At 51.4% G+C, this 57,671-nt stretch carries 50 protein-coding genes (2 of these 50 cut by a window edge); 23 read left to right on the top strand and 27 right to left on the bottom strand.

The window, feature by feature from the left end; translation table 11 throughout:
• From rplA to rpoC, 5 genes are all read left to right on the top strand, one after another.
• Positions 1 to 592: the 3' portion of a 50S ribosomal protein L1 gene (gene rplA / locus MD588_RS18375; RefSeq protein ID WP_265699044.1), read on the top strand. 113 nt of this gene lie to the left of the window's left edge; the window shows 592 of its 705 coding nt (coding positions 114-705); its start codon lies off the left edge, out of view; the stop codon is at positions 590 to 592.
• Positions 593 to 841: 249 nt separating this feature from the next.
• Positions 842 to 1,336 carry a 50S ribosomal protein L10 gene (gene rplJ, locus MD588_RS18370; RefSeq protein WP_265699042.1) on the top strand — a complete coding sequence of 165 codons (495 nt, stop codon included), beginning with the start codon at positions 842 to 844 and terminating at the stop codon, positions 1,334 to 1,336.
• Positions 1,337 to 1,396: 60 nt separating this feature from the next.
• On the top strand, positions 1,397 to 1,762 hold the full coding sequence (gene rplL / locus MD588_RS18365; protein WP_265699041.1) for a 50S ribosomal protein L7/L12: 366 nt from the start codon (positions 1,397 to 1,399) through the stop codon (positions 1,760 to 1,762).
• Positions 1,763 to 1,987: 225 nt separating this feature from the next.
• On the top strand, positions 1,988 to 6,013 hold the full coding sequence (gene rpoB / locus MD588_RS18360) for a DNA-directed RNA polymerase subunit beta (protein ID WP_265699040.1): 4,026 nt from the start codon (positions 1,988 to 1,990) through the stop codon (positions 6,011 to 6,013).
• A gap of 101 nt (positions 6,014 to 6,114) precedes the next feature.
• Positions 6,115 to 10,332, top strand: coding sequence for a DNA-directed RNA polymerase subunit beta' (gene rpoC, locus MD588_RS18355; protein WP_265699039.1), 4,218 nt, complete (start codon positions 6,115 to 6,117; stop codon positions 10,330 to 10,332).
• A 297-nt stretch (positions 10,333 to 10,629) separates the two neighbouring features.
• On the opposite strand, the gene rsd is transcribed toward rpoC, so the two are convergent.
• Entirely contained in the window at positions 10,630 to 11,118 is a 489-nt protein-coding gene (gene rsd, locus MD588_RS18350) for a sigma D regulator (protein ID WP_265699038.1), read from the bottom strand.
• Positions 11,119 to 11,271: 153 nt separating this feature from the next.
• Between rsd and nudC the strand changes: the two genes are divergently transcribed.
• Together nudC and hemE are read left to right on the top strand one after the other, a co-directional pair.
• The gene (gene nudC / locus MD588_RS18345; protein ID WP_265699036.1) at positions 11,272 to 12,039 is read left to right on the top strand and encodes an NAD(+) diphosphatase; all 768 of its coding nucleotides are present in this window, start codon (positions 11,272 to 11,274) and stop codon (positions 12,037 to 12,039) included.
• Positions 12,040 to 12,270: 231 nt separating this feature from the next.
• Entirely contained in the window at positions 12,271 to 13,338 is a 1,068-nt protein-coding gene (gene hemE / locus MD588_RS18340; RefSeq protein WP_265699034.1) for a uroporphyrinogen decarboxylase, read from the top strand.
• A 208-nt stretch (positions 13,339 to 13,546) separates the two neighbouring features.
• Here hemE and MD588_RS18335 read toward each other — a convergent pair whose 3' ends face one another.
• Positions 13,547 to 14,143 (bottom strand): uracil-DNA glycosylase family protein, encoded by a 597-nt coding sequence (locus tag MD588_RS18335; RefSeq protein ID WP_265699033.1) that lies wholly within the window; start codon positions 14,141 to 14,143, stop codon positions 13,547 to 13,549.
• Positions 14,144 to 14,162: 19 nt separating this feature from the next.
• On the bottom strand, positions 14,163 to 15,074 hold the full coding sequence (locus MD588_RS18330; RefSeq protein WP_265699032.1) for a D-2-hydroxyacid dehydrogenase: 912 nt from the start codon (positions 15,072 to 15,074) through the stop codon (positions 14,163 to 14,165).
• Between the two features lie 69 nt (positions 15,075 to 15,143).
• Between MD588_RS18330 and MD588_RS18325 the strand changes: the two genes are divergently transcribed.
• A complete protein-coding gene (locus tag MD588_RS18325) occupies positions 15,144 to 15,731 on the top strand; it encodes a YjaG family protein (protein ID WP_265699031.1) in 588 nt (195 codons plus the stop codon).
• Between the two features lie 524 nt (positions 15,732 to 16,255).
• Positions 16,256 to 17,572, top strand: coding sequence for a branched-chain amino acid transport system II carrier protein (brnQ, locus tag MD588_RS18320; protein WP_265699030.1), 1,317 nt, complete (start codon positions 16,256 to 16,258; stop codon positions 17,570 to 17,572).
• Between the two features lie 72 nt (positions 17,573 to 17,644).
• Here the strand turns inward: brnQ and MD588_RS18315 are convergent, their stop codons facing one another.
• The gene (locus MD588_RS18315; protein WP_265699029.1) at positions 17,645 to 18,700 is read right to left on the bottom strand and encodes a CNNM domain-containing protein; all 1,056 of its coding nucleotides are present in this window, start codon (positions 18,698 to 18,700) and stop codon (positions 17,645 to 17,647) included.
• Between the two features lie 227 nt (positions 18,701 to 18,927).
• Here MD588_RS18315 and hupA point away from each other — a divergent pair, with 227 nt between their 5' ends.
• Positions 18,928 to 19,200, top strand: a complete 273-nt coding sequence (gene hupA, locus MD588_RS18310; RefSeq protein WP_039458747.1) for a nucleoid-associated protein HU-alpha — start codon at positions 18,928 to 18,930, stop codon at positions 19,198 to 19,200.
• A 41-nt stretch (positions 19,201 to 19,241) separates the two neighbouring features.
• Complete coding sequence (locus tag MD588_RS18305) at positions 19,242 to 19,940, top strand: DUF1481 domain-containing protein (RefSeq protein ID WP_265699028.1); 699 nt, start codon at positions 19,242 to 19,244, stop codon at positions 19,938 to 19,940.
• 81 nt (positions 19,941 to 20,021) lie between these two features.
• On the opposite strand, the gene purD is transcribed toward MD588_RS18305, so the two are convergent.
• Positions 20,022 to 21,311, bottom strand: a complete 1,290-nt coding sequence (gene purD / locus MD588_RS18300; protein WP_265699027.1) for a phosphoribosylamine--glycine ligase — start codon at positions 21,309 to 21,311, stop codon at positions 20,022 to 20,024.
• A 153-nt stretch (positions 21,312 to 21,464) separates the two neighbouring features.
• Positions 21,465 to 23,057: a bifunctional phosphoribosylaminoimidazolecarboxamide formyltransferase/IMP cyclohydrolase gene (purH, locus tag MD588_RS18295; protein ID WP_265699026.1), complete on the bottom strand. Its 1,593-nt coding sequence runs from the start codon at positions 23,055 to 23,057 to the stop codon at positions 21,465 to 21,467.
• Between the two features lie 239 nt (positions 23,058 to 23,296).
• Here purH and zntR point away from each other — a divergent pair, with 239 nt between their 5' ends.
• Entirely contained in the window at positions 23,297 to 23,767 is a 471-nt protein-coding gene (zntR, locus tag MD588_RS18290; protein ID WP_265699025.1) for a Zn(2+)-responsive transcriptional regulator, read from the top strand.
• Between the two features lie 6 nt (positions 23,768 to 23,773).
• Here zntR and MD588_RS18285 read toward each other — a convergent pair whose 3' ends face one another.
• Positions 23,774 to 23,983 (bottom strand): hypothetical protein, encoded by a 210-nt coding sequence (locus tag MD588_RS18285; protein ID WP_265699024.1) that lies wholly within the window; start codon positions 23,981 to 23,983, stop codon positions 23,774 to 23,776.
• A gap of 164 nt (positions 23,984 to 24,147) precedes the next feature.
• On the opposite strand from MD588_RS18285, the gene ppnP reads away from it, so the two are divergent.
• Positions 24,148 to 24,429, top strand: a complete 282-nt coding sequence (gene ppnP, locus MD588_RS18280; protein ID WP_265699023.1) for a pyrimidine/purine nucleoside phosphorylase — start codon at positions 24,148 to 24,150, stop codon at positions 24,427 to 24,429.
• Positions 24,430 to 24,491: 62 nt separating this feature from the next.
• Here the strand turns inward: ppnP and MD588_RS18275 are convergent, their stop codons facing one another.
• From MD588_RS18275 to MD588_RS18220, 12 genes are all read right to left on the bottom strand, one after another.
• A complete protein-coding gene (locus tag MD588_RS18275; protein WP_265699022.1) occupies positions 24,492 to 25,448 on the bottom strand; it encodes a fasciclin domain-containing protein in 957 nt (318 codons plus the stop codon).
• A gap of 147 nt (positions 25,449 to 25,595) precedes the next feature.
• Complete coding sequence (gene fis / locus MD588_RS18270) at positions 25,596 to 25,892, bottom strand: DNA-binding transcriptional regulator Fis (protein ID WP_005372656.1); 297 nt, start codon at positions 25,890 to 25,892, stop codon at positions 25,596 to 25,598.
• Positions 25,893 to 25,914: 22 nt separating this feature from the next.
• Positions 25,915 to 26,880, bottom strand: coding sequence for a tRNA dihydrouridine synthase DusB (dusB, locus tag MD588_RS18265; RefSeq protein WP_265699054.1), 966 nt, complete (start codon positions 26,878 to 26,880; stop codon positions 25,915 to 25,917).
• A 164-nt stretch (positions 26,881 to 27,044) separates the two neighbouring features.
• Positions 27,045 to 27,929 carry a 50S ribosomal protein L11 methyltransferase gene (gene prmA / locus MD588_RS18260; RefSeq protein ID WP_265699002.1) on the bottom strand — a complete coding sequence of 295 codons (885 nt, stop codon included), beginning with the start codon at positions 27,927 to 27,929 and terminating at the stop codon, positions 27,045 to 27,047.
• Between the two features lie 164 nt (positions 27,930 to 28,093).
• A complete protein-coding gene (panF, locus tag MD588_RS18255; RefSeq protein ID WP_265699001.1) occupies positions 28,094 to 29,554 on the bottom strand; it encodes a sodium/pantothenate symporter in 1,461 nt (486 codons plus the stop codon).
• Positions 29,547 to 29,828 (bottom strand): YhdT family protein, encoded by a 282-nt coding sequence (locus tag MD588_RS18250; RefSeq protein WP_265699000.1) that lies wholly within the window; start codon positions 29,826 to 29,828, stop codon positions 29,547 to 29,549. Before MD588_RS18250 ends, panF begins: the two co-directional genes overlap by 8 nt.
• 214 nt (positions 29,829 to 30,042) lie before the next feature.
• On the bottom strand, positions 30,043 to 31,386 hold the full coding sequence (gene accC, locus MD588_RS18245; RefSeq protein WP_265698999.1) for an acetyl-CoA carboxylase biotin carboxylase subunit: 1,344 nt from the start codon (positions 31,384 to 31,386) through the stop codon (positions 30,043 to 30,045).
• A 12-nt stretch (positions 31,387 to 31,398) separates the two neighbouring features.
• Positions 31,399 to 31,857 carry an acetyl-CoA carboxylase biotin carboxyl carrier protein gene (accB, locus tag MD588_RS18240; RefSeq protein WP_265698998.1) on the bottom strand — a complete coding sequence of 153 codons (459 nt, stop codon included), beginning with the start codon at positions 31,855 to 31,857 and terminating at the stop codon, positions 31,399 to 31,401.
• A gap of 27 nt (positions 31,858 to 31,884) precedes the next feature.
• On the bottom strand, positions 31,885 to 32,337 hold the full coding sequence (gene aroQ / locus MD588_RS18235; protein ID WP_265698997.1) for a type II 3-dehydroquinate dehydratase: 453 nt from the start codon (positions 32,335 to 32,337) through the stop codon (positions 31,885 to 31,887).
• 428 nt (positions 32,338 to 32,765) lie between these two features.
• Complete coding sequence (gene acs / locus MD588_RS18230) at positions 32,766 to 34,715, bottom strand: acetate--CoA ligase (RefSeq protein WP_265698996.1); 1,950 nt, start codon at positions 34,713 to 34,715, stop codon at positions 32,766 to 32,768.
• A gap of 209 nt (positions 34,716 to 34,924) precedes the next feature.
• The gene (locus tag MD588_RS18225) at positions 34,925 to 35,548 is read right to left on the bottom strand and encodes a 3'-5' exonuclease (protein WP_265698995.1); all 624 of its coding nucleotides are present in this window, start codon (positions 35,546 to 35,548) and stop codon (positions 34,925 to 34,927) included.
• Between the two features lie 46 nt (positions 35,549 to 35,594).
• A complete protein-coding gene (locus tag MD588_RS18220) occupies positions 35,595 to 37,397 on the bottom strand; it encodes a DUF294 nucleotidyltransferase-like domain-containing protein (protein ID WP_265698994.1) in 1,803 nt (600 codons plus the stop codon).
• A 213-nt stretch (positions 37,398 to 37,610) separates the two neighbouring features.
• On the opposite strand from MD588_RS18220, the gene MD588_RS18215 reads away from it, so the two are divergent.
• Both MD588_RS18215 and MD588_RS18210 read left to right on the top strand, forming a co-directional pair.
• Positions 37,611 to 38,774, top strand: coding sequence for a 3-phenylpropionate MFS transporter (locus tag MD588_RS18215; protein ID WP_265698993.1), 1,164 nt, complete (start codon positions 37,611 to 37,613; stop codon positions 38,772 to 38,774).
• A 130-nt stretch (positions 38,775 to 38,904) separates the two neighbouring features.
• Positions 38,905 to 42,348 (top strand): hybrid sensor histidine kinase/response regulator, encoded by a 3,444-nt coding sequence (locus MD588_RS18210; protein ID WP_265698992.1) that lies wholly within the window; start codon positions 38,905 to 38,907, stop codon positions 42,346 to 42,348.
• A gap of 85 nt (positions 42,349 to 42,433) precedes the next feature.
• Here the strand turns inward: MD588_RS18210 and flhA are convergent, their stop codons facing one another.
• From flhA to MD588_RS18175, 7 genes are read right to left on the bottom strand one after another with little or no spacing between them, the layout of a single operon-like run.
• Entirely contained in the window at positions 42,434 to 44,536 is a 2,103-nt protein-coding gene (flhA, locus tag MD588_RS18205; protein WP_265698990.1) for a flagellar biosynthesis protein FlhA, read from the bottom strand.
• Between the two features lie 16 nt (positions 44,537 to 44,552).
• Positions 44,553 to 45,680, bottom strand: a complete 1,128-nt coding sequence (flhB, locus tag MD588_RS18200; RefSeq protein WP_265698989.1) for a flagellar biosynthesis protein FlhB — start codon at positions 45,678 to 45,680, stop codon at positions 44,553 to 44,555.
• Positions 45,680 to 46,456 (bottom strand): flagellar biosynthetic protein FliR, encoded by a 777-nt coding sequence (fliR, locus tag MD588_RS18195; RefSeq protein WP_265698987.1) that lies wholly within the window; start codon positions 46,454 to 46,456, stop codon positions 45,680 to 45,682. Before fliR ends, flhB begins: the two co-directional genes overlap by 1 nt.
• A gap of 4 nt (positions 46,457 to 46,460) precedes the next feature.
• Positions 46,461 to 46,730: a flagellar biosynthetic protein FliQ gene (locus MD588_RS18190; RefSeq protein WP_265698986.1), complete on the bottom strand. Its 270-nt coding sequence runs from the start codon at positions 46,728 to 46,730 to the stop codon at positions 46,461 to 46,463.
• 2 nt (positions 46,731 to 46,732) lie between these two features.
• A complete protein-coding gene (gene fliP / locus MD588_RS18185; protein WP_265698985.1) occupies positions 46,733 to 47,461 on the bottom strand; it encodes a flagellar type III secretion system pore protein FliP in 729 nt (242 codons plus the stop codon).
• Positions 47,461 to 47,820 (bottom strand): flagellar motor switch protein FliN, encoded by a 360-nt coding sequence (gene fliN, locus MD588_RS18180; RefSeq protein ID WP_265698983.1) that lies wholly within the window; start codon positions 47,818 to 47,820, stop codon positions 47,461 to 47,463. Before fliN ends, fliP begins: the two co-directional genes overlap by 1 nt.
• An 11-nt stretch (positions 47,821 to 47,831) precedes the next feature.
• Positions 47,832 to 48,725 carry a flagellar motor switch protein FliM gene (locus MD588_RS18175; RefSeq protein WP_265698982.1) on the bottom strand — a complete coding sequence of 298 codons (894 nt, stop codon included), beginning with the start codon at positions 48,723 to 48,725 and terminating at the stop codon, positions 47,832 to 47,834.
• A gap of 862 nt (positions 48,726 to 49,587) precedes the next feature.
• On the opposite strand from MD588_RS18175, the gene MD588_RS18170 reads away from it, so the two are divergent.
• The 8 genes from MD588_RS18170 to MD588_RS18130 are packed head-to-tail and all read left to right on the top strand — an operon-like array spanning position 49,588 to position 57,444.
• Positions 49,588 to 50,463, top strand: coding sequence for an OmpA family protein (locus tag MD588_RS18170; RefSeq protein ID WP_265698981.1), 876 nt, complete (start codon positions 49,588 to 49,590; stop codon positions 50,461 to 50,463).
• On the top strand, positions 50,460 to 51,902 hold the full coding sequence (locus MD588_RS26070; RefSeq protein ID WP_322784261.1) for a sigma-54 dependent transcriptional regulator: 1,443 nt from the start codon (positions 50,460 to 50,462) through the stop codon (positions 51,900 to 51,902). The genes MD588_RS18170 and MD588_RS26070 overlap by 4 nt, the downstream gene beginning before the upstream one ends.
• A 23-nt stretch (positions 51,903 to 51,925) precedes the next feature.
• Complete coding sequence (gene fliE, locus MD588_RS18155; RefSeq protein ID WP_265698980.1) at positions 51,926 to 52,270, top strand: flagellar hook-basal body complex protein FliE; 345 nt, start codon at positions 51,926 to 51,928, stop codon at positions 52,268 to 52,270.
• A 13-nt stretch (positions 52,271 to 52,283) separates the two neighbouring features.
• Positions 52,284 to 53,978, top strand: coding sequence for a flagellar basal-body MS-ring/collar protein FliF (fliF, locus tag MD588_RS18150; protein ID WP_265698979.1), 1,695 nt, complete (start codon positions 52,284 to 52,286; stop codon positions 53,976 to 53,978).
• On the top strand, positions 53,968 to 54,972 hold the full coding sequence (gene fliG, locus MD588_RS18145) for a flagellar motor switch protein FliG (protein ID WP_265698978.1): 1,005 nt from the start codon (positions 53,968 to 53,970) through the stop codon (positions 54,970 to 54,972). The genes fliF and fliG overlap by 11 nt, the downstream gene beginning before the upstream one ends.
• 2 nt (positions 54,973 to 54,974) lie before the next feature.
• The gene (fliH, locus tag MD588_RS18140) at positions 54,975 to 55,676 is read left to right on the top strand and encodes a flagellar assembly protein FliH (protein WP_265698977.1); all 702 of its coding nucleotides are present in this window, start codon (positions 54,975 to 54,977) and stop codon (positions 55,674 to 55,676) included.
• On the top strand, positions 55,669 to 57,009 hold the full coding sequence (gene fliI / locus MD588_RS18135; RefSeq protein WP_265698976.1) for a flagellar protein export ATPase FliI: 1,341 nt from the start codon (positions 55,669 to 55,671) through the stop codon (positions 57,007 to 57,009). Before fliH ends, fliI begins: the two co-directional genes overlap by 8 nt.
• A gap of 3 nt (positions 57,010 to 57,012) precedes the next feature.
• Positions 57,013 to 57,444, top strand: coding sequence for a flagellar FliJ family protein (locus MD588_RS18130; RefSeq protein WP_265698974.1), 432 nt, complete (start codon positions 57,013 to 57,015; stop codon positions 57,442 to 57,444).
• 21 nt (positions 57,445 to 57,465) lie between these two features.
• Here the strand turns inward: MD588_RS18130 and MD588_RS18125 are convergent, their stop codons facing one another.
• On the bottom strand, positions 57,466 to 57,671 hold the 3' end of the coding sequence (locus MD588_RS18125) for a flagellar protein FlgN (protein ID WP_265698973.1). 229 nt of this gene lie beyond the right edge of the window; 206 of the gene's 435 nt are visible here — the last part of the coding sequence; its start codon lies beyond the right edge, outside the window; the stop codon is at positions 57,466 to 57,468.

Below are 57,671 nucleotides of genomic sequence, written 5' to 3'. Positions count from 1 at the left end.
TACTGAAAGCGTTGACGTTGCTGTTAACCTTGGCATCGATGCACGTAAATCAGACCAAAACGTTCGTGGCGCAACTGTGCTACCACACGGTACTGGTCGTGAAATCCGTGTTGCTGTGTTCACTCAAGGTGCTAACGCAGAAGCTGCTAAAGAAGCTGGCGCTGACCTAGTAGGTATGGAAGAACTTGCTGATCAAGTTAAGAAAGGCGTGATGGACTTCGACGTAGTTATCGCATCTCCAGATGCAATGCGCGTTGTTGGCCAGCTGGGTACTATTCTTGGTCCACGCGGTCTAATGCCAAACCCTAAAGTTGGTACTGTAACTCCTAACGTTGCTGAAGCAGTTAAGAATGCTAAAGCTGGTCAGGTTCGTTACCGTAACGACAAGAACGGCATCATCCACACTACTATCGGTAAAGTGGATTTTGACGCAGCAAACCTTAAAGAGAACCTAGAAGCACTTCTAGTGGCTCTGAAGAAAGCTAAGCCTTCTTCTGCTAAAGGTACTTTCATCAAGAAAGTAAGCATCTCTACCACTATGGGTGCAGGTGTAGCGCTAGACCAGAACACTCTGGATACTAACGCACAATAATTTGCAGAACTGCCAGGTTAGTGTATAATCTGGCGTTCACAAATTCATGGCTGAGGCTAATTGCTTGTAAATTAGCCTTCGTCCAAGACCGTAGGCGTTCTTAGGAACTTAATTTTACCTACGTAGACGGTGCCAGAACATGATTGATGTAAGTCATTCTTGGATCTGCGCCGTAAAGACTCTCCTGTCATACTGACAGTGAGTGGTGTAATGACTGGGGTAACCCAGCTAAATCCAGGAGCTAATCCAATGGCATTAAATCTTCAAGACAAAAAAGCAATTGTTGCTGAAGTCAACGAAGCTGCCAATGGTGCCCTGTCTGCAGTTGTTGCTGACTCTCGTGGCGTTGCAGTTGATGCGATGACTTCTCTACGTAAACAAGCTCGTGAAAACGGCGTTTACCTGAAAGTTGTTCGTAACACACTAGCACGTCGTGCAGTTGAAGGTACTGACTTTGAATGTCTACAAGACGTTTTTGTTGGTCCTACACTGATCGGTTTCTCTAATGAGCACCCAGGTGCTGCAGCGCGTCTTTTCAAAGACTTCGCTAAAGAGAACAAAGATTTCGAGATCAAAGCAGCCGCATTCGAAGGCGCTGTTGCTGACGCAGAAATTCTTGCGACTCTACCAACTTACGACGAAGCGATTGCACGCCTAATGATGTGCATGAAAGAAGCTTCAGCTGGCAAGCTGGTACGTACTATCGCAGCTCTACGCGATCAGAAAGAAGAAGCTGCGGCTTAATTGCCCTGTTTTTTCACTGGTTGCTATTTAAACTAATTGTTGATTTCAAAGAGAATTGTTATGTCTATCACTAACGAGCAAATCCTAGACGCAGTTGCAGAAATGTCTGTAATGCAAGTTGTTGAGCTTATCGAAGCTATGGAAGAGAAATTCGGTGTTTCTGCTGCAGCTGCAGTAGTAGCAGGCGGCGCAGCTGCAGAAGCAGCTGAAGAGCAAACTGAATTCGACGTAATCCTAGCATCTGCTGGTTCACAGAAAGTTCAAGTTATCAAAGCTGTACGTGGCGCAACTGGCCTAGGTCTTAAAGAAGCTAAAGCTCTTGTAGACGGCGCTCCTTCTCCACTTAAAGAAGGCGTTGACAAAGCAGAAGCTGAAGCTCTTAAAGCTCAGCTAGAAGAAGCTGGTGCTTCTGTTGAAATTAAGTAATATTTACTTAATTTCTTAGCCTGAAAAGGCTAATGGCTGGTGGCAAATTGCCACCGGCCTTTTTGCGCTGTAGGGTAGTGGTGTTTTTCACATTGTTTTGCAACCACTAGCTGTGCAAAAAAACAGCCCTAAACCTTTAGAGCTGTTCCTACAACAAACAGTGTTATTAGTCACTGCTCCTCGTTTTGAGCAGTTTGGATCACTTATCAGCGATCTGAGGAACCTATGGTTTACTCTTATACCGAGAAAAAGCGTATCCGTAAGGATTTTGGTAAGCGTCCACAAGTTTTGGATGTACCATACTTGCTGTCGATCCAGCTTGAGTCTTTTAAAAAGTTCATCGAGCAGGATCCGGAAGGGCACTACGGTCTTGAAGCTGCCTTTCGTTCTGTTTTCCCGATTCAGAGCTATAACGGCAATTCCGAGCTGCAATACGTTAGCTATCGTCTCGGTGAGCCGGTCTTCGATGTCAAAGAATGTCAAATTCGTGGCGTAACGTACTCTGCACCGTTGCGTGTGAAGCTACGTCTTGTCATGTATGACAAAGACGCGCCAGCTGGCACCGTAAAAGACATTAAAGAACAAGAAGTTTACATGGGCGAGATTCCGCTCATGACTGATAACGGTACTTTCGTTATTAATGGTACCGAGAGGGTTATCGTATCCCAGCTGCACCGTAGCCCGGGTGTCTTCTTCGACAGCGATAAGGGTAAAACCCACTCCTCAGGTAAAGTGCTTTATAACGCACGCGTAATCCCATACCGTGGTTCATGGTTGGATTTCGAATTTGATCCTAAGGATAACGTATTCGTACGTATCGACCGTCGTCGTAAACTTCCAGCTTCAATTATTCTACGTGCGCTAGGTTACACAACCGAGCAAATCCTTGACATGTTCTTCGAGAAAGTAAACTTCGAAGTTCAAGGTAAGTCTCTGGTTATGGAACTTGTGCCTGACCGTCTACGTGGCGAAACTGCAAGCTTCAACATTGAAGCGAACGGTAAGCTATACGTAGAGCAAGGCCGCCGTATTACAGCCCGTCATATTCGCCAGCTAGGCAAAGACGGTGTTGATCATATTGAAGTGCCTGTTGAATACATCGTGGGTAAAATCGCGTCACGTGATTACGTGAACGAGGAAACCGGCGAGCTAATCGCAGCAGCTAACCAAGAACTTAGCCTAGAGACTCTTGCTCTGCTTTCACAAGCGGGCCACAAGTCACTAGAAGTTCTGTTCACCAATGACCTTGACTACGGTCCGTACATGTCTGACACCATCCGTGTCGACAGCACGACTGATCGTCTAAGTGCGCTAGTTGAAATCTACCGCATGATGCGTCCTGGTGAGCCGCCAACACGTGAAGCAGCAGAGCAGCTATTCGAAAGCCTGTTCTTCTCAGAAGATCGTTACGATCTATCTGCTGTTGGTCGTATGAAGTTCAACAGCTCTCTTCTTCGTGATGAGACAACGGGTGCGGGTACGCTAGATCACGCAGACATCATTGATGTAATGCGCAAACTGATCGACATCCGTAACGGCCGTGGTGAAGTTGATGATATCGACCACCTTGGTAACCGTCGTATCCGTTCTGTTGGCGAAATGGCTGAAAACCAGTTCCGTGTTGGCCTAGTACGTGTTGAGCGTGCAGTGAAAGAGCGTCTAAGCCTAGGCGATCTTGATGCTGTTATGCCTCAAGACCTAATCAACGCGAAGCCAATTTCTGCGGCAGTGAAAGAGTTCTTCGGCTCTTCTCAGCTGTCTCAGTTTATGGACCAGAACAACCCGCTGTCAGAAGTTACTCACAAACGTCGTATTTCGGCGCTTGGTCCAGGTGGTCTGACTCGTGAACGTGCTGGCTTTGAGGTTCGAGACGTACACGCGACTCACTACGGTCGCCTATGTCCTATCGAAACGCCTGAAGGTCCAAACATCGGTCTAATCAACTCACTTTCAGCGTTTGCTCAGTGTAACCCATACGGTTTCCTGGAAACGCCTTACCGTAAAGTAGTTGATGGTAAAGTTACCGAACAAATTGAATACCTGTCTGCAATCGAAGAAGGTCAGTATGTAATCGCTCAGGCGAACGCCGCGCTTAACGAAGACGGCTCTTTCGCTGACGAACTGATCACAGCTCGCCAGAAAGGTGACTCAGGTCTGCACCCACGTGACCATGTTCAGTACATGGACGTTGCAACCAACCAGGTTGTATCGGTGGCGGCATCTCTGATCCCATTCCTAGAGCACGATGATGCGAACCGTGCCCTTATGGGTGCGAACATGCAGCGTCAGGCTGTTCCGACACTGCGCGCTGACAAGCCGCTAGTTGGTACAGGTATCGAACGTAACGTGGCAGTTGACTCCGGTGTAACCGCAGTTGCTAAACGTGGCGGTCAAGTACAGTCAGTTGATGCATCTCGTATCGTTATCAAAGTTAACGAAGACGAGCTGGTACCAGGCGAAGCGGGTATCGACATCTACAACCTGACTAAGTACACCCGTTCTAACCAGAACACATGTATCAACCAGCGTCCAACTGTGATGCCGGGTGAGCCTGTATCTCGCGGTGATGTTCTTGCTGATGGTCCTTCAACAGACCTTGGTGAACTAGCGCTTGGTCAGAACATGCGTATCGCGTTCATGCCTTGGAATGGTTACAACTTCGAGGATTCCATCCTAGTTTCTGAGCGTGTTGTACAGGAAGATCGCCTGACAACTATCCACATTCAAGAGCTATCTTGTGTGGCGCGTGATACTAAGCTGGGTGCTGAAGAAATCACTGCGGATATCCCTAACGTGGGTGAAGCGGCGCTTTCTAAGCTGGACGAATCAGGTATCGTTTACATTGGTGCTGAAGTTAAGGGTGGCGACATCCTGGTTGGTAAAGTGACACCTAAGGGTGAAACTCAGCTAACGCCTGAAGAGAAGCTACTACGTGCTATCTTCGGTGAAAAAGCATCTGATGTTAAAGACTCTTCACTACGTGTACCAAACTCAGTGTCTGGTACGATCATCGACGTTCAGGTATTTACCCGCGATGGCGTAGAAAAAGACAAGCGTGCGCTTGAAATTGAAGAGATGCAGCTGAAAGAAGCGAAGAAAGACATCACAGAAGAATTCCAGATCCTTGAGGGTGGTCTTCTTGCTCGTGTTCGTACGCTTCTACTTTCTGCCGGTTACAGCGAAGACAAGATTGCTTCAATGGACCGCGAGAGACTGTTTGCACAGACACTTGATGACGAAGCACAGCAAAACCAGCTGGAACAGCTTGCAGAGCAGTATGATGAACTGAAAGCTGAGTTCGATAAGAAGTTTGAAACTAAGCGTCGTAAGATCACACAGGGTGATGACCTAGCGCCGGGCGTACTTAAGATTGTTAAAGTATACCTAGCTGTTAAGCGTCGTATCCAGCCTGGTGATAAGATGGCGGGTCGTCACGGTAACAAGGGTGTAATCTCTAAGATCAACCCTGTTGAAGACATGCCGTACGATGAAAAAGGACAGACAGTCGATATCGTACTGAACCCACTGGGTGTACCATCTCGTATGAACATCGGTCAGATCCTGGAGACTCACTTGGGTCTTGCAGCGAAAGGTATCGGTGACAAGATCAACGAGATGCTGAAGCAGCAGCAAGAACTTCACAAGTTCCGTGAATTCCTGCAGAAAGTCTACGATCTGGGCGATACGCGCCAGGAAGTAGATATCGCTGCGCTATCTGACGACGAAGTACGTACGTTGATTAAGAACCTACGTAACGGTCTACCGATTGCAACACCTGTATTTGATGGTGCGCCTGAAGCATCAATCAAAGAGCTGTTGAAACTGGGTGACCTGCCTGAGTCTGGTCAGCTGAAACTGTTTGACGGTCGTACCGGTGATATGTTTGAGCGTCCTGTAACCGTTGGTTACATGTACATGCTGAAACTGAACCACCTGGTTGATGACAAGATGCATGCCCGTTCTACCGGTTCTTACAGCCTTGTTACTCAGCAGCCGCTGGGTGGTAAAGCTCAGTTCGGTGGTCAGCGTTTCGGTGAGATGGAAGTATGGGCGCTGGAAGCATACGGCGCAGCTTACACTCTACAGGAAATGCTAACTGTTAAGTCGGATGACGTTAACGGCCGTACGAAGATGTATAAGAACATCGTCGATGGCGACCATCGTATGGAACCTGGTATGCCGGAATCCTTCAACGTATTGTTGAAAGAAATCCGCTCGTTGGGTATCAACATCGAGCTGGAAGACGAATAAGCCTAGGCTAGTTACCTATACTTATTTAGTTACTCCGGTATAAATATGAAGGCGCCAGTAGACTGGCGCCTTTATGGGTCAACTCCTCACAGGAGCCGAATGTGAAAGACTTACTTAAGTTTCTGAAAGCACAACACAAGACTGAAGAATTTGATGCAATCAAAATCGGTCTTGCTTCACCTGACATGATCCGTTCATGGTCTTTCGGTGAAGTTAAAAAGCCAGAAACCATCAACTACCGTACTTTTAAGCCTGAGCGTGACGGTCTTTTCTGTGCACGTATCTTTGGCCCGGTAAAAGACTACGAGTGTCTTTGTGGCAAATATAAGCGCCTGAAGCACCGTGGTGTTATCTGTGAAAAATGTGGTGTTGAAGTTACTCAGACCAAGGTACGTCGTGAGCGTATGGGTCACATCGAGCTAGCTTCACCTGTTGCCCACATCTGGTTCCTTAAGTCACTGCCATCTCGTATCGGTCTGTTAATGGACATGCCGCTACGTGACATTGAGCGTGTACTTTACTTCGAATCTTACGTAGTAATCGAACCAGGTATGACCAACCTTGAGCGTAGCCAGCTGCTTTCTGAAGAGCAGTACCTGGATGCACTTGAAGAGTGGGGCGACGAGTTCGACGCTAAGATGGGTGCAGAAGCGGTTAAAGCATTGCTGGCCAACATGGACCTGAATGCTGAAATCGAACTAATGCGCGAAGAGCTAGAAGAAACTAACTCTGAAACCAAGCGTAAGAAACTAACCAAGCGTCTTAAGCTTGTAGAAGCATTCCTACAGTCAGGCAACAACCCAGAGTGGATGATCCTGTCTGTACTGCCAGTTCTGCCGCCGGATCTACGTCCGCTGGTACCGCTGGATGGTGGTCGTTTCGCAACGTCTGATCTGAACGATCTGTACCGTCGCGTAATCAACCGTAACAACCGTCTGAAGCGTCTTCTAGACCTGGCTGCTCCTGATATCATCGTACGTAACGAAAAGCGTATGCTTCAGGAATCTGTCGATGCATTGCTAGATAACGGTCGTCGTGGCCGCGCTATCACTGGCTCTAACAAGCGTCCTCTGAAATCTTTGGCTGATATGATCAAAGGTAAGCAGGGTCGTTTCCGTCAGAACCTTCTTGGTAAGCGTGTAGACTACTCAGGTCGTTCTGTTATCACCGTAGGTCCATACCTGCGTCTGCATCAGTGTGGTCTTCCTAAGAAGATGGCACTTGAGCTATTTAAGCCATTCATCTACGGCAAGCTAGAAACTCGTGGCCTGGCTACGACAATCAAAGCTGCCAAGAAGATGGTAGAGCGCGAAGAAGCTGTCGTTTGGGATATCCTGGACGAAGTAATCCGCGAACACCCAGTAATGCTTAACCGTGCACCAACACTGCACCGTCTAGGTATTCAGGCATTTGAACCAGTACTAATCGAAGGTAAAGCGATCCAGCTTCACCCACTAGTGTGTGCGGCATATAACGCCGACTTCGATGGTGACCAGATGGCGGTACACGTACCTCTAACTCTGGAAGCACAGCTAGAAGCTCGTGCACTGATGATGTCTACGAACAACATCCTATCACCAGCATCTGGTGATCCGATCATCGTACCTTCTCAGGACGTTGTATTGGGTCTTTACTACATGACTCGTGAAAAGATTAACGCTAAAGGCGAAGGCATGTACCTTGAAGGTCCTGCTGAAGCTGAAAAAGCATACCGTACAGGTAATGCAGAGCTACATGCTCGCGTTAAAGTTCGTATTACTCAGTTCGTTAAAGACGAGCAGGGTAACCTAGCTGAAGATACTAAGCTGATTGATACGACTGTTGGTCGTGCAATGCTATGGACTATCGTACCGAAAGGTCTGCCATACAGCCTAGTAAACACCGAAGCTCTGGGTAAGAAACAAATTTCTAAACTGCTTAACACTTGTTACCGTGAGCTGGGCATGAAAGACACTGTCGTCTTCGCTGACCAGATCATGTACACAGGTTTTGCTTACGCGGCACTGTCTGGTGTTTCTGTTGGTATCGACGATATGGTTGTACCAGAAGCGAAATACACCAAGATCGCTGAAGCTGAAGCAGAAGTTGCTGAAATCCAGGAACAGTTCCAGTCTGGTCTTGTTACTGCCGGCGAACGTTACAACAAAGTTATCGATATCTGGGCAACAGCCAACGAGCAGGTTGCTAAAGCGATGATGGATAACCTGTCTTTCGACACTGTGATTAACCGTGACGGTGAAGAAGAGCAGCAGAAATCGTTCAACAGCGTATACATGATGGCCGACTCGGGTGCTCGTGGTTCTGCAGCACAGATTCGTCAGCTAGCGGGTATGCGTGGTCTGATGGCTAAGCCGGATGGCTCAATCATCGAAACGCCGATCACAGCGAACTTCCGTGAAGGTCTGAACGTACTACAGTACTTCATCTCTACTCACGGTGCTCGTAAGGGTCTTGCGGATACCGCACTTAAGACAGCGAACTCCGGTTACCTAACGCGTCGTCTAGTAGACGTTGCGCAGGACGTGGTTATCACAACTGATGATTGTGGTACACACGCTGGTATCACCATGATGCCTCTAATCGAGGGTGGTGATGTTAAAGAGCAGCTAGGTGATCGCGTTCTTGGTCGTGTTGTTGCTGAAGACGTTATCAAGCCGGGTACTGACGAAGTTCTTGCTCCACGTAACACGCTTCTTGATGAGAAGTGGTGTGACATCCTGGAAGCGAACTCTGTTGACCAGGTAAAAGTACGTTCTGTTGTAACCTGTGAGAATGACTTCGGTTGTTGTAAGTTCTGTTACGGTCGTGACCTAGCTCGCGGTCACTTGGTTAACCAGGGTGAGGCAGTAGGTGTTGTTGCTGCTCAGTCAATCGGTGAACCGGGTACACAGCTTACGATGCGTACGTTCCACATCGGTGGTGCGGCATCTGCAGCAGCTGCAGAAAACAGCATCCAGGTGAAGAACAACGGTTCTGTGAAACTACACAACGCTAAGTTTGTTACTAACAACGAAGGCAAGCTAGTTATCACATCTCGTGCGTCTGAAATGAGCGTTATCGACGAATTCGGCCGTACCAAAGAGAACTACAAACTGCCATACGGTTCTCACCTAAGCAAAGGTGATGCTGCGGAAGTTAAAGCTGGCGAAGTTATCGCTAACTGGGATCCGCACACAATGCCAATCATCACTGAAGTGGCTGGTCGTGTTCAGTTTGTTGACCTGATTGATGGCGTTACTGTTTCTCGTCAGACTGATGAGCTAACAGGTCTGTCTATGATCACTGTACTAGACGCTGCAGAGCGTACCGGTGCTGGTAAAGACATGCGTCCGACTATCAAGCTAGTTGATGAAAACGGTAACGATGTAATGATCGCCGGCACTGAAATGCCAGCTCAGTACTTCCTACCGGGTAAAGCAATCATCCAGCTTGAAGATGGTGCAATGGTTGGTATCGGTGATACGCTAGCACGTATCCCTCAGGCATCTGGCGGTACGAAAGATATCACCGGTGGTCTACCACGAGTTGCTGACCTATTCGAAGCGCGTAAGCCTAAAGAGCCTGCAATCCTAGCGGAAATCACAGGTACTGTTTCGTTCGGTAAAGAAACGAAAGGTAAGCGTCGTCTGATCATCACACCTGCAGAAGGTAACGCATACGAAGAGATGATTCCTAAGTGGCGTCAGCTGAACGTATTCGAAGGTGAGAAGGTTGAATGTGGTGACGTAATCGCCGATGGTCCAGAAGCTCCGCACGATATTCTACGTCTACGTGGTGTACACGCAGTTGCAGAATACATCGTGAACGAAGTGCAGGAAGTTTACCGTCTACAGGGCGTTAAGATTAATGATAAGCACATTGAGACTATCATTCGTCAGATGCTACGTAAGGTAACTATCAGCTCTTCTGGTGACTCTGAGTTCCTACCTGGCGAACAGCTAGAGTACTCTCGCGTAACAATTGCAAACCGTAAGCTAGAAGCTGAAGGCAAGCTACCTGCTACGTACGAGCGTGACCTACTGGGTATCACCAAAGCGTCTCTGGCAACAGAATCGTTTATCTCGGCAGCATCGTTCCAGGAAACGACTCGCGTACTTACAGAAGCTGCGGTTTCTGGTAAGCGTGACGAACTACGTGGCCTGAAAGAGAACGTAATCGTTGGTCGTCTGATCCCTGCTGGTACCGGTTTCGCGTACCACCAGAACCGTCAGCGTCAGCGTGATGCAGAGCTAGAGCCTGTAGCACCTCAGGTTGATGCAGAGCAAGCGTCTCAGGATCTTGCAGCACTGCTAAACGCTGGTCTGAGCGACGAAAACTAATAGATTTCGTTTCTTGAACTAAGCAAGAAAAAGGCACCCAATCGGGTGCCTTTTTGTTTTTAGGCTTTTATACCAAATTGTTCAGCTTGGTAGCGAAAAAATCCCCAGAGCTTAAATGGCACTAGGGATAGAAGAATTTCAGGGCAAGGTCAGCTAGTGTGCCATTTTATGGCGCAGTTGCGAGAAGGCAGGAAGCGGTTGCTTCTGCTGTTCAGAGACACAGGGGCTAAGATTAACCTAAACCCACAAACAGGCTCAGGCTACATCATTCTCTGTGTCAACGCTTATCTCTGTGGTTTATGCCCCCGGCGGACACGCTAAGCTTTCACTGATCAGCTCAATGAGGTTATCTTCCAGTGCAAACCTCAGTTCAATGAGCTCACCGATAGAAGACAGATCGTTATCAAAGTCAGGAATATCGTCACCTTCTTCAATCGCACAGTACCGATCAGTAAAATTCAGTAGCGGATCTGTGGTCTGGGTGATCTGTGCATATAGCTGAGAGATATCTTCGGTAGGGGAATACCCAGTCGCATTCCAACGCGCCATCACCATGTCGTAGATTTTAAAGTGGCCTTCGGATATATAGTCGACGAGTTGTTGGCTGAAAAGTTGAAGTTGGGAAGAAGTTGGAAGCTGACGTGTTTTTTGCTCAAAGGGAGGAAGCCCCGCTAGCTTACAGTAATCGATCAGCAATTGCTGACGTGACATCAGCCAGTGATCAATGACATCACTGGTGCCGCCCCACTGCTTTTGTACTTGTTCGAATTTACTTAACATGACCATGCCCTCATGATCTACAGTACCAAAACAAGGGGTACTGAATAAGATACCTGTGAAACTCTTATTAAAGAGAACCTTGTATTACGGATCAAAACTCCGTCAATAAGTTTAGATTGCCAGTAAAAACGATACCCTGCAAGGATGGATGTGACATTGATGTTAAAAAAACAAGAATTAGTGTATTGGTGCGTAGTGAAAAACCGTAAGCTCTTGCTGCTTGATGGTGCACTACCGTTGAGCTCTGAATCCGAGTTAGGGTTTGATACGAAAGGTGCGCGCCAGATCGGCGAATATCATCAGCGACCGGTGATGTGGCTTGAAGCGCCGGAAAATGTGAGTGAGGAGCACTTCTTCACTCAAAGAGAATTATTGGGGAGCGACAGTGAACTGTTTAATCTGGCTGGTAAGGCGACCCAGCTTTCTCATATGCTGCATAGCCAGTCGTTTTGTTCAGCCTGTGGCGGTCAGTGTCAGCTAGCCGAGAATGAGCTGGCGATGCGTTGTCTGCAGTGTCATGCCAGCCATTATCCTCGGGTTTCCCCCTGTGTGATAGTCGCGGTGCGCAAGCAAGATAAAATCTTATTGGCCCAGCATCCTCGGCATAAAACCGGTATGTATACCGTAGTTGCAGGTTTTGTCGAGGCCGGTGAAACCCTGGAGCAGTGTGTCGCGCGGGAAGTGGAAGAGGAAACTGGGATCAAGGTGACCAATATCCGTTACTTCGGCAGCCAGCCGTGGGCATTTCCGTCCAACCTGATGATGGGCTTTTTGGCAGACTATGACAGCGGTGAGCTCAACCCAGATTACCAGGAGCTGAGCGATGCTATCTGGGCAGGTGAAGAGGATTTACCTGAATTGGCTCCTGAAGGAACGATTGCCAGAGCGTTGATTAACCATACGCTTTCATTAATGTCTGATCGTTAGAATAAAAAAACCCTCCTAATTGGAGGGATTAAGGTGCAGTTAATTTGCTCTCTACGAGCAAAGTCATTGTTATTATTGCTAGCGCGCAGATTTTGTACCATGAGAGCCTGGTGAGTCGCAAACCTGGTGAACAGATTGTTGCTATAAACATGATCTGCTTAACAATTGGACTCTTTTGTTAGCGCCATTGAGTGATACAATACGCCGCAGAATTTACCCATGGAGTACAGAATGAGCGAATTAAAGAATGACCGCTACCTACGTGCGTTGTTGAAGCAACCAGTAGATTGCACACCAGTATGGATGATGCGCCAAGCTGGCCGTTACCTACCTGAGTACCGTGCAACACGTAGCGTTGCAGGTGACTTTATGTCGCTATGTAAGAATGCCGAGCTAGCGAGTGAAGTGACGCTTCAGCCATTGCGCCGTTTCCCGTTGGATGCTGCGATTCTGTTCTCGGATATCCTAACTATCCCTGATGCGATGGGTCTAGGCCTGTACTTTGAAACTGGTGAAGGACCAAAATTTGAGCGTCCGATCACTTGTAAGGCCGATGTTGACAAGATTGGTCTGCCAGATCCTGAAGGTGAGCTACAGTACGTGATGAACGCTGTCCGTCAGATCCGCAAGGATCTTAAGGGCGAAGTGCCATTGATTGGTTTCTCAGGTAGTCCGTGGACGCTGGCGACTTACATGGTGGAAGGTGGTAGCTCGAAAGCGTTCACCAAGATCAAAAAAATGATGTACGCAGAGCCTGCGACACTGCACCTGTTGCTAGATAAGTTGGCTGACAGCGTGGTTGAGTACTTGAATGCACAGATCAAAGCCGGTGCACAGTCAGTGATGGTCTTTGATACCTGGGGCGGCGTTCTGACGCCACGTGACTACAACGAGTTCTCGCTACGCTACATGCACAAAATCGTTGACGGCTTGATCCGTGAAAATGATGGTCGTCGTGTACCTGTCACCCTGTTTACCAAGAATGGCGGTATGTGGCTAGAGCAAATCGCCGCAACGGGTTGTGATGCTGTTGGTCTGGACTGGACCATCAATATCGCCGATGCCAAACGCCGTGTTGGTGACAAAGTCGCACTGCAGGGCAACATGGATCCATCTATCTTATATGCACAACCTGAGCGTATCCGTCAGGAAGTGGCAACAATCCTGGAAGGCTACGGTGACGAAGGTACTGGCCATGTGTTCAACCTTGGCCATGGTATCCACCTAGATGTGCCGCCAGAAAATGCAGGCGTGTTTGTTGAGGCGGTGCATGAGCTGTCAAAGCCGTATCATAAGTAAAAACGGTCCTGGGACCTCGGTTACTAGGCCCTAGGAAGAGCATTAAGAGCCCATGCAGTTCGCTGCGTGGGCTTTTTTGTTTGGTGCTAGGAAAAGCAGGCCCTAGGTTCTGGGAAGAGCTAAAGAGCTAAAGAGCTAAAGAGCTTGAGGAAGTGTTGAGGTTTGGTGAGCTTGGTTGCCAGGACCAGCTCTCTCTTTCTTTTCGCGCCTACCCCTTCGCCAATCCAAGGTGCTGGTGGACATACGCCCGGATATACGGCACGACTTCCTCTTCGAACCACGGGTTTCGCTTTAGCCATAGCGTATTACGTGGTGAAGGGTGCGGCATAGGAATGTATTTAGGTGACCATTGGCGCCAGGCCCTGACGGTTTCTGTCAGGGTTTTCGGCTTGTCTTTCAGATACCACTGCTGGGCATACTGGCCAACCAACAGGGTCATTCCGACATCTGGCAACAGCGGCCAGACTTGCGGGTGCCATTGTGGTGCGCACTCCGGTCTTGGCGGGAGATCGCCAGATTTTCCCTTGCCCGGGTAGCAAAGCCCCATCGGCATAATGGCTATCTGGCTTGGGTCGTAAAAGGTGTCTCTGTCGAGCTCTAACCAGTTCCGCAAGCGATCACCGCTGGGATCGTTCCAAGGGATCCCGGTTGCGTGGACTCGGGTGCCCGGCGCTTGACCGACAATCATCAGTTTTGCGCTACTGGCAGCCTGTATTACCGGTCGTGGCCCTAAAGGGAGATGATCTTTGCAGATCTCGCAGCGGCGAATTTGATCCAGAAGGTTATCAAGTTGTTGCGACGCCATGGTTGTTGCCTCTCTGTATCTAGTAGCCACGATCAAAGTCAATTTGATACATCAATGCCTGTTGCCGAATATAGCGTTGGTAATTGGCTTCAAATATTTCAAATACCTGTTCAGGAAAGCTTTCTGCGGCAATGTGGGGCGTGATGGTCACATTGGGGTGCCGCCAGAAAGGATGCTTGTTATCAAGCGGCTCATGCTTGAAGACATCGAGAAAGGCATGGACCACACAGCCTTGTTCAATCGCGGATAGTAACCCTTCTTCACTGACTGCATTACCACGGCCCACATTAAACAGTAGTGTATTGTGACAATGGCTCAAGGTACTGGCATTGAGGATATCGTCAGTATTAGTTGTTGCGGGCAGGGTAGAGACCAGAATATCAGCCCGTGCCAACCCTTCAGCCAGTTGAGTCAGCGGGTAAACCTGATCGAAGCAGGACTCTGCTGTATGGCCAGAGCGATTGATACCAATCACGTTAAGAGCGAAGGTCTTTGCCACACGAGCCAAATGCGCCCCAATCGAGCCGGTGCCGAGAATGACTATGGTTCGGTTGGCCAGTGAGGAGTAGGGATGCGGCTGCCACTGAGCTGATAACTGCTGTTGTCGGTAAAGGCTAAGATGGCGGATGTGATCGAGGGTGTATCCCATTACATATTCGGCAATAAGCTGACCAAAATGGCCACGGATATTGGTCAGGGTGTAATCCCGACGCAAACCTTGTTTGGTCAGGGCGTCAATCCCCGCATAGGTAGATTGCAACCACTGCAGGGCCGGATAAGCGTCGAGATGTGCGGCGATGCGAGGCGGATCGGCTAAAATAATGGTGGCTTGCTCAGGCTCTTCCGTGATTTCGAGGGCGGGGAGCTGTGCCTGGTCGAGCAATTGACGGTAGGTCGCATGCTGTCTCGACACAATCAGTACTTTGTTCATTCCTTTTTCCTTTTGTGCAGGCGGCTTATCAAGTAAAATCCGGTGCAAATCACAACTGCAGATTATCCCATGCTAAAGAATCCAGTTCAGCTTCGTTTAGAAAAATTAGAACCGTGGCAACACATCACATTTATGGTTTCACTGTGTGAACGCATGTATCCCAATTATGCGTTCTTCTGCCAGGAAACTGAGTTTGCCGATGAGCAGAAATACCGCTCGATTCTGGACAGTATCTGGGAAATTCTGACGGTAAAAACGGCCAAGATTAATTTCGAAAAGCAACTAGAAAAACTAGAAGAACTGGTTCCTAGTGCCGATGAGCATGATCTTTATGCGGTCAACCCTGCAATTGATGCCTGTGTTGCCTTGGCAGACTTACTGCATGCGATGCTAGATCGTGATTTGATGTTGGAAACCCTGACCAAGCTGAGCTCCCTATCGGCAGAAACGGTGGCCGATCTTGAGTTTGCTCAGACAGGTGTTGAAATTACCAACGAGAATCAAAAAGAGAACGAAGCCGTCTGTGCCGAGTGGGATATGCAGTGGGCAATTTTCCGTGCCCTGAAAGAAGCTGAACGCCGTGACATCGAGCTGATCAAGGATTTACGCCAAGAGTTGCGTGACGAGCCGGTCAGCAATATCGGTATCGAGCTGTAAGCCGAATTACCAAATTGAAAAAAAACAGGAGCCGGAAGGCTCCTTTTTTGTACCTCCTTTATATTCATACTGTGGCAAGAGCGGAGGAGCTTTGGCTTTTGGGGGGTATTGTTGTCATCTTGTTAAGTCGATAAATCTAGTCTGGTGTCTATTTTCTGGTTTTATTAACTGCTTGCTGATTCATCTTCAACCCAATCCACTTATTTAATGCCGCCGTCTTGTGCGGAGTCTCTTAGGGCGTATATAACAGAGACAGGTCCGCAGCTCACTATCGCTGACGGAACATATTCAACCTGTCAAAGTAGGACATCGCATGAAAGCATCTCAGCCTTCAGTACCAGCAAACAATAGCCGCCATGCAGCTATTGCTGCTCGCGCGCTCCTCCTGCTCTCTCTGAACCTTATTCGGAGCTGACAGGCTTTATCTTTTTTCTGTCGGCTTGTGAAGAAGCTGGCAGGGTCCCTTTCGATCTCTTTTCTCCTCCCCGTTTCCTCCAAGCTGAAAGCAGTCCAGAGGAATACTCATGCTATCGACTCGGTTAAGCGTACGTAATATCGCAGCCTTAGGCTTTATGACCTTCGCCATGTATCTAGGTGCTGGCAATTTAATCTTCCCCCCTTTCCTGGGCTTTCAGGCTGGAGAACACTTCATGAGCGGTATGGTTGGCTTCCTGCTGACCGGTGTCGGATTACCCGCAATGGCATTGGTTATGGTGGCATTGGTGAAAGGTTCTGATAACTTGACAGCGGCGTTGCCCCGCTCGCTGGCGACCAGTTTCTGGGTGATGGTGTTTATCGTTATCGGCCCGGCCTTTGTGATCCCCCGTGCTATCACCGTAGCCTACCAGTTCAGCCTGGCTCCTTTTATCGGTGATGCTGGCCTGGTGCCTTTTTCCGTGGTGTTTTGTCTTGCGACGATTTTGTTTGCGTTGTTTCCGGGCAAGCTGGTGGATACGCTAGGAAAATGGCTAACCCCGATGTTGCTGGTGATCCTTTCGATATTAGCGGCTTATGCCTACCTGTACCCATCGGGTCAGGTGATGACGGCGAGCGGACCGTATATTGACGGCGCGTTCGCTGAGGGGCTGACTCAGGGGTACATGACCATGGATGCCCTTGGCTCTATCGGTTTTGGCTGGGTGATTTTCCGCGCCATTCAGAATATGGGAGTAGAGTGTCCGAGAGCGACGGCCAAATATACCTTTATCGCTGCTGTTATGTATGCCGCTGCAATGGCGGCAGTGTATCTGTCGCTGGCCTATATCGGCTCGACCAGCGCGGATTTGGGGGCTGATTTTACCAACGGTGGGGAAATCCTGACGGCCTTTACCAACTACCATCTTGGTACGTTCGGTATTGTGTTGCTGGGAAGCGTGATGGTGCTGGCCTGCCTGACTACAGCAATTGGGGTGACGACTGCCGGCAGCGAGTTTTATAGCAGTACGTTTTCGGCGATCACCTACCGCCGTAGTGTATGGGGAACCATGCTCCTGTCGGGCTTGGTAGCTAATGTCGGACTGGAGCAGCTACTTGCGGTGACCTTGCCGGCAGTGGTAGCCCTGCACCCGATTGCGATTGCCCTGCTGATTATAGCCCCGGTAAGAAAGGTATTGGCACCAGGTATGGTACTGATGACAGTAACGGCGGCGTTGGTGTTTGGCTGTGTTGATGCGGTCCATATCCTAGGGCAGATGCCGCAAGATCTGGATCAGGCTTTAGAACAGCATCTACCGCTGTATCATTATTATGCGGGATGGATTGTACCCACGGTCAGTATGTTGGTGGCGGGACTAGTATGGTCGCGGATGACAGCCAAGAAGCCGCAGCTGGCGGAGGCCTAGCGATAGTTATCGTCTATAGAGCGAAGATAAAACAAAGGGGCCATTGGCCCCTTTGTTTATTATTCAGTGCGATCACTCATCATCTTTACTTTCAATCACACCGTGTAGTTTTTTCCATTTTTCCCAGCGCTGGTAGGCCAGCTGCTGCATGTCGGTGTTTTTATCGGCTTCATCGACAATTTCCTCGCCGACCAAGTGCTCGAAGATATCTTCCAGGGTAACTAGCCCTTGTACTGTGCCGTATTCATCGACCACCAGCACCACTTGTGAGCGCTCTTTCATCAGCTGCTCAAAGGCTTTGGGGACGCTGGAATTGTTCATGATGACCGGTAGCGGTCGCATCAGGGTACCGAGTTCTTGTTGGCCACGGCCTGCCTGGCTTTCGGCAAAGAGCTCCAGGCGGTGGACGAAGCCCAGGATATTGTCTTTCTGCTCACTGTATACCAGCGGACGGGAGAACGGGCTGTCCTTATGCTCGGATAGAAACTCATTGATCGGTTGTTCGGCTTCAACGCGGAAGAGTACTGGACGTGGTGTCATAATTTTGGTGACGCTGACATCACGGAACTGCAGCAGGTTGGTCATAATTTTTGACTCGCCTTCGGCCAGTTCGCCAGATTCTTTGGCTAGCATCGCCATTGCGGACAGCTCGTCACGCAGTTTCGGCGCTTCATGGCCCCGAGACAGGCGGCGGGTGATTTGCTCTGATACCCAGACAAACGGGGTCAGGGCCCATACCATCCAGCGCAATACCGACGCTGAAGCGGGAGCCAACTGGCGCCAGTAGGTCGCTCCAATTGTTTTAGGAATAATTTCTGAAAATAGCAGGATACCAATTGTCAGTACGCCGGAAAAAACGCCTAACCATTGGCTGCCGAAGACTACCGTCGCCTGGGCGCCCGCTGTTGCCGCACCAATGGTGTGGGCAATGGTATTTAAGGTCAGGATCGATGCCAGCGGCCGGTCGATATTATCTTTGAGGGCCGCCAGGCGAGGTGCCGCAGGGTGGCTCTGCTGGCGCAGAGTACCAATATAACTTGGCGAAATACTGAGGAGTACGGCTTCTAGAACCGAACAAATGAACGAAACACCAATCGCAATTGCGATGTAAATCGTAAGGAGGATCATGCTTACCTTGTCAGCTAATAAGGAAATTACACCTATATTAATTGGTGCGACAGCTAATAAATACAACTATTTCATTGGGCCTATTGGTAACATTTTGTGAACTTGCGCTCAGTTTATGGTTAAAGACTCCTCACCTAACCACATGATGGCTGACAAACCTTTGCCACACGGGCTTCTTTTGAATTAGAGTTGTTGCGTCTGAAGAAAAACCTTAGAAGGGAAACCTAATGAACAAGACCCAACTGATTGACCTGATCGCTGAAAAAGCGGATCTTTCTAAAGCTCAAGCTAAAGTTGCTCTAGAGTCTACTCTAGACGGTATTACTGATGCGCTTAAAGAAGGTGACCAGGTTCAACTAATTGGCTTTGGTACATTTAAAGTAAACCACCGTGCAGCACGTACAGGTCGTAACCCACAAACTGGTCAGGAAATCCAAATCGCAGCAGCGAACGTTCCTGCATTCGTTGCGGGTAAAGCACTGAAAGACTCAGTGAAATAATCTATACTCCGCCAGGTGATTCATCTGGCGGAGTTATTCTTATGAAACGTCTTATTCCTTTTCTTCTTCTCTCACTCCTGGCTGGATGTGAAACCACCACCGTTCCCGAAAATTCTATTACTCCGATTCTGACCCATTCAGGTGGCCAGACCCAGGGCGATGCAACTTCACTTTACTGGTATTCTTTCCAACAAAACCGACCGGTGAAGCTGGCTGAAGTTGTCACGGCCGGAGATTATGGTAGCTATCAATCCGACTATCGCTGGCGTGAGGGTAAATTACGGGAGATCAAGCGCATTGGCCTGCAGTTGAGTGATGAAACGCTCAAGCCGTTTAGCCTGCATGTTCGCTACGATACCCAGGGCAGTGCGGTATTCCAACGTAATACTGTCGATGGTTCAGTTTTACCGCTGACGAACTCCCAGTTGTACCAACTAACTCAACAAGCAGACAATGCCATCAGAGTGGTGAAGCAGCAGCGTAAAAATGATCAGTCGCTGGTACAGGGATATTGGCAGGGCAACCGTTTTTTGCGCTGTGGTGACGAAAAGCCACTGGAAGTGAGCTTCCAGCCTGACTTATCTGATTTCAGTGCCCAGCAACTTAGCCAACAGTCGCAGAGTAGCTTTATGGTGGTAACCGGTAAGGTTCGCAAGAACAAGCTGGTTGCAAGTCAGTTGCTTATCTTGTCTGAAGAAGATCAGGACTGCATTAGCCCCCCTGCCTTGCTAGACAAGTAGCCGTTCGGGTAGCCATCTTGTGCTTGGGCAATAAAAAAACGCGCTAGCTAGCGCGTTTTTTTATTGGCGAGAGAGTCGGGGTTAGGCTTCTTGCTCTCGGGCAATCGCACGGTAACCGATGTCGTCACGGTAGAACATGCCATTCCATGAGATTTGATTTGCCAGTTCGTAAGCGCGCTGCTGGGCCTCTGAGACGCTATCTCCCATTGCGGTAGCACATAGCACACGGCCACCGTTGGTTACGATGTTGCCGTTGTTACTGGCTGTTCCGGCATGGAAAACCTTCTCGCCGGCCAGCTCTTGCTGAGGCAGGCCAAAAATCACATCGCCTTTATCGTATGCCGCCGGATAGCCACCGGCAGCCAGCACCACACCAATTGATGCGCGCGGATCCCAGTTGGACTCGGCGGTATCTAGCTTCTCGTCGATCGCCGCGAGACAAAGCTCAACCAGATCGGACTGCATACGCAGCATGATTGGCTGGGTTTCCGGATCGCCAAAACGGCAATTGTACTCGATCACTTTCGGCGTACCGTCTGCCATGACCATCAAGCCGGCATACAGGAAGCCGGTATAAGGTGCTCCTTCCGCCTCCATACCGCGTACGGTTGGATAGATCACCTCTTCCATCACGCGGTCGTGGATTTCCTGCGTCACAACTGGTGCCGGCGAGTAAGCCCCCATGCCACCAGTATTCGGACCGGTATCGCCGTTGCCGACGCGTTTGTGATCCTGGCTGGTGGCCATAGGTAATACATTCTTGCCGTCAACCATCACGATGAAGCTGGCTTCCTCGCCATCGAGGAACTCTTCGATAACTACGCGGTGGCCCGCTTCGCCAAATGCGTTGCCTGCCAGCATATCACGTACCGCATCTTCTGCTTCCTGCAGGGTCATTGCTACGATAACACCCTTACCTGCAGCCAGACCATCGGCCTTAACAACGATAGGTGCCCCTTTCTCGCGCAGGTAGGCTAGCGCAGGCTCGATTTCGGTGAAGTTTTGGTATTCGGCCGTTGGGATCTTATGACGGGCCAGGAAGTCTTTGGTGAAGGCTTTGGAGCCTTCTAGTTGGGCAGCCGCTTGCGTCGGGCCGAAGATTGGCAGATCTGCCGCGCGGAATGCGTCAACGACACCGATAACCAGCGGGGCTTCAGGGCCGACAATGGTCAGCTCGATAGCATGGCTTTTTGCAAACTCAACCAGGGCGCCGATATCCTCAACACCAATGGCCACATTCTCGACTTTGGGTTCCAGTGCCGTACCGGCATTGCCCGGGGCCACGAAGACGGTTTCAACCTGTGCCGATTGTGCCGCTTTCCATGCTAAGGCGTGCTCGCGGCCGCCGTTGCCGATAACAAGAACTTTCATCTACAATCCCTCATCGCTTTGCCATGCTCCATCACTGGAGAAAATGGCCGTGCAAAAATTATGAAAACCACCCCAAAAAAGATGCGGTGGTTTGAAATGATTTCCCAGGACCCAGGACCCAGGACCCAGGACCCAGGACCCAGGCTCTGTCCCTTAGTGGCGGAAGTGGCGCATGCCGGTAAAGATCATCGCCATACCGTGTTCGTCAGCTGCATCGATGACTTCCTGATCGCGCATCGAGCCACCCGGCTGGATAACACACTTGATACCGGCTTCTGCTGCGGCATCGATACCGTCACGGAACGGGAAGAAGGCATCGGATGCCATCACGCTACCTGCAACCTCCAGGCCTTCGTCAGCAGCTTTGATACCGGCAATTTTCGCCGAGTAAACGCGGCTCATCTGGCCGGCACCCACGCCGATAGTCATGTTGCCTTTCGCGTAGACAATGGCATTCGATTTCACGTACTTCGCGACTTTCCAGCAGAAGAGGGCATCTCGCAGCTCGTCTTCGCTTGGCTGGCGCTTAGAAACAACCTTGAGGTCGTCCTGGCTTACCATGCCCTGGTCACGGTCTTGTACTAGCAGGCCGCCGTTGACGCGCTTAACATCAAAGCCGGTGGTCTTGGTGGCCCATTGCCCACATTCCAGCAGGCGAACATTTTTCTTGGCGGCAACAACCTCAATAGCTTCTGCTGAGACGCTTGGTGCAATGATCACCTCAACGAACTGGCGCTCGACAATCGCCTGGGCGGTTGCCGCATCCAGCTCTTGGTTGAAGGCGATGATACCGCCAAATGCTGATGTCGGGTCCGTCTTGTAGGCGCGGTCATAGGCTTCCAGAATATTGTCACCCAGCGCGACCCCACAAGGGTTGGCGTGCTTGACGATCACGCAGGCCGGCAGGTCGAACTCTTTTACACACTCAAGCGCGGCATCGGTGTCGGCAATATTATTGTATGACAGTGCCTTGCCCTGGATTTGGCGGGCCGTAGAAACTGAAGCCTCTTCTGGGTTCTTCTCGACATAGAACGCCGCTGCCTGGTGACTGTTCTCGCCGTAGCGCATGTCTTGTTTTTTCTCGAACTGCTGGTTGAAGGTGCGCGGGAATTTCGAGGCCTCGTCGCCCTCCTTATTGTCACCGTATGACGGCACCATAGTACCGAAGTAGTTGGCGATCATGCCGTCATAGGCGGCGGTGTGCTCAAAGGCCGCGATAGCTAAATCGAAGCGGGTAGCATGGGTCAGAGAGCCACTGTTGGCCTCCAGCTCAGACAGCACACGGTCATAGTCGTGGGCATTAACCACGATGGTCACGTCTTTGTGGTTTTTGGCCGCAGAGCGAACCATTGTCGGGCCACCGATATCGATGTTCTCAACGGCATCTTCTAGTGTACAGCCTGCTTTGGCGACTGTCTGGGCGAACGGGTATAGGTTGACTACAACCATATCAATCGGGTCGATATCATGTTGTGCCATTATGGCATCGTCTTGGCCGCGGCGGCCGAGTACGCCTCCGTGTACTTTCGGGTGAAGGGTTTTTACCCGGCCGTCCATCATTTCTGGAAAGCCAGTGTAGTCTGAAACTTCAGTAACTTTGATACCTTGCTCGGCAAGCAGGCGAGCAGTACCGCCAGTAGAAAGGATGTCAACACCACGGTTGGCAAGAGCTTGTGCGAATTCAACAATACCAGTTTTGTCTGATACGCTGATCAGTGCACGGCGAATAGGACGAGCGTTTTCCATTGCTACCATCTCTTTTATACACGGGGAATATTTACCAAAAACCAGCATCGAATTGGTGCTGGATTTTGGTAAATACCCTCAGCTAGAATCGGGGGAGAGTACCAGCCCCTGCTATGGGGGATTTTTTATTGCTGACGGCGCGTATTTTACATTAATTCCGGCTTTGCGCAAACGTTTGCTTTTTGTGTTTCACAGAACTTACGGTGGATACGGTCGGTAGACAAACAGAAGAGTCGAGTATGTATTTGATTGGACAGCTGGCAAAGTTATGTGATGTCAGTAGCGATACGCTGCGGTTTTATGAGAAGAACGGCCTGCTCAAACCGGCAGGCCGCAGCGATAGCGGTTATCGCCTGTATAGCGAGGCCGATCTGTCGCGGGTGAAGTTTATTATGCGCTCGAAGGCCATTGGCCTGAGTCTGGATGAAATCCGGGAGCTGCTTGATATCCGGCTCGAAGCCAGCCAGCACAGCTGTGCGGAAGTCAAAGCCATCACTCAGGCCAAGCTGGACGAGGTCGACCGGAAAATGGCCGAGCTGAGGCGTATCCGTTTGGCGTTGAAAAGGATCAATGATGCCTGCTGCGGCCATACTGATGACAATGCCAGCCATTGCTCGATACTGGAGGCACTGGGCGAGCATGATGATGAGACGCATAAGTCCGATACCGCGGCCCAGTGTTGCTCGGGGCGCTGTAAGGGCAAAACATAGCTTTGCTTATTCTTCCGCTGAAGCCCCGGCTGCCTGGGCATTGTTAATGACGTCTTTAGTGGTATCGCGGAAGAAGTGGCCTGTTGCTCGAGTGGCATCACGAGTGGCATGGCCAATTTCGGTAAAGCCTTCCTTCAGCGCTTGTTTATCCTGGCTAGAGCACCCCAGTAATACAACACTGCAGATTAATCCTATATATACCGCTTCCTTTGTCATTGATTTTATTTCCATTAGTTAGCTTGTGCGTATTAGTGTAGTTATTTTTCCTGTCAGAGAAAGATAAATTTCAGAGGGGAAATAGAAGGAGAGGCTTTTCATTAGGGAAAGCTCTCGAATTGTGATAGCTTCGAATTATCACGTAGTTACTGATAGGGAAAGTCATGTTAAACGTAAACGAATATTTTGATGGCCAGGTAAAGTCTATTGGCTTCGAAACTCAGGGGGAGCGCACCAGCGTCGGGGTGATGGTACCGGGTGAATATACTTTTGGCACGGCTGCGCCAGAGCGTATGACCGTGGTGAAAGGCGCGCTGACCGTGAAGCTGCCGGGCCATATCGATTGGGAAACCTACAATGCCGGCGATGACTTTGAAGTGCCGGGCGATTCATCTTTCCAGGTGAAGGTGACGGATACGACGGCCTACCTATGCGATTACCTCTGAGTTTGCCTAAGCGGTAAAAAAAGCTTCGCCATAGCGAAGCTTTTTTATCTCCGGCCCAAACCTTACTCAGGGATCAGGACGGTATCAATAACATGGATAACCCCGTTGCTGGCATTGAGATCACCGGCAATGAGTTTAGCGTCGTTGATTGTCACACCATCCTCGCCGTTTTCGATTTGTACTGTCCCTCCCTGGACGGTTTCAGGCAGTTTCAGCCTGCTGACTGCTTCTGAGGTGAAAGCCCCGATCAAGAGATGGTATTTGAGCACGGCCTGCAGTTGTTCTTTGTTTTCTGGCTTTAGCAGGTCAGCCAGAGTGCCGGCCGGGAGCTTGGCGAAAGCGTCATCGGTGGGTGCCATGAGAGTAAAGGGCCCCTTGCCTTCGAGAGTGCTGGTCAGACCGGATGCCCGGATTGCCATGACCAGGGTCTGGAAGTCATCGTTGGTGGCCGCGACCTCGACCAGGTTTATCTTCTCGCCTTTCTTATAACCTGCTACCGTCAAACTGGACAAGTTACCGGGGATTAAGACTGTGTCAATCACATGGATAACCCCGTTGCTGGCATTGAGATCACCGGCAATGACTTTAGCACCGTTGATTGTCACTCCATCCTCGCCGCTTTCGATTTGTACTGTTTCTCCCTGAACGGTTTCAGGCAGTTTCAGCTTGCTGACTTCTTCTGAGGTGATAGCCCCGATCAGGAGATGGTATTTGAGCACGGCCTGCAATTGTTCTTTATTTTCGGGTTTTAGCAGGTCAGCCAGAGTGCCGGCCGGGAGCTTGGCGAAAGCGTCATCGGTGGGTGCCATGAGAGTAAAGGGCCCCTTGCCTTCTAGCGTGCCGGTCAGATCGGCTGCCCGGATCGCCATGACGAGGGTTTGGAAGTCATCGTTGTTGGCCGCGACCTCGACCAGGTTTATTTTCTCGCCTTTCTGATAGGCCGCCGTCACCAGACCGGACAGGGAGAGCAGCAATAGGGTAATGAAGGAGCTGGTGAAAAAACGCTGGACTGTTTTCATTGGGTGAACCCTCTTTGTGTTTAGGTGTTATACCGAATTTCTTATACGTCCAGGAAAGCAGTATAGTTCACTGAGGGGAAAAATTGCGCCACAAAAGAAAAGGCCTGACACAGGGTCAGGCCTTTGGAAATAGGTGAGGAACTAATATTAGTTCATGCCGTATTTCTTCAGCTTCTTGCGAAGCGTACCACGGTTGATACCCATCATGGTTGCTGCGCGAGTCTGGTTACCACGAGTGTACTGCATGATGGTGTCTAGTAGCGGCTGCTCAACTTCAGCAAGCACTAGCTCGTACAGATCATCGACTTCCTGACCGTTTAACTGAGCAAGGTAGTTTTTAAGCGACGCTTTTACAGAGTCACGTAGTGGCTTCTGTGTGATTTGGTCTTGTGAAGTTACAGTTGTCACTGTTAATGCTTCGGAAGTCAGATTTTGTTCGAACATATTCTGTAAGCTCTTCTAGTATTTATGCAACGTTTTCGAAGTAGCCTTGCAGCGCATCGAGTTGCTGTTGGGCATCTTCGATAGCGTTGAAGGTCCGGCGAAAGTCACCTGCTGGTGCATGTTCTTTTAAGTACCAAGACACGTGTTTACGTGCAATGCGCAGCCCTAAGTACTCCCCGTAGAAACGGTGAAGTTCCTGAACATGGCCCAGCATAATGCCGCCAACTTCATCCATGGACGGAGCCGGCAGGTGTTCGCCAGTTGTTAAGTAATGGTGGATTTCCTGGAAAATCCACGGCCGTCCTTGTGCAGGTCGGCCAATCATCAAAGCATCTGCACCGGTATAATCCAGTACGAAGCGTGCCTTTTCCGGAGAGTCGATATCACCGTTAGCGATCACCGGAATGGAAACAGCCTGTTTAGCTGCTTTGATGTAGTCATATTCTGCCTCGCCTTTGTACATACAGGCTTTGGTGCGGCCATGAAGGGCCAGCGCCTGAATGCCACACTGCTCGGCAAGCTGTGCGATATAGACACAGTTACGGTTATCCAGATCCCAGCCTGTACGCGTTTTCAGCGTGACAGGCACATCGACAGCATCTACCACTGTGCGAAGAATCTCTTCGATCAGTTCAGGGTGCTGCAGCAGTGCTGAGCCCGCAAGTCGCTTGTTGACCTTTTTAGCCGGGCAACCCATGTTGATATCGATGATTTGCGCACCGTTCTCAACACTAAATTGCGCCGCTTCAGCCATCAGCTTAGGATCCGCGCCGGCTATCTGAACCGAGCGAATGCCCGACTCGCCTTCGTGGACCATGCGGTTCTGGGATTTAGACGTTTTCCACAAGTCTGGGTTAGAAGACATCATCTCGCTAACAGCCATCCCCGCGCCGTAACGCAGGCATAGTTCACGAAATGGCCGATCGGTCACACCCGCCATTGGCGCGACTATCAGCTGGTTTTTAAGTTGATAAGGACCGATCTTCAAACGTCTGTACCTGACTGTGCCAGTAAGGGCGCGCATTTTACGCATTTTTTCCCTTTCTGAAAAGGCCAATAATTGAGCATTTAGTTTTTGATTTACAAAAACGTATGATTTTCAATCGATTGGCTATTTTGTGCACAGCAAAATTGCTGTAGGAAATTAGTTAATTACGCCTTGTGGCCTGAAATACGGCACCAATCTTCACGGGCCGTAATCGGGTCAAGAGTCAGCTCATCGCCGTAGTAAGCTGCGACGTCCTCGGCCTGAGTTTCCAGTACGCCAGAGATTGCCAGATCGCCACCAGCTTTTACCAGGCTCTTAATCACAGGGGAAAGCTCGCGAAGCGGGCCGGCCAGGATGTTAGCAACCACGACGTCAGCCTGGATACCTTCTGGCTGATCCTGTGGCAGGAACAGCTCTAGCTTGTCGGCAACACCATTACGTTCTGCATTGTCGCGAGAGGCCAGAATCGCTTGTGGATCGATATCGATACCGATGACTTTAGCTGCTCCCAGCTTGATAGCGGCAATCGCCAGGATCCCTGAGCCACAACCGAAGTCGACAACCGTTTTGCCTGTCAGATCTTGGCCGTCAAGCCACTCAAGGCAGAGTGAGGTTGTCGGGTGAGTACCGGTACCGAACGCCAGGCCTGGGTCTAGCAGTACGTTAACGGCTTCTGGCTCTGGTGCTTCACGCCAGCTTGGGCAGATCCACAGACGGCGACCGAAACGCATTGGGTGGAAGTTCTCCATCCATTCGCGCTCCCAGTCCTTGTCTTCCAGCTGTTCTACCTTGTAAGCGAAGTCATCGGCGATCAGCGGGCTGTTTTTCAACATGTTGAGAACGAAATCCATGTCGGTTTCAGCGTCATATAAACCAACTACATCGGTATCACCCCACAGGCGGGTTTCACCCGGCAGTGGTTCGAAAACCGGGGTGTCTTGTGCATCGAGGAAAGTGACAGACAGGGCACCAGTTTCTTCCATCAGCATATCGCCAATAGCTTCAGCATTCTCTGCAGTTGCGTTCAGTTTAATTTGAATCCAAGGCATGGTTATTTCGCTTTTTGTTTGGCTACGGTTTAAGGATGCGGAGTCTAGCATGAAATTTAGTCAGCTCGCATCTACTTCATCGGCTTGCTGCCCGCAATGGCAGGAGGCTGGTCTGAAAAAAAGATAGCACCAAATGGTGCTATCTTGCGGGGAAATTAGTGAGCTTAGAGCTGATGTTGCGGCCTAGGTGCGACAACGGGTTTAGCGAGGCTACCAAGAACGAAGGCCACCAGGCCGAGAGCCAGGGTCGGGACAATGGCATGCATACCGCCGAGATCGGGTTTGACCACCGACAGTCCGATATAGCACGTCAGCCCTGTGGCCATAGAGGCGAATGCACCGGTTGCCGACGCTTTTTTCCAATATAGCCCGAGCACTAGTGGCCACAGGAACACCGCCTGCATACCGCCAAAGGCGAGCAGGTTGAGCCAGATGATCATGTCTGGTGGATTGGTTGCCGCCACAAACACCAGGGCAGAGAAAATACCGGTAACCCACAGTGACAGCTTAGGTAGGCGGGATTCGGCCTCTGGGCCTTCTGCGGCCTTTGGGTTGATGTAGTTGAGGTACAGGTCCTTCAGCAGTGTCGCCGAGGCCTGGATCAACTGGGAGTCAATGGTCGACATAATTGCGGCCATCGGTCCTGCCAGAAATACGCCGGCCACCACTGGAGGCAGGACAGTCATCATCAAGGTCGGCATGATCTGATCCGGGCTGGCAATGTCCGGCACGATGGCACGACCAAGCGCGCCGGCCAAGTGCATCCCCAGCATCAGGAAGGCTACCATGGCCGTGCTGATCACCATGCCTTTATGTAGCGAGCTGCTGTCTTTATAAGACATACAGCGGACGGCAGCATGCGGCAGACCGATCACCCCGAAACAGACCAGTACCCAGAAGCTGAGCATGAACGGCTGGGTGAGGAAGTTATCCGGACCAAAAGGGGTGACGAGTTCTGGGTTGATCTGATGTAGCTCGGTGACAAGTTCGCCAAAGCTGCCACCGGCATGGACGATACCGACCAGCAGGGCGATGGTGCCGATAATCATCATCACGCCCTGAATGGTGTCGGTCATCACCACTGCGCGGAAGCCGCCGATCGTGGTATACAGGCCAACGGTGACCGCAAACAGCATGAGCCCGTGGGAATAGGACAGGCCGGTGACCGTCTGCAACAGGCGGGCGCCGCCGACAAATTGCACCACCATGGTGCCAAAGAAAGCCAGCAACAGCGCCAGCGAGGCGAAGATGACCACGCCGCGGTTTTTGTAGCGGGCATAGAGCATATCGTTGAGAGTCAGGGCATTGTGGCGACGGGCCTCAATAGCAAACTTTTTGCCAAGTACGCCCAGTGTCAGCCAGGCTGCCGGAAGCTGGATCATCGCCAGAAGAACCCAGCCAAGCCCCATTTTGTAGGCGGCACCCGGACCACCAATAAAGGAGCTGGCACTGGCATAGGTAGCGGCGAGGGTCATGGCGAGGACAAAGCCGCCCATACTGCGGTTGCCAACCAGGTACTCATTGAGAAAGCCGCTGCCGGAATGGCGGTGGCGACGTGTAAAGAGCGCCAGCCCGAACACGGCGGCCAGATACAGAACCAAGGGGATTAGTAGTTCGTTATTCATCCGGGGTGTCCTTTTCAATGTCCAGTGACATATCCTGATAGATGTACTTCACCATCAGGCCACACAGCAGGGTAAAAATAACCGGGCCGATGATGCAGGCGAGCAGGAACCAGAGTGGGAATCCCCAATACAGCTCCGGCAAGGTGGTGTGTACGTCACTGGGGGCAAAGGCATAGGCCGAGAAATACCACCAGATAAAATAGGCGAGGGCGAGGCCTATCGCCCATTTGGCTTCCTTGTGAGCCTGGCGATAGCGCATAGAGAGCGTTTTCAAGCTGTCGTCTCCAGTCGTTTAGTAACACTACTCAGAGAAGTGATTGAAATACGGAAAGTGAGTAATGTTCATACAAATAAAGGTGAGGTATTGTGGCAAAAGTTAGAGGTTAGTGCTAGAAACAAACCACATCAAATTGGCTATAACAGAACGAAAAAAGGCTGCCTGAGGCAGCCTTTTATGTAACTAGGTAAGTTATATATTACAAACCTGCTTATTGTAGGCCAAGCTTCTTCTCTAGGTAGTGGATGTTGGCACCACCATGCTGGAAGTTCTCGTCAGCCATAATATCTTGCTGCAGCGGAACGTTGGTTTTGATACCGTCGATGATCATTTCGCCCAGGGCATTGCGCATGCGCGAGATCGCCACGTCACGGTTTTCGCCGAAGGCAATCAGTTTGCCGATCATTGAATCGTAGTGTGGTGGAACGGTGTAGCCGGTGTAGATGTGAGACTCCCAGCGGATCCCCATCCCTCCTGGCGCGTGGAAACGTTCAATCTTGCCAGGGCAAGGTAGGAAGCGCTCTGGATCTTCGGCGTTGATACGACACTCAACGGCGTGGCCACGTACCTGGATGTCTTCCTGAGTGAATGACAGCGGCTGGCCGGCAGCGACACGTAGCTGTTCTTTGATTAGGTCGACGCCGGTTACCATTTCGGTTACTGGATGCTCAACCTGGATACGGGTGTTCATCTCGATGAAGTAGAACTCACCGTTCTCGTACAGGAACTCGAAGGTACCGGCACCGCGGTAGCCGATTTCGATACATGCACGGGTACAGCGCTCACCGATGTACTTGCGCATTTCTTCAGTGATACCCGGAGCAGGAGCTTCTTCCACTACCTTCTGGTGGCGACGCTGCATAGAACAGTCACGCTCGCCAAGGTGGATGGCATTGCCCTGGCCGTCAGCAATAACCTGAACTTCGATATGACGAGGGTTTTCAAGGAATTTCTCCATGTAAACCATGTCATTGTTGAAACAGGCTTTTGCTTCGGCACGGGTCATCGCGATAGCTTCTGACAGATCTTCCTCTGTGCGAACTACACGCATACCACGACCGCCGCCGCCACCTGATGCCTTGATGATCACCGGGTAGCCGATGCGCTTGGCAAAAGATTTGTTCTTCGCGGCATCATCATCCAGCGGGCCGTCAGAGCCCGGTACACAAGGAACACCGGCTTTCTTCATCGCGGTGATCGCAGATACCTTGTCACCCATCATGCGGATGGTTTCCGCTTTCGGGCCGACAAAGATAAAGCCTGAGCGTTCAACCTGCTCGGCGAAGTCTGCGTTTTCAGACAGGAAACCGTAACCTGGGTGGATAGCCACTGCACCGGTGATCTCTGCTGCACTGATAATGCGAGGAATATTCAGGTAGCTGTCAATTCCCCTTGCCGGGCCGATACAGATCGACTCATCGGCAAGCAGAACGTGTTTAAGGTCGCGGTCTGCTGTTGAGTGAACAGCGACGGTTTTGATCCCCAGCTCTTTACACGCACGCAAAATACGCAGTGCGATTTCGCCGCGGTTGGCGATAACTAATTTATCTAACATAGGACGCCCCGGTTACTCGATGATAACTAGCGGCTGGTCGAACTCGATCGCATCGCCGTCTTCAGCCAGAATAGCGACCACGGTACCTGCTTTGTCAGATTCGATTTGGTTCATCATCTTCATCGCTTCAACGATGCAAAGTGTGTCGCCAACATTAACGCTTTGGCCTACTTCAACGAACGCTTTTGCTTCAGGGCTAGGCGCACGGTAGAAAGTACCTACCATTGGAGAAAGAACCTGATGGCCTGCAGGAGCCGCTGGTGCAGCAGCAACTGGAGCCTCTACAGGAGCTGCTTGAGCTGGTGCCGGAGCGGCTACCGGTGCAGGCGCGGCCGTAACAACTTGAGTTGTCGCTGCTACAGGAGCGCTACGGCTGATGCGTACCGACTCTTCGCCTTCAGAGATTTCAAGTTCAGAGATACCAGACTCTTCAACCAGTTCAATAAGCTTTTTGATCTTACGAATATCCATTTATCTTTCTCTTTATCTGTTGTTCATTTAGCTTTCTGCATGCAGGCGACGAACCGCTGCATGCAGGGCGAATTCATAACCATCCGGGCCTAGGCCGCAAATCACCCCGACTGCTTTATCTGACAGGTAGGAATGGTGACGGAATGGCTCTCGGGCATGAACGTTAGACAGGTGCACTTCAATAAACGGGATATTGACCCCGAGCAGGGCATCGCGGATCGCTACGCTGGTATGCGTAAAGGCGGCCGGGTTGATGATGATAAAGTCCACGTTGCCATGGGCGCTATGGATGGCATCAATCAGCTCATGCTCTGCGTTTGATTGAATGTGATCTAGCGTCACACCAAGTTCAGTTGCTTTGGCAGTTAAATTAGTAACGATTTGAGCCAGTGTTTGTTGGCCATAGTGGCCTGGCTCTCTGAGACCCAATAAGTTCAGGTTAGGTCCATTGATAAGTAAAATTCGTTGAAATGTCGACATCTTGACGTTATATCACTTGTATTTGACGTTTTACTCTAACAACGTGCAGGTAGCTGCACATTTGCTTCCCTGTGTCCTAATTTTTGCTGCCAAAACATGCTTGATGAGCAATTATAGAGAATTCACGGCAAATCGCAGCAAAATACTGGTCTAATCACCACTTTTTATGTGGACAGTTGTACGCTGTATTCATTCATGCAATAGGATTAGACGGTTGTTTCTTCGTAGAGTTCAGCGGGTTGGTTCAAGTTGTGGCGGCGATCGTATTATTTGTTACTGATGCGTGTTTTTTCTAACCCATCTCAATATTAGGAGAGTTAGCGAAAAATGCGTCTCAGTTTAGCGGTTTTTTCATCTCTTGAGCGTGATTGGCGAAGGTATTTAGAAAAAAGCCGCTCGAGGGCGGCTGAGTATAATGTGAAAAGTGCTTATAACACTTTTTGTTTCTCGGCGATAAGCTTGTCGACTACGCTTGGGTCGGCCAGGGTCGAGGTGTCGCCCAGGGTACCGGTATCGCCGGTGGCAATCTTGCGGAGGATGCGGCGCATGATTTTGCCGGAACGGGTTTTCGGTAGCGCGTCTGTCCAGTGCAGGAAGTCAGGCGTCGCAATCGGGCCGATTTCTTTGCGTACCCATTCCTTTACTTCTTTGTGCAGTTCGGCACTCGGCACCTCACCGTTGTTGAGGGTGATGTAGGCATAGATGGCCTGACCTTTGATATCATGCGGCACGCCGACAATCGCAGCCTCGGCAATCTTATCGAACGCCACCAGGGCGGATTCTATCTCGGCGGTGCCCATGCGGTGGCCGGAGATATTCAGCACGTCATCGACACGGCCAGTGATCCAGTAGTAACCGTCTTCATCACGGCGGGCACCGTCACCGGTGAAGTACATCCCCTGGAAGGTCGAGAAGTAGGTTTGCTCAAAGCGGTCATGGTCACCCCATAAGGTGCGCATCTGACCCGGCCAGGAGTCAATCATCACCAGGTTACCTTCGGTCGCACCCTCAAGGATGTTGCCCATGTTATCGACAATCGCTGGCTGAACGCCAAAGAAAGGACGGGTGGCTGAGCCGGGTTTCAGTTCGGTGGCACCCGGTAGCGGGGTGATCAGGATCCCGCCGGTTTCGGTTTGCCACCAGGTGTCGACAATCGGGCAGCGGCTGTCACCGATGGTGCGGTGATACCATTCCCAGGCTTCAGGGTTAATCGGCTCACCGACTGATCCCATGATGCGTAATGATGAGCGGTGGGTGCCTTCAATCGCTTTATCCCCTTTGGCCATCAAGGCACGGATAGCGGTGGGAGCGGTGTAGAGAATATTGACGTTATGCTTGTCGACGACCTCGCTCATGCGGCTGGTGGATGGGTAGTTTGGCACGCCTTCAAATAGCAGGGTGGTTGCACCGTTAGCCAGTGGGCCGTATACCAGATAGCTGTGGCCGGTGATCCAGCCGACATCCGCAGTACACCAATAAACTTCGCCTTCTTGGTAGTCGAAGACATGCTTGAAGGTCATGGTTGCATAAACCAGGTAGCCACCAGTGGTATGGAGAACGCCCTTTGGTTTGCCGGTAGAGCCTGAGGTATACAGAATAAACATCGGATCTTCGGCGTTCATTTCTTCCGGTTCGCAGTGGGCCGAAGCGACTGCGGTGGCGTCGTGCCACCAGACATCACGCTCGCTGTCCCACTCGATGTTACCGCCAGTACGCTTAAGTACTAATACTTTTTCGACACTGGTAACGTTGTCGTTGGCCAGAGCATCGTCGACATTTTTCTTCAGTGGAACCGCCCGTCCGCCACGGACGCCTTCGTCAGCGGTGACAACAACCTTGGCGTTGGAGTCGATAATACGGCCAGCCAGCGCTTCCGGGGAAAAGCCGCCAAAGACGATAGTGTGGACAGCGCCGATACGGGTACAGGCCAGCATGGCGACGGCGGCCTCGACAACCATCGGCATGTATAGACACACCACATCACCTTTGCGTACCCCTTGGCTTTTCAGGGCGTTGGAAAATTTACAGACCTGCTCGTACAGTTCGTTGTAAGTCAAAGTGGCATCATCGGACGGGTCATCGCCCTCCCAGATAATCGCGGCTTGCTCACCACGGGTTGCCAGGTGGCGGTCGATGCAGTTGGCAGATACGTTCAGAGTGCCGTCTTCAAACCATTTAACGCTGACGTGGCCAGTATCAAATGAGGTGTTTTTTACCTGGGTAAAAGGCTTAATCCAGTCAACAATCTGGCCGTGCTCACGCCAGAAGCCTGCCGGGTTGATCACCGACTGCTGATACATCTCACGGTATTGCTCGTCAGTAACATGGGCGTTGGCAGCAATGTCCTTGTGTACCGGATATATATGAACCTCACTCATTCTATTCTCCTTGTGTTCCGTCTATGTCCGTACCGGACCGGATAATTCTTGTCATTGTGTCTGTTGTGTAATACTAACTTCTGATAGATCGCAGCTAGCCACAATTAGACTTTAGGATGAGAGAGGAAGGGCTAGTGAAAAAAGCAGCTTGTTACATTGAGTTTGCATCAAAAAACTTGCGCCCGGTGATAAAGGCGGGCGAGATACCATCAGGCAGATCTGAGTGTTGGGATATCGCCATGCTTGAGGCGGACATAAATCAAGGCTGCGGTAATCGCGTCCTGCAATGCATCGTGACGCGCCGGAAGAGGCAGGTCGAGGTGGCGGCTTATAGCCTCTAAGCTAAGGTCATAATAGGCATTGGGCAACAAGCGTTCGAGGCGCTCATGGTAGAGGTGGCTGACTTCAACTATCTTGTTGGGGAGAGTGAAGCCAAACAGGCGCTGGAAATAACGATCGAGGATCGTTTTGTCATACCGGATATGGTAGCCCACCAGCGGTCGGTTACCGATAAAGGTCAGCAAGGTTGCCAGCGCCTGTTGTTCATCAAGTCCCTCCTGGAGATCTTGATGGCGGATCCGGTGAACAGCAATAGAATCGGCATCGAGGCTGGCAGGAGCACGCAAGGTCAGGTGAATCGACTGACTGGTCAGGATACGGTTAGCCTTAATCCGGGTAGCGGCAATGGTCACCAGTTCGGCACTATGGGGATCGAGGCTGGTGGTCTCGCAGTCGAGTGAGACTAGCTCATCCCCCCGGTAGCGCTCGAACAGCGATTGATAGGGGCTGTGCTTGAATTTATGCTGGTACCATAACCGTCGTAATAGATTCATTATCTTCTCTTGTCCTTAGCCAACTAATTCCTGGTCTTTTTGGTTTCTAGTCTCTTATTTGATAGTGATAGCCCAGCCATTCTTTGAATTTTTTGACCACGTGCAGGCTGTGTCGCAATAGGTCTCGTTCGGTTCGGCTGAGATAGCTAATATTGAGCTGCTGATGCAGGCCGTTGGTCTGATGATCCAGTTGCTGCCTGAGCCGGAGCTTGATAAAGAGCTTCAGCGCCTCACTCAAGTTTGATGCAGTACTGGGTTCTAGCACCTTGTGGTTTTCTAACTGCTGAATACGCTGGAAAGTATTGTTGTCAGCGATACCGTGTTCCAAGGCAAGGGCACGGATCCCATGCACGATAGGAAAGACACCGCCCCGTTTGATATCCAGCCCTTCCTTGCTGGCTTTGAGCTTGCCAAATAAGGTCAGCGGCACACTGAATTTCAGAGCCGGCCGGGTGAAGGTGGCTAGCAGTAATTCCTGGTCGGCCAACTGTTGGTGAAGGTGTGCTTGCAGGGGGGCTAGCAGGGCGCGATTGCCTGCGACAGCATGGCTGTCGGCCAAAATCGCAAGCTCCATCATCGTTGCCTCGTTACCAGCCTGGGTGTATTCACTGATAGTATGTAACCACTCACTTTGGTGCTTGACCCACTTGGGGTTGTTGACCATGACCTTACCGGGACATAACGGGTAACCGAGTTGGTGCAGGGTATGGGTCAGCTGCTCCATCACCTGTTGGCATTCTGGCCAGTCGATCCCGTCTTGAATGATCAGAGCATTGTCCTGATCGGTTTTTAAAATCTGCTCTCCGCGCCCCTCTGACCCCATGACCATAAAGCAGCAGTGATTGTGCATCTCTTGCGGTACCACAAGCTGAAAAGCTTTCTCTATGATTTGTTCGTTGACGGTTGCGATGAGCTCCATCACGAATAAGGTATGGATGCCATTGTTGAACAGGGTCTCCACCAGTCGGTGCTGGCTGCTGGCTGCCATGGCGAGCTCTTCAATGGTTTCTGCCCGTGCGATTCGCAGGGTCAGGACGTGCGAATGGGTCGAGAACAGACTCAGCACCTGGGTAAGATCCAGCATGCCCGCAACCTGGCCACCATCCAAAACTTGAACCCGTTTGACCTTGTGTCGGGTCATGGCAAGCATGGCATTAAATAGGAAGTCGCCTTTGTTGACACTGATAACCGGGGTCGTGGCTACCTGGCTAACCTGCGTCGTCGCGCTGAGGTTGTCGAGCATCACCGCATGGAGCAGGTTGGTTCGGGTGACGATGCCATATTGCGGGGTGGCATTGAGCTTTACCAACGCTGCATCCATCCCCTTGCTGCGCATCTGTTCGGTGACTGTCTTGAGGTCGGTATCACAGGGCACGACCAGGCAGGGCTGGATGTTGTCGTCATTGACCTTGGTCAGTATGAATTCTGCCAGATTCTGCTGGCGCTGGGCTTCTTCCAGTAATTCCTGTCGGCGGGCGAGATTACTGTCAAAGTAGGCGGAAAACTGGCTGTTTGACTGGTAAAACGTGACAAATAAATCGCGTGGTAGCAGGTAGCACAGCGTATCTTCCAGTGCGGTATAGCGGTGGCGGCTGCGGTGTTCCAGTTGCGAACGGACATCAAACATGTCGTCGGCGGTATAGTGGGCGTAGATTTCCTTGCCGTCAGCCGAGCTCTCTTCAACACTGCCCTTGATGATGATGTACAGCTGGGTTGCGGCTTCCTCTGCATCAATAATGATGTCGCCAACCCGGTAGTAAGCGACATCCAGGGCATCAACCAACGCCTGTTGTTGCTGATGGCTAAGGCGATCAAAGGGGGGCAGTGAGGTATCGAACTTATCAGGCATAGCAACCATCCGGCTTATTGAGTGCGTTAGGCACTGTAAAAGGTTTGGCAGTCATGCATGCAGTGTCGCCCAGGATCGGCATTGGCTCCAGACGACTTTAGTCTACAGTCAGAAAAGAGGAAGCAAAATTGTCTGATAATTTCGTTGGGGGGATGCTGTCGAATTCGGCATAATAGGCGCTCTTTATACCTCTCTCTGCATATAGGACATGGCATGTTTCGTAGTAGCCCTTATGGGTGGACCTCGCAGTACCTGCTTGGATTTTTCTTTAACTATGGTGTTTATCTTCCCTTCTGGGCGCTGTGGCTGGCCGATTTGGGGGTAAGCGCCTCGAATATTGGCTTGTTACTGGGGTTGGGCTTCGGCGTACGCTGCTTGGCGAACCTGGTGATCACCCCGCGTATCCACAAGGCAGAGCATTTGATCCCGGCACTGCGCTGGTTTGCCCTGGCGGCATTGATCAGCTGTATCGTCTATATCTATTGTGGTGGAAGTTTGTGGGCGCTTACTATTGTTACCGTCATCTATAATATGCTGGTCGGTCCGATTGTGCCGTTGTCTGATGCATTGGCCAATCATTATGCCAAAGATGGTCACTTAGACTATGGTCGTACCCGGTTGTGGGGCTCCATTGCCTTTATCGCTGGTTCAACCGTGGTCGGCCTGCTGGCTGCTGAATATAGCCCTGAGGTGATCCCATGGGTCGCCGCATCGGGTTTGATGGCAGCGTTGGTACTGTCAATGCGCCAGCCAACTATTGCTCCCAAGTCTGAGACGAGCCATGATCAGGCTCGCCCGGCACTGATGCAGCTCATGCGTGACAGCCAGGTTGTTCGCTTCCTTGGTGCGGTTGCGTTGTTGCAGGGAAGCCACGCGGCTTACTACAGCTTCAGTGCGATCTACTGGAAAGAAGTGGGATACAGTGAGGCAGTGATTGGTTATTTGTGGAGCTTCAGTGTGGTTGCCGAGGTCGCTGTCTTTGCCATGAGCAAGCGGTTATTTGCGGGCTGGAGTATCTCGGCGATGTTCCGCTTAGCCGCATTTGGCGTATTGTTGCGCTGGGGTTTAACGGCGACGATGACCGAGCTGCCGGCACTGGTGATGTCGCAGGCACTGCATGGGATCACGTTTGCTGCCTGTCATTTGGCGACGATCCGTTATATTCAGCATGCCCAGAGCAACCAGATGGTCGCACTGCAGGCGCTGTATAATGCGTTGCCGATGGGGGCGTTTATGGCGATGATGACTGCGCTGAGCGGTTGGCTTTACGGGATCTGGGGAGCCGATCTGTTCTGGCTGATGGCGGTAATGGGCGTGCCGGTATTGTTGATGAAGGTCGAATCTCAGCCTCGCCAGAGTGTGGTGACGCACAGCTAACCCCAATATAACCCTGTAAGACCGGCAATAACGCGATCTGGCCGAAGAACTGTGATCGCCCTGATTGAGTGAAGCCGAGTGGATTCGTTACCATGTTGGTAACTCACTCTTAACATTTCAGGGAAGTATCATGGCACAAGGATGGATTGTCGTGCCGGTCTCACTGGCCTACCTCGGGCTGCTGTTTTTTATCGCCTGGTATGGCGATAAAAAAACACAGTGGATGGCAAGCTGGCGGCCGTGGATCTACAGCCTCTCGATTGCAGTCTACTGCACCTCATGGACCTTCTATGGCACGGTCGGGCAGGCCAGCCAAAATATTTGGTCCTTTCTACCTATCTATGTTGCGCCGATCCTGGTGTTTACCATTGGCTGGCGCATTCTGGCGCGGCTGATCCTGATCGCCAAGCGTGAGCACATCACCTCTATTGCCGATTTTATTGCGGCCCGTTACGGTAAGTCACAGGGGCTGGCTGTACTGGTGACGATTATTGCGGTGGTCGGGATCTTGCCGTACATCGCCCTGCAGCTGCGTGGCATTACCATGGGACTGGAACAAATTGCGCCGGACCTGGGCCAGCAAGATGGCGAGATTGATACCGCCTGGCTGGTAACTTTGGCACTGGCGGCATTTACCGTTCTGTTTGGTACCCGGCATATCGATACCACCGAACACCATCGCGGAATGATGATGGCGGTTGCGTTTGAGTCGCTGGTCAAGCTGGCCGCTTTTTTGATTGTCGGGGTGTTTGCGGTGGGTTTACTGTTCGAACTGCCGGATCTGCAGGCGGTGAAGCAGGAATACCTGCAGCCGAGCACACCGCATATTGGTAGCCTGCTGATCCACATGATACTCACGATGGCTGCGATTATCTGTCTGCCGCGCCAGTTCCATACGATTGTCGTCGAAAATAACCGGGCCCAGGATCTGCACATGGCCCGCTGGGTCTTCCCGCTGTACCTGCTGCTGATGGGGGTTTTTGTCGTGCCCTTGGCGCTGACCGGCCAGGTGCTGCTGCCGAGTATTGCTGCTGATACCTATGTGATCAACCTGCCGTTGCTGCAAGGTGCCGATAGTATTGCCCTGCTGGCTTTCCTTGGCGGTACCTCCGCGGCGAGCGGTATGGTGATTGTCTCGACGATTGCGCTGGCGATCATGGTATCCAATGATTTGGTTCTGCCATTGCTATTGCGACGGCTACGGGTTTCTGACCGCAACTTCAGTGCCTTTTCCGGTTTGTTGCTGAATGTCAGGCGCGCCTTGATCTTGCTGCTATTGCTGGCGGCATGGGGGTTCTACCAGGTGCTGGATGAGATCCCGTCGCTATCGGCCATTGGCTTGTTGTCGTTTGCTGCGATTGCCCAGTTTGCCCCTGCCTTGTTAGGCGGTATTTACTGGCGTGAAGGTAACCGAAAGGGGGTTTATGCTGGTTTGCTGGGGGGCTCGGCAATATGGGTGATCACCATGATGGGCCAGACCAACATGCTGGCAGGCACAGCCGAGACAAACTTGTTGCTCTGGCTGCTGACGCCGCCGCAGTGGCCGATTCTGCATGATCTCAGTGCCGTCGACTGGGGGATGTTGCTCAGCCTGATCGTCAATATTTCCCTTTATGTCATGGTGTCCCTGGCGACCCGCTCGTCGCTCACTGAGCGCCTGCAAGCGGCGACGTTTGTCGGTGCGCCTTTGCCGGAAACAGACAATGCCAGCCTGTACCAGACTCGAGTAACGGTTGCCGAGCTGGAAATGCTGGCCGCCCGTTTTGTTGGCCGCAAGCGGGTCCGCAATGCCTTTCGCCAGTTTGCCGATCAGCATCAGGAGTCGTTATTGCCCCAGCAGCAGGCGTCGGCGGCACTGATCCGTCATACCGAGCGGGTGCTGGCCGGGGTGTTTGGCGCCTCATCGGCCCGCTTGGTACTGACCTCGGCACTGCAGGGGCGAAATATGCAACTGGAGGAGGTTGCGACGATTGTCGATGAGGCATCCGAGCTGTTTGATTTCAGCCGCGGTCTGTTACAAGGGGCGATTGAACACATTAGCCAAGGTATAACGGTGGTCGACAAGCAGCTTCGGCTGGTGGCCTGGAACCAGCGCTATCTGGAGATGTTTACTTTCCCGCCGGGGCTGATCCAGGTTGGTCGGCCGATTGCCGATGTGATTCGCCACAATGCCAGGTTGGGGCTATGCGGCCCGGGAGATCCCGAGTTGCATGTTGCCAAACGGGTCGAGCACCTTCAGCGGGGGACGGCCCATACTTCATCGCGGATCCGGCCGGATGGCCAGGTGATAGAGGTGCAGGGCAATCCGATGCCAGGCGGTGGTTTCGTCATGAGCTTTACCGATATTACTGCCTTTCGCAAGGCCGAGCAGGCGCTCAAAGAAGCCAATGAAAACCTCGAGGGGCGGGTTAAGCAGCGAACCCAGGAGCTGGAGCAGCTTAATCGCAGGCTTGTCTCGGCAACCCAGCAGGCGGAGCAGCAGGCTCACTCGAAGGGCCGTTTTCTGGCGGCGGTGAGCCACGATCTGATGCAGCCACTCAATGCAGCAAGGCTGTTCTCCTCCTCGCTGACGGAGGTGGCGAAAGATCAGGAAACGACCAAACTGGCCCACCATATCGAAAGTGCGCTGGGGGCTGCCGAAGATTTGATTGGTGATCTGCTGGATGTTTCGCGCCTTGAGGCGGGCAAACTGCAGATTAATCTCCATCCGTTTCCGGTCAGTGAAGTACTCAATACTTTGAATGCGGAGTTCAGTGCGCTGGCACGCCAGCAGGGGATCACGTTTGAGGTGGTCAATAGCGATGCAGTGATTGTTTCTGATCCCAAGCTGCTGCGGCGGGCATTGCAGAACTTTTTGACCAATGCCTTTCGCTATAACCCGAATGGGAAAGTGGTGCTGGGTGTACGTCGAAAGCAGGGGCAGTTACAGATTGAAGTCTGGGATAATGGGCCGGGAATCCCAGAGGAAAAGCAGGCTCATATCTTTGATGAGTTTACCCGTATTGAACGGAGCGGGGTGGAACATGGTCTTGGCCTCGGCTTGGCGATAGCTCGCGGGATAAGCCGGGTACTGGAACATCAGTTGTCATTGCGGTCTTGGCCCGGGCGAGGCACGGTCTTTGAACTCGGTGTTCAACGTGGTGTTGTTACTCATAAGGTGGAGCCGGCGAAACCGGTTGAGGCAAAGGCTGCACCGCTGGCGGATATCAAAGTGCTGTGTGTCGATAATGAGCCAGATATTTTGCTGGGAATGGAAACGCTGCTGGCGCGTTGGGGGTGCGATGTCCGATTGGCCGAAACGGTAGCTGGTGCGATGCAGCAACTTGATGATGACTGGTTGCCTGACTTTGTGCTGAGTGACTATCACCTGACCAACGGCCAGACGGGATTGCAGGTACTGCAACAGTGTAGCTTGCGGCTTGGCAAAACCTTTAAGGGGGCGATAATTAGCGCGGATCGAACAACGGAAACTCAGCAGACGATTCGTGGCCATGGCTTTAGCTTTATCAGTAAGCCGGTAAAACCACTGAAGCTGCGGGCGCTGCTTAACCAGTATGTACGGGAGATGGGGTGAGCTGAAAGAAGTCACGCCAGCAACTAGGCTGGCGCGGTGTTTTTTCGAAGAGGCTTTATGTCACGGGATGAAAGTATGGCTCTGGTTAGCCCATATTTCCGACCACAGAGACGTTTTTATCATCCGGGATTTCATTGAAGGACAAGACATGCAAGCCTCGGGCGCAAACCCGGGCATAGCGTGCGAGCAGCGGGCGTAATTGCGGCAGAACCAGCAGGATTGGGCTGTGGCCGTGAAGCCGCATATTGTCCAGCACCTCAGGCAGGCTGCGCTGGAGCTTCTCGATAACGGTAGGTTCCAGGGCAAATCCGTCTAGCTGGACATGTCCGCCAGACTGCGCCTGGCTGAGGGCGCCAAGCAGCACATTTTCCAGCTCGCCGGACAGGGTGACCGCCGGAACATCCGCGCGCATACCAATTAAGCTACCGAGCAGCACCCGGCGCAACACGCAGCGGACATCGGCAGCAAGCAAAATCGGATCCTGAGAGAGCTCTGCCGATTCCACCAGTGAGTTGGCAATCGTGACAATATCAGCCAGCGACACTCCGTCGGTCGTCAGCTGGCGAAATACCCTTAGTAGCTGCTGCGGATTCAATTTCTGCTGTAGATCATCTGCCAGCTTACTATTCAGGCTGGCCAGTCGCTCGACGACGCCCGAGACTTCTTCCGGGCTCAGAATATCGTCAATATGATCGTTGACCACCTTGCTGACATGGGTCGAGATAATGGTCGCATGGTCAACAACGGTATAGCCGAGGTTGACGGCTTTATCCTTATCGGTTGGCAGAATCCAGATTGCCTCCATCCCGTAAGCAGGATCCTTGGTGATGATGCCATCAACATTGCCGTATACCTGGCCCGGGTTGATCGCCAGCAAGCGGTCGACCTCGAGTTCAGCCTGAACGATAGTGGCTCCCCTGACGGCAATCTTGTACTGGCTGGCTTCTAGGGCGAGATCATCTTTGACATGGATTTGCGGGATCACAAACCCCCGCTGTTCGGTGAGGGTTTTACGGATCCCGACCAGCCGGCTGAGCAGCTCGGCCCCTTGACGGCGGTCAATCAGGTTGACCAGGCGGAAACCGACATTCAGGCTCAGGGCATGGACCAAAGGAATATCGCCGGCAGCCAGCTCCTTATTCTCTGGCTGGTCGTGCTGCTCGACAATTTCTTCGGCTCGTGCCAAGTCCTCATCGTCAACCGCCGAACTGTCCATATGGCGCATTTTCCAGCCGGCGAGGCCGATGACGGCGGCAAAACAGAGGAAGGCCAGGTGCGGCATCCCCGGGATCAGGCCGAGCACCAGCATAATACCGGCGACTACAAACATAATGACTGGCGAGGCCAGCATCTGTTTGCTGATTTGTTTCGATAAATCGTTGCTGTCGGCAACTCGGGTCACAATGATTGCAGCGGCTGTAGCCAGCAGTAGTGAAGGGATCTGGGCGACCAGACCATCACCGATGGTCAGCAGGGCATAGGTTTCAAAGGCTTCAGAAAAAGACAGGCCGTACTGGAATACCCCAATGCTGATCCCGCCGATAATGTTGATGAACAGGATCAGCATACCGGCTACGGCATCGCCGCGGACGAACTTCGAGGCACCATCCATCGAACCGTAGAAGTCGGCTTCCTGGGCGACGTCTTCACGGCGGCGCTTGGCCTGGTTGTGATCGATAATGCCGGCGTTCAGATCGGCATCAATGGCCATCTGCTTACCAGGCATTGCATCAAGGGTGAAGCGGGCGCTGACTTCGGAAATCCGCTCGCCACCTTTGGTGATCACGACGAAGTTAATGATCATTAGGATCACGAACACCACCATACCGACCACATAGTTGCCGCCGATCACCACATCACCGAATGCCTGAATCACTTTACCGGCCGCAGCACCACCTTCATGGCCGTTGAGCAACACCACCCGGGTCGAGGCAACGTTTAGCATCAGGCGAAGTAGGGTCGCAACCAGCAAGATGCTTGGAAATACCGAGAAGTCGAGTGGCCGTTTGCTGTAAACACTGACCAGCATCACCAGCAGTGCAAGGACGATGTTAAAGGTAAATAGCATATCCAGCACAAACGGCGGGATAGGCAGGATCACCATCGACAGTATGATCATCAGGAGCAGCGGGATCCCCAATTGTCCTTTAGCGAGTAGCTGTAGCAACGGGGTGAGTTTTTGTTTCATTTCAGCTCAGTTCCGGTTAGCGGCGCAATTCTTTAGGAATTGTGACTTGTGGGAATTCAGGTTTATGGGATTGACGTCCCTGCCGGTACTGTTCCATTTGGAAGACAAAGGTCAGTACATGGGCAACGGCGACATATAACGGGGCCGGGATTTCCTGCCATTCATTCGTGGAGTAGTACACTGCACGGGTGAGGGCCGGGATCTCAACAATCGGGCGATCATGCTGTCGGGCCACCTGCTGCATTTGCAGTGCCATTTGGTCAACACCTTTCGCCAGAACAAAAGGGGCATTGGCCTTGTCCAGATCATATTTCAGGGCGATCGCATAGTGGGTCGGGTTGGTGATCACGACATCGGCCTGAGGCACGGCCTTCATCATTTGGCGCTGTGACATCTGGCGCTGCATCTGTCGGATCTTCGCTTTGACCTCGGGCTTACCCTCGCTGTTCTTGTGCTCTTCCTTGACCTCTTGTTTGGTCATCTTTAACTGCTTGGTGTATTCCCAACCCGCGTACGGCATTTCTAAAACGGCAATCAATAGCAGGGCCAAGCCATAACTGAACAGCCCCTGCCAGAGTAAATCGATGGTCTGCAGGATCGCTTCGGTGAGCGGCAGCCGCTGGAGCATCACAATTTGGGTCAGGTTGTTGCTCAGCAGCAGGTACAGGGTGGTGCCAATCAGGGCCACCTTGAGGATACTTTTAATCAGCTCGGCCAGTGATTTGGTCGAGAACATCCGCTTGATCCCCGATATCGGGTTAAGCTTGGAAAATTTGGGTTGGGCGGCTTTGCTTGAGATATTCCAGCCACCACGGACGATATTGGCAAGTACGGTAACGAGCACAAGCAATCCCAGCATTGGGGCGATAGCCAGCAACATCGCTTTTAGGCTGATACCGAGGTGCTTGAGCATGTATTCAGGCTCGAAGGCGGCACTTTTGGGTAATTTCATATTCAGGGTGGTGATCACCTGAAACATTTCTGCCAGCGCCCCCGAGAAAGCGTTGAGCAGCAGTGCGGCTCCCAGGGTCATCAGTGCGGTCACCAGCTCTTTCGAACGGGGGAGGTTACCTTCCTCCCTGGCCTTACGAAGCTTCTGTTCGCTGGGCTGTTCCGTTTTGTCCTGGCTGCTATTGTCACTCATTAGCGACTTGCCTCCAGGTTAGCCATCATCTGCAGGGTTTCACTGCAAAGACGGGTAAAGTTTTCCGGAATTCCGGACGTCGTAATGAGCAGGCACATCAGGCCAAGCAGCATGGTCATCGGGAAACCCAGCGCAAACACATTGAGCTGCGGGGCGGCGCGGTTCATCATGCCGAACGCCCCGTTAACTAGCAACATTGCGCAGACGGCGGGCAGTGCCAACAGGAAAGCGGCCGCGATCATCCAGCCCAGGCGCATGATGACGTTGTATAGGGCGTCCTGGCTAGGCATGTCACCAACGGGCCATATTTTAAAGCTCTGCACTACCACATCGAGGGCTACTAAATGGCCATCGAGGGCGAGAAATAGCAGTAGGATATACAGCTGATAATATTTACCAAGGGTAGGAATGCTGACGCCATTAATTGGGTCATTGCTCATCGCCATGCCGAGGCCCATCTGCATCGATAAGATTTGCCCCATGGTGGTAAATACGGCAAACAGCAACTCGAGCATGAGTCCCATGATACCGCCAATAACCACTTGCTGGGCGCCGAACAGGATGGCATCAAGCGAGAAGGGGTCAACACTGGGCATCGGCGGCATCAGTGGTGCCGCCAGCATGCTGAGCATGAATGCCAGCCCAATGCGGATTTGGGCCGGGATATTGGAACCGCCAAAAATCGGCATCATCAGCATTGCGGCACTGAGACGGATAAATGGCCACCAAATTTGTCCTAGCCAGGCGGTGAGCTGGGCGGCTGAAATGTCTAGCATGACGTTAGCCGATCAGGTGTGGGATGTTTAAAAATAAGCGAGTGAAAAGATCGCTAAAAGTACGGAGCAACCAGGGGCCGGCAAACCCCAGCATCGCAAATGTCATCAGCAAACGAGGCAAAAAGCTCAGGGTTTGCTCGTTAATCTGGGTCGCAGCCTGAAAAATACTCACCAGTAGGCCGACCAGCAGGCTAGGGACAATCATTACACAGACCATGCTGACGATGATCATTAACGCTTCACCAAAGAAGGTTGCAAGAAATTCAGTGCCCATACCTATCCAAAACTCGCGCTTAGTGTACCGACTGTCATCGACCAGCCATCGACCATGACAAAAATCATTAGCTTGAACGGCAGCGAAATAATTAATGGTGACAGCATCATCATCCCCATAGCCATCAGGACACTGGCAACAACCATGTCGATGATCAAAAACGGGATAAACAGCATGAAACCGATTTGAAATGCAGTTTTCAGTTCACTGAGAATGAAAGCAGGCATGACAATCAGAAAATCGAGGTCATCCATGTTCTGCGGTACTGGCTCATTGGCAATTCGCAAAATCTGCTCTAGGTCGGTTTCACGGGTTTGCTGCAGCATAAACTGGCGCAATGGCTTTTCCGCGGTATTGAAGGCATCTAACATAGTGAGCGTCCCGTTTTGATAGGGGACAACAGCATTGTCGTAGATGTCGTAGAGCACAGGGCGCATGATAAACAGCGACAGTGTTAGGGCGATCCCGATCAGCACCCGGTTCGGCGGGCTTTGTTGTAAGCCCATAGCCTGACGTAGAATACCCAGTACGATGATGATTCGGGTAAAGCTGGTGACCATCAGCAGCATGGCCGGCAAAAAGGCCAGTGCAGTCATCAGCAGGAAGATTTGCAGCTTGACGCTGTATTCCTCCGGGCCATTTGGACCGTTAATGGTCAGCAGCGGCAAGTCCTGCGCCAGCGACGGAAGGCTGAATAGCAGGAGCGTCAGCAATAGCCCAATCCGGCGCATTATTTGGTTAACCCTTTCAGCATGTCATTGTCATCCACGACGTTGACCAGGCGCAGGCCGTATTTATTATTGACGATAACCACTTCAGCGTGGCCCAGCAGGGTACCGTTGACCTTCACATCCATGGCTTCGCCGCTAAGTTTATCGAGCTCAATAACCGTGCCGAGCGAAACATTCATTAAATCGCCTACCATCAGTTCGGTACTGGCGACTTCCAGGGTCAGGTTTACCGGAATATTGCGGATAAATGACATATCCTGCGGTGCGGTGGCTTGTGCGCCGAGAGCCGGGTCCTGGCCTAGGCTGCCTAAGTCCAGTTCATCAAGGTCAATATTCAGGTCATTGGTTTGTTCAGACATGGTAGTTCCTGTTACTGTTTAATAACATCTTGAATTTGAAGTACAAGACTTGCATTGTTTTCTGCAATACGCGCGGTGAATAGGGACGTCTTGCCAGCCCGGACCGTGACTTCGCTCGGTAGCTCGACAGGAATGACATCACCTGATTTCAAGTCCATCACTTCGCCCAGGGACAGGCGCCGCTCACACAGGGTGGTCATTAAGCGCATCGGGGTCTGGCACAGTTTGGCCTGGATTCTGGCTTGTAGCTCGGGATCGGTTTCCACGTCAGTCGGCTTGCATTGCTGCTCGCGCAAAAAATCCAGTCCGGCAAAAGGCAGGGCAATGTCGAACCAGCCCTGGTGACCGCAGACATCAATCGTAAAGCGGCATACCTGGTACAGCTGGTTGTTTTGGATTGGGTTGCCAAGGCGCAGCGTATTTTTTTCGGTAAGCTGGCTGTGCCAGCTGGTAATGCTGTGCCAGCCATTAGCAAACTGATCCAGAGCCAGGTTGAAAAAACGCTCAACCAGTCGCAGTTCAGTATCACTCATGTCGCTGTGGCGCCGAACATTATTGCCGCTGCCGCCAAAGAACAGATCCACCATAAAAAACAGCAGATCGCCTTCGATAGAGACTGCGCCGTGTAAATCGTGTGGGCTAACCGTAAACTCTCGATACAGGCTCGGTTTCTGGAGCTGCTGTAAGTAGTCCTGCAGTTTCAGCGTGTCTTGCTGCTCAAAGCGAAATTCAACAGGATGGCGCAACAGGTGATGAAAAGACTGGCGAGCAGATCGTTCAAATTGCTTGCAGACATTATCAATGATGGCTTGTAAGGCGCCGATACGGTGTTCAGGGCTTGCGAGATCAAAAGCACGAACTTCCACCTGGTCAAGTTCTGAGATTATTTTGCTCTTTTTCGTCATAACCTTTTAGCAACCAATAGATTTGCGTTAAACGTAACAGTACGTTGAATATGCTTATTCAAATAAATAGTTAAGTGCGGCTTAAATAAAAAAAAGACACACGCTATTTTGCTTGCAAATAATAAACACTGTTTCATTAAGTTGTATTTAATTTAAAAATCAATGTTTAATCTTTAATTTTGATTTAATTAAACGCTGTTTCTAAACTCATTGGAATCAAGTTCACAATTATCAATATGAATTTATATATCTAGTTGTTAAGAAAATAACACAATTGAACAAAGCACAACTTAATTGGTTGATTTTTAGCCTTGCGATAAGTGTTTATTTTTGTAATTGCTTGTTTTTACTCTTGTTGGCTTGGCTTTGTTGTATTGTTTATTATTATTTTCTCGGCGTTTAATCGATAATCAGTGTTCGTTAAATTCAGTCGCGGGAGGTTACCGTTTGAGCAATAGGTTTGTCAAACAAATATCTCTTTGGTGAGGTATGTCAAAAAATTATCACACGACTTTTATACGCGTTCATTTTATTGACAGTTGACATACTATCCCGAATGTTTTCTCATTCACTCAGGTTATATATATAAATTGATAAATCCTCGATATCAGAATAGCCATCAACCTGTAGACGATAGGGCCTTTATTTCCGATTTATCTTACTGGTTCTACAAGGTTATTTGAGTTACCACATCGGATTTACAATGTTTTAACATTTTATTATTAATACAGCAAATGAAATGTAGTGCTTAGTTGAGTGCTCAATTAAGTATTTAAGGTGATGAGGCCCTTTGTTATTGGGGGAGGCTTTCACCTTTTTGTGTTATCAAATCTTTATATGGTTATGTTTTTTAGGCTCTTTGATGGTTAGACGAAGCAGTATTATTCTATTGATACTATTATTATCTTTCTCGGTATATAGCCGTGAAAATGTAAAAATATCAGCACTGGATAACAGCCAATGGGTGTTTTCTGGTAATAATACAATATGCTCAATGGCGCATGAAATTAAAGGCTTAGGTGTTGCAAAAATAATTGCCGAAGCTGGCGAGGAATTAAGGCTTGAGCTTAAGTCTAATCAGTTGACGGAATTAACGGAATATCGTTCTGTATATAGAGTGCCTCCAGTTTGGAGTCGCGATACCGCTAAATATATTGATGATATTGGTGAGGTTTTTTATTCGCAAGCCACTGGTAACCTTATTATTAATAGCGCCAATTCAGTCTTTGAGCATTTGAAGCAAGGCGCCTGGATAAAAGTCATTTTAAATAATGGGCGTCAAATTAATGACGGGGTTGTTTTATCCAATATTAATTTTGCGGTGCCTGCCGAAGCGTTTGCTGCTTGTCGTAATAATTTAATGCCAGTTAACTATCAACAAGTTAGGAATAGTGAGTTTTATTTCGAATCTGGCTCGACAACGCTGTCAAAATATAGTCACAGGGCGCTCGGAGGCATTTCGGAATATGTGAAGGCTACGCCATCGATTAGCAAGATATTGATTGATGGTTACTCGGATAACCGCGGGCGTACGGGCGTAAAGTTGCGTATGTCCAAAGAGCGTGCCGAGGAAGTGGCAGCGCTGCTCATCGAGTTCGGCATTCCTCATACTATGATTCAAATCCGCTCTCATGGTGACCGCTACCCTATTGCGAATAATGCCCATGAGGCAGGGCGGAAGAAAAATCGTCGGGTGACAGTACGTTTAATTAAGAAGTCTGCGGCAGGTAAGTCATGAAAAATAACTGGCAAGTTTTAATGTTTCACCCTTACCACCCGGTCCAGGATCAGGTTTTGATAGACGGGGAAGCGGAAGGGTACCAATTAACCCAGACCTCCTGTATGGCGGACTGCCTGCACCTATTATCGCTTCAGCAATGGGATTTATTGTTGTTGCCGACATGTCTGGTAGACGGCACCGAAGCTGCTGACCTGATCAAGCTGGTTAAGCCTCGCTATCAGGGGGCTATCGTTGTGATCTCTGAGTTGCAGCACGTTGCGCAGGTAACACGAGCAATGCAGCAGGGGGCGACAGACTATTTGTTGCTCCCGTTTGGTCATATGCATCTTGGTCAACTTGTTCAGCGCTTGGTGCAACCTCAGCAGCAAAAGCAGCCGATTGTTGCCGAATCACGCTTGAGCAAGCAGATGTTTCAGCTGGCACAACGGGTGGCGCAGACCGATGCCTCCGTACTGATCAATGGTGAAAGCGGTACCGGGAAAGAGGTGCTAGCGCGTTTTATCCATGATTCATCGCCCCGCTCTGCCGGCCCGTTTGTTGCCATCAATTGTGCCGCGATCCCGGAAACGATGATTGAATCAATTCTATTCGGCCATACCAAAGGGGCGTTTACCGGCGCGGCATCTGCCCAGCCCGGGAAACTGGAAGTTGCCAATGGCGGTACCCTGATGCTTGATGAAATCGGCGAATTACCTCTGGCCCTGCAAACCAAATTATTGCGCGTGCTGCAGGAGCGTGAAGTGGAACGTCTTGGCAGCCACCAGAAAATTAAACTGAATATTCGGGTGCTGGCGGCGACCAACCGTAACCTCGAGCAGGCGGTGGCCGACGGACGGTTCCGCGCCGATCTCTACTACCGGCTTAATGTTTTTCCTTTGCATTGCGCCACGTTGAAAGAGCGGCAGGACGATATCGTGCCGCTGGCGAGTTATCTCATGATGCGCCATATGCCTAATACTCAAACGACCATTGAGTTTACCAGTGAGGCTCAGGAGGCACTGCGTCAGTACGACTGGCCGGGCAATGTTCGTGAGCTGGAGAATGTGATTCAGCGGGCGTTGGTTATGAGCCGCGGCTGTCTGATCCGTGCGGAAGACCTGATGTTGCCAATCCAGCTCGAGGGGAAGGAGTCAACAGCCCAGGATCCTGCTGCTGCGTTGGAAACATGGGCCGCTCCAATTAGCCCGCGCAAAACGACGACAAGCCGCTCGAAGCCAAATTTGCAGAAAAGTCGCAAATTAGCCGAGTTTGACACCATCATCGAGACATTGCGTCGCTTTGATGGCCACCGTAGTAAAACCGCGGAAGAGCTTGGAGTCTCGACCCGTGCCTTGCGGTATAAGATTCAGACAATGCGCGAGCAGGGGCTGGATATCGAACAGATCCTAACTGGGCAAAATACGGATTTTTCTGTAGCCAATACTAACTATTCATAATCGCTATTACACGAGAACCTGACATGCAAGATAAAGTGATGAGCATGCAATTGCCATTGAGCCAGATGAGTGAGGTTCAGGCACAAATGAATGTGCTGGAGACGACTCAGATCGCGCCTAATCCAATGACGGCTAACCAAGTGAATCCGGTGAACTTTACGGATGTGATCTCGCAGGCGTTAAACAGTGTCGATCAGCAGGGCAAAGAAGCCTCAGCCTTGATGACGGCCGTGGATACCGGCAAGAGCAACGACTTGGTCGGGGCAATGGTTGCCAGCCAGAAAGCCAGCTTGTCATTTGCCGCTTTAGTGCAAGTCCGTAACAAGCTACTGACCGCCTATGACGATGTCATGAAAATGCCAGTGTAATGAGAAGAAGTAAGTGAGCGAATTAATTAAACAAAGGCTGGCCAATATGGCCAGCCCTTCTAGTATGGGGCGGGTAATATCCGGTGCCCGTCTTGTCGCGTTACTCGGGGTGATTGCCGCCTTGGTTACTGTCGTGGTTGTTATTGGCCTATGGCAGGGGGGTAGTCAGTACCGTCCCCTATATGGCGAACATGAGCAGTTTGACCGAACCCAAGTGCTGTCTGTGCTTGAGCAGAACGGGATGGATTTTTATATCGAGCCCCAGCAAGGCAATGTCATGGTAGAGCGCAATAGTCTGGGCAAGGCGCGTCTGGCTTTGGCGACGGCGGGGGTTGAGGCGCAATTGCCAACCGGGCTAGAAATTTTGTCGCAAGATTCCAGCCTTGGAACCAGCCAGTTTATTGAAAGTGCTCGCTATCGGCATGGTCTGGAAGGTGAGCTGGCCCGCAGCATCATGACGCTGGAAGCGGTGAGCAATGTTCGGGTGCATTTGGCGATTCCGAAGCAAACCTTGTTTGTCCGCCGGGAAAAAGAACAATCATCGGCTTCTGTGGTGCTGTCGCTGCGTCCTGGCCAGAGCCTGGGTACGGAGCAGGTCACAGCGATTGTTAATCTTGTTGCGGGAAGTGTGCCGGAACTGACGGCTGAGCGCGTCAATGTTATTGACCAGCAAGGCAACCTGTTGTCGGCGGTGATCAACGATAGTGATCAGCATGGCAGAAATAGCAGCCGTTACCTGGAATACGTCCAGCAACTGGAACGCAGCCATATCGAGCGTGCTTCGCGCATGCTTCGCCCGTTGGTCGGAATGAATAACTTCCAGGTCGAAGTCGCCGCAGACATTAACTTCGATCGGACAGAGGCAACCGAAGAAACTTATGCACCAGATGGGGCGGTTAGGAACGAATTTGATTCCTATGACCGCCGCTCGGCCAAGGACGCTACAGGCATTCCTGGTGCCTTGAGTAACCGCCCGCCGGAAGAGGATGAGGAAGAAGACGCGAAAGGTGACAACGAACGCGGCGAGTCGTCCCGTGATTATGCGCTGGATCGCACTCTGAAGCATACTCTCTATCAGCAGGGGCAGTTGAAGCGTTTAAGTGTATCTGTATTGCTTAATGGCCAGCCGGATACTTTTAGTGCTCAGCAACTGGCTGATATCAAGCAGATGCTGGCGGACTCGATGGGAATCAACGAAGCACGCGGTGACAAGTTTACCGTGTTGGTTTATCCCTTTACCCTGGCCGAAGCCAATTTACTGGGCGACGAACCTGCCTGGTGGACACAGATGGTATGGCTGGACTACCTACGCTATATCCTGTCGGCGATTGTGGCACTGGTGATCCTGCTGGCTGTGGTTCGTCCAGCGATCCGCCAATTGTCCGGCGGGGCAAAATCAACCGATGTACTTGTACCGGAAGCCACATTCCAGCCAGAAAGCGAAACGCCGGCGGCAGTCACTACCGTTCCGTCAGCTGGAGAGCTTAGCAATGAAACCGAAGCCAATGTTCCTGCCGAGCAGGCACAGGCATTGGCGACAGGGGCTGGCATTAGCTCTGTAGTAGCAAGTAGCGATCTGCCTGAACTGCCAAGCCCTGAAACTGGTTTAGAAGTACAATCGTCTTATCTGCAGATGCTCTCTGAGAAAGAGCCTGAGCGTGTCGCGCATGTCGTTAAACAATGGATCACACCGAAAGATGACAACTGAGAATAACCCTGGCATTGAACAAGCTGCGATTCTGTTGCTGAGCATGGGTGAAGAAGCGGCAGCGAATGTATTGAAGCAGCTTGATCGTGAGCAGGTTCGCCAGCTCTCGATCGCTATGGCCGGTATTCCGGCCGTAAAAAAAGATCAGGCAGAAAAAGTTTTTCAGCGTTTTTTTAATGACTTCAAGAGTGAGTCCGGCATTTCCGGCGCCTCGCGCAGCTATCTCGAGCGAACTCTGAATAAGGCTCTGGGCTTGTCACTATCACAGCCGTTGCTGGATTCAATTTATGGCGATTCGCTCAAGCATAACCTGCAACGTTTGCAGTGGCTTGAGCCTGCCAAGCTTGCTGAACTGATTTCTGGCGAGCACCCGCAGATGCAGGCGGTGTTCCTAGCGTATCTGGAACCAGAGGTTGCCACCCAGCTATTGGCGCGCTTGCCGACCGAGAACTTGGACGATCTGCTATACCGCCTTGCCAACCTAAAAGAAATTCACCCCGACATGATTGACGAGGTGCATGTCCTGCTGGAGAAATTCCTGGCCCAGGTTGGCCAGCAGAATAGCACCTTGGTTGACGGTACCGAAAAAGCCAGTGAAATCATCAATCGCCTCAAGGGTGAACAGAGCCAGAAAGTAATGACCGGTTTGAAAGAGCTGGATCCGACACTGGTCGCGACCCTGGAAAGCAAGATGTATAACTTCGATATTCTGGTACGCCAGACCGAAGATACGCTGGAGCGTCTGGTGGAGGAAGTCGACCAGGAGCTGCTGGCAACGGCACTGAAAGGCAGCGAGCAAGCACTGCAAGACAAGATCTTTGCAACTATGCCGAAACGTGCCGCACAGTACCTGCGCGAGGCGATGGAAGGCAAAGGCCGAGTGCGTCTAAGTGCGGTCGAAGAAGCACGCGAACAGTTGATCACGACGTTGCGCCAGTTGGCTGATGACGGCGAGATTGAGCTGCAGCTCTTTAGTGAACCGGTTGTGGAGTAATGATGAAGAAGCAGGGTGCAACAGTTCTTCACCCCCAGCCGGGCCAGTATCGGAATTATCACTTTCCGCCGCTGGTCCAGCCGGAGGAGGATTTGTTCGGTGACGAGCCGACAGGTTCTTATCAGGATGAATTCAACAACGGATTTCAGGACGGCCAGCAAAAAGGTCATGAACAGGGCTATCAGGAAGGGTTGGCGCAAGGCCAGCAGTTTGGTGAGCAGCAGGGACTGGAGCAAGGTCGCCAGCAGGGGATCCGCGAAGGTATTGCCCAGGTGCAGCAGCAAATGGGCGGAACGGTAACCTCGGTTGATCACCTGATGCAGCAGATCCAGCAGGTCTTCCACCAGCATGTTCGTCAGCAGAGCGAGATGATTTGCGATCTGGTGCAGAAGGTTGCCCGCCAGGTGATCCGCGCCGAGCTGACCCTCAAACCGAGCCAGATGGTCAGTTTGATTGAAGAAACCTTGGCGCAGATGCCCGAGCAAAAACCTGAGCTGGTGACCTATCTTAACCCGCAGGATTGCCAGCGGCTGGTTGAGTTGGTGCCTGAGCAAGTCAGTGCCTGGAATCTCAAGCCGGATGATTCTCTGACGATTGGTAGCTGTCGGGTGGTTACCCGCGATTCGGAGTCATTTGCCGATAGTGAAGAGCGCCTTGAGGCCTGCATGGAATCGATACGGGACAACCTGTTAACTGATGCGTGATTTATTCCAGGAGCTGAATGCTCGTTTATCCTCGGCGGTTGAGCAGGTTCCTGACGTGCCGGTTGCCCGCACCTACGGGCGGTTAACTCGGATGGCGGGTTTGACCCTGGAAGCCGTAGGCTGTCGTCTGTGTACCGGTCAGCGCTGTATGATTGAAACGGATCTCGGCACCTTGGTCGAAGCCGAGGTAGTGGGATTTGATCGCAATGCCTCGGTATTAATGCCAATCCGCCATACGACCGGGTTGCGTCCGGGCAGCCGGGTCCTTCCGCTCCAGGGCGACAGTAAAATCAATGTTGGTTACAGCATGCTGGGCCGGGTGTTAAACGGCCTTGGTGAACCTTTGGATAGCCGCGGCGCTATCACTGCCGAGCAACGTATCAACCTCCATGGCGATACCATTAACCCGTTGCAGCGTTTGCCGATTTCGACTCAGTTGGATGTCGGGGTTCGGGTGATCAATGGCATGCTGAGTGTCGGTAAGGGGCAGCGGATGGGGCTGTTTGCCGGCAGTGGTGTCGGCAAGAGTGTGTTGCTTGGGATGATGACCCGCAATACCACCGCAGAAATTACCGTGGTCGGGCTGATTGGCGAACGTGGCCGTGAGGTACGTGAGTTTATCGAGCATTCGCTGGGTCCCGAGGGAATGAAGAATGCGGTGGTGATCGCCTCACCGGCGGATGATCCGCCGTTGATGCGGTTGCGGGCATCGATGCTGTGCCACCGTATTGCTGAGTTTTTCCGCGATCAGGGGCATGACGTACTGCTGCTGATGGATTCGTTGACGCGCTACGCACAGGCACAGCGTGAAATTGCCTTGGCAGTGGGCGAGCCGCCAGCCACCAAGGGCTATCCGCCGTCGGTGTTTAGCCTGTTGCCGCAACTCGTTGAACGTGCGGGTAATGGCGCGACGGAGCGTGGTTCGATTACCGCGTTCTATACCGTGTTGTCGGAAGGGGATGATCAACAGGATCCGATTGCCGATGCCGCGCGGGCGATTCTTGACGGACATATTGTCCTTAATCGTGAACTGGCCGAACAGGGACACTATCCGGCGATCGACATCGAGCAGTCTATCAGCCGTGCCATGCCCCAAGTGGTTACGCCGGAGCAGTTGCAAAAAGCCCAGCGGGTGAAACAGCTTTATGCCCGATACCGCCAGGTACAGGACTTGATTTCTCTCGGTGGTTACCAGCCAGGACAGGATCAGAACTTAGATATGGCCGTGCACTATTACCCGGAAATCTGTGGCTTTCTGCAGCAAGGGATGCATGATCAGGTACTCCTTGCCGATAGTCAGCAGCAATTGATGCAGCTGGCCGGAGGACACTAAACCATGATGAAGCGGGTGAAAGTGGTACAGGGCTGGCGGGATCAGCAACAAAAGAAATTTGATGAGCTGCAGCAGCAGTGTTCAGAGCTCAACCAGCAGACCCATGCGCACCAACAGCGCCTGGAGTTACTGGAAAGCCTCTCGGGGCAATATGCGGTGGCCAGTGGTAGCGAAGCGTCGGCCTTGTTGCTTAAGGGGATTGGTCGCTTCCGTCATCAGCTGGATAATTTAACCAATCTCCAGCGTCAGGAGCTGGCGTTGTCGCAGGTAGAACTCCGCAGTATGAATGCCCGTTTGGTCGAGCAGCACTGTCAGGTCAAAATGGGCGATAAGATCGTAGATAAGCGACTGGCCCAAATCCAGCGTAAGCAGGAGCGGCAGGAGCAAAAAGTGATGGATGAACTGTCGATGAATCGTTTTTTTCATCGCCGCTGAGCGGGTTTAGCTGCCGGAGGTTCAGCAGCCGGGGCTATAGCAATACTGTTGTTCTGGCTTCAGCAGCTTATCAATCATTTGTTTTTGTTGTGCCAACAGGCGTCCGTTGCTGTTGTTTCGCTCCTGACACTGCAGCGTTAATTCATAAAGCTGCTGCCACAATGTACTGCCTTGCTGACGGTATTGGGCTGGCAGGGCAGAGAGCAGGCGTTTCATGCCGGTATCAT

This window comes from Photobacterium obscurum (assembly GCF_026191635.1).
Taxonomy (GTDB): Bacteria; Pseudomonadota; Gammaproteobacteria; order Enterobacterales; family Vibrionaceae; genus Photobacterium; species Photobacterium obscurum.
The sequence above is the reverse complement of the archived record's forward strand: the minus strand, read 5'-3'. Positions and strand labels throughout refer to the sequence as shown.

Coding starts and splice junctions, on each gene's coding strand:
- MD588_RS18335 (WP_265699033.1), bottom strand. CDS start 14,143: ATGGCGTCGCAACAACTTGATAACCTTCTGGATCAAATTCGCCGCTGC.
- MD588_RS18175 (WP_265698982.1), bottom strand. CDS start 48,725: ATGACGAAAAAGAGCAAAATAATCTCAGAACTTGACCAGGTGGAAGTT.
- fliH (WP_265698977.1), top strand. CDS start 54,975: ATGAAGAAGCAGGGTGCAACAGTTCTTCACCCCCAGCCGGGCCAGTAT.
- MD588_RS18325 (WP_265699031.1), top strand. CDS start 15,144: ATGCTAAAGAATCCAGTTCAGCTTCGTTTAGAAAAATTAGAACCGTGG.
- flhA (WP_265698990.1), bottom strand. CDS start 44,536: ATGAAACAAAAACTCACCCCGTTGCTACAGCTACTCGCTAAAGGACAA.
- rsd (WP_265699038.1), bottom strand. CDS start 11,118: ATGGTCATGTTAAGTAAATTCGAACAAGTACAAAAGCAGTGGGGCGGC.
- rpoB (WP_265699040.1), top strand. CDS start 1,988: ATGGTTTACTCTTATACCGAGAAAAAGCGTATCCGTAAGGATTTTGGT.
- MD588_RS26070 (WP_322784261.1), top strand. CDS start 50,460: ATGAAAAATAACTGGCAAGTTTTAATGTTTCACCCTTACCACCCGGTC.
- brnQ (WP_265699030.1), top strand. CDS start 16,256: ATGCTATCGACTCGGTTAAGCGTACGTAATATCGCAGCCTTAGGCTTT.
- rplL (WP_265699041.1), top strand. CDS start 1,397: ATGTCTATCACTAACGAGCAAATCCTAGACGCAGTTGCAGAAATGTCT.
- fliI (WP_265698976.1), top strand. CDS start 55,669: ATGCGTGATTTATTCCAGGAGCTGAATGCTCGTTTATCCTCGGCGGTT.
- aroQ (WP_265698997.1), bottom strand. CDS start 32,337: ATGTCGACATTTCAACGAATTTTACTTATCAATGGACCTAACCTGAAC.
- fliR (WP_265698987.1), bottom strand. CDS start 46,456: ATGCTAGACATTTCAGCCGCCCAGCTCACCGCCTGGCTAGGACAAATT.
- accC (WP_265698999.1), bottom strand. CDS start 31,386: ATGTTAGATAAATTAGTTATCGCCAACCGCGGCGAAATCGCACTGCGT.
- MD588_RS18130 (WP_265698974.1), top strand. CDS start 57,013: ATGATGAAGCGGGTGAAAGTGGTACAGGGCTGGCGGGATCAGCAACAA.
- panF (WP_265699001.1), bottom strand. CDS start 29,554: ATGAATAACGAACTACTAATCCCCTTGGTTCTGTATCTGGCCGCCGTG.
- fliP (WP_265698985.1), bottom strand. CDS start 47,461: ATGCGCCGGATTGGGCTATTGCTGACGCTCCTGCTATTCAGCCTTCCG.
- zntR (WP_265699025.1), top strand. CDS start 23,297: ATGTATTTGATTGGACAGCTGGCAAAGTTATGTGATGTCAGTAGCGAT.
- fliE (WP_265698980.1), top strand. CDS start 51,926: ATGCAAGATAAAGTGATGAGCATGCAATTGCCATTGAGCCAGATGAGT.
- rplJ (WP_265699042.1), top strand. CDS start 842: ATGGCATTAAATCTTCAAGACAAAAAAGCAATTGTTGCTGAAGTCAAC.
- MD588_RS18170 (WP_265698981.1), top strand. CDS start 49,588: ATGGTTAGACGAAGCAGTATTATTCTATTGATACTATTATTATCTTTC.
- ppnP (WP_265699023.1), top strand. CDS start 24,148: ATGTTAAACGTAAACGAATATTTTGATGGCCAGGTAAAGTCTATTGGC.
- prmA (WP_265699002.1), bottom strand. CDS start 27,929: ATGCCTTGGATTCAAATTAAACTGAACGCAACTGCAGAGAATGCTGAA.
- purH (WP_265699026.1), bottom strand. CDS start 23,057: ATGGAAAACGCTCGTCCTATTCGCCGTGCACTGATCAGCGTATCAGAC.
- accB (WP_265698998.1), bottom strand. CDS start 31,857: ATGGATATTCGTAAGATCAAAAAGCTTATTGAACTGGTTGAAGAGTCT.
- MD588_RS18305 (WP_265699028.1), top strand. CDS start 19,242: ATGAAACGTCTTATTCCTTTTCTTCTTCTCTCACTCCTGGCTGGATGT.
- nudC (WP_265699036.1), top strand. CDS start 11,272: ATGTTAAAAAAACAAGAATTAGTGTATTGGTGCGTAGTGAAAAACCGT.
- MD588_RS18330 (WP_265699032.1), bottom strand. CDS start 15,074: ATGAACAAAGTACTGATTGTGTCGAGACAGCATGCGACCTACCGTCAA.
- MD588_RS18220 (WP_265698994.1), bottom strand. CDS start 37,397: ATGCCTGATAAGTTCGATACCTCACTGCCCCCCTTTGATCGCCTTAGC.
- fliN (WP_265698983.1), bottom strand. CDS start 47,820: ATGTCTGAACAAACCAATGACCTGAATATTGACCTTGATGAACTGGAC.
- MD588_RS18215 (WP_265698993.1), top strand. CDS start 37,611: ATGTTTCGTAGTAGCCCTTATGGGTGGACCTCGCAGTACCTGCTTGGA.
- MD588_RS18315 (WP_265699029.1), bottom strand. CDS start 18,700: ATGATCCTCCTTACGATTTACATCGCAATTGCGATTGGTGTTTCGTTC.
- purD (WP_265699027.1), bottom strand. CDS start 21,311: ATGAAAGTTCTTGTTATCGGCAACGGCGGCCGCGAGCACGCCTTAGCA.
- MD588_RS18210 (WP_265698992.1), top strand. CDS start 38,905: ATGGCACAAGGATGGATTGTCGTGCCGGTCTCACTGGCCTACCTCGGG.
- fis (WP_005372656.1), bottom strand. CDS start 25,892: ATGTTCGAACAAAATCTGACTTCCGAAGCATTAACAGTGACAACTGTA.
- hemE (WP_265699034.1), top strand. CDS start 12,271: ATGAGCGAATTAAAGAATGACCGCTACCTACGTGCGTTGTTGAAGCAA.
- hupA (WP_039458747.1), top strand. CDS start 18,928: ATGAACAAGACCCAACTGATTGACCTGATCGCTGAAAAAGCGGATCTT.
- MD588_RS18275 (WP_265699022.1), bottom strand. CDS start 25,448: ATGAAAACAGTCCAGCGTTTTTTCACCAGCTCCTTCATTACCCTATTG.
- fliG (WP_265698978.1), top strand. CDS start 53,968: ATGACAACTGAGAATAACCCTGGCATTGAACAAGCTGCGATTCTGTTG.
- flhB (WP_265698989.1), bottom strand. CDS start 45,680: ATGAGTGACAATAGCAGCCAGGACAAAACGGAACAGCCCAGCGAACAG.
- MD588_RS18225 (WP_265698995.1), bottom strand. CDS start 35,548: ATGAATCTATTACGACGGTTATGGTACCAGCATAAATTCAAGCACAGC.
- acs (WP_265698996.1), bottom strand. CDS start 34,715: ATGAGTGAGGTTCATATATATCCGGTACACAAGGACATTGCTGCCAAC.
- MD588_RS18190 (WP_265698986.1), bottom strand. CDS start 46,730: ATGGGCACTGAATTTCTTGCAACCTTCTTTGGTGAAGCGTTAATGATC.
- MD588_RS18285 (WP_265699024.1), bottom strand. CDS start 23,983: ATGACAAAGGAAGCGGTATATATAGGATTAATCTGCAGTGTTGTATTA.